At 37.9% G+C, this 57,671-nt stretch carries 52 protein-coding genes (1 of these 52 running past the window's edge); 21 read left to right on the forward strand and 31 right to left on the reverse strand.

The features are described 5' to 3' along the window. Positions 1–326: 326 nt before the first annotated feature. The 6 genes from ASE40_RS20635 to ASE40_RS20660 all read right to left on the reverse strand — a co-directional run bounded on the left by ASE40_RS20635 (position 327) and on the right by ASE40_RS20660 (position 8,622). Positions 327–1,607, reverse strand: coding sequence for a chloride channel protein (locus ASE40_RS20635; protein WP_057119348.1), 1,281 nt, complete (start codon positions 1,605–1,607; stop codon positions 327–329). Positions 1,608–1,716: 109 nt separating this feature from the next. Next, entirely contained in the window at positions 1,717–2,202 is a 486-nt protein-coding gene (locus ASE40_RS20640; RefSeq protein WP_057119350.1) for a hypothetical protein, read from the reverse strand. A gap of 123 nt (positions 2,203–2,325) precedes the next feature. After that, positions 2,326–3,762 carry a TolC family protein gene (locus ASE40_RS20645; RefSeq protein ID WP_057119352.1) on the reverse strand — a complete coding sequence of 479 codons (1,437 nt, stop codon included), beginning with the start codon at positions 3,760–3,762 and terminating at the stop codon, positions 2,326–2,328. Beyond that, positions 3,752–6,958 (reverse strand): efflux RND transporter permease subunit, encoded by a 3,207-nt coding sequence (locus tag ASE40_RS20650; RefSeq protein WP_057119355.1) that lies wholly within the window; start codon positions 6,956–6,958, stop codon positions 3,752–3,754. The genes ASE40_RS20645 and ASE40_RS20650 overlap by 11 nt, the downstream gene beginning before the upstream one ends. A gap of 26 nt (positions 6,959–6,984) precedes the next feature. Then, complete coding sequence (locus ASE40_RS20655; RefSeq protein WP_057119358.1) at positions 6,985–8,070, reverse strand: efflux RND transporter periplasmic adaptor subunit; 1,086 nt, start codon at positions 8,068–8,070, stop codon at positions 6,985–6,987. A 159-nt stretch (positions 8,071–8,229) separates the two neighbouring features. Further along, the gene (locus ASE40_RS20660) at positions 8,230–8,622 is read right to left on the reverse strand and encodes a hypothetical protein (protein ID WP_057119362.1); all 393 of its coding nucleotides are present in this window, start codon (positions 8,620–8,622) and stop codon (positions 8,230–8,232) included. A 205-nt stretch (positions 8,623–8,827) separates the two neighbouring features. Between ASE40_RS20660 and ASE40_RS20665 the strand changes: the two genes are divergently transcribed. The 4 genes from ASE40_RS20665 to ASE40_RS20680 all read left to right on the forward strand — a co-directional run bounded on the left by ASE40_RS20665 (position 8,828) and on the right by ASE40_RS20680 (position 14,741). Further along, complete coding sequence (locus ASE40_RS20665; protein WP_241774396.1) at positions 8,828–9,238, forward strand: hypothetical protein; 411 nt, start codon at positions 8,828–8,830, stop codon at positions 9,236–9,238. Positions 9,239–9,481: 243 nt separating this feature from the next. Beyond that, complete coding sequence (locus ASE40_RS20670; protein ID WP_057119367.1) at positions 9,482–10,774, forward strand: hypothetical protein; 1,293 nt, start codon at positions 9,482–9,484, stop codon at positions 10,772–10,774. Between the two features lie 175 nt (positions 10,775–10,949). After that, entirely contained in the window at positions 10,950–12,803 is a 1,854-nt protein-coding gene (gene mrdA, locus ASE40_RS20675; RefSeq protein WP_057119370.1) for a penicillin-binding protein 2, read from the forward strand. A 630-nt stretch (positions 12,804–13,433) separates the two neighbouring features. Next, positions 13,434–14,741: a site-specific integrase gene (locus tag ASE40_RS20680; protein ID WP_057119371.1), complete on the forward strand. Its 1,308-nt coding sequence runs from the start codon at positions 13,434–13,436 to the stop codon at positions 14,739–14,741. A 41-nt stretch (positions 14,742–14,782) separates the two neighbouring features. On the opposite strand, the gene ASE40_RS20685 is transcribed toward ASE40_RS20680, so the two are convergent. The 19 genes from ASE40_RS20685 to ASE40_RS20775 all read right to left on the reverse strand — a co-directional run bounded on the left by ASE40_RS20685 (position 14,783) and on the right by ASE40_RS20775 (position 30,132). Further along, positions 14,783–15,103 (reverse strand): hypothetical protein, encoded by a 321-nt coding sequence (locus ASE40_RS20685; protein ID WP_057119374.1) that lies wholly within the window; start codon positions 15,101–15,103, stop codon positions 14,783–14,785. Then, positions 15,090–15,365: a helix-turn-helix domain-containing protein gene (locus ASE40_RS20690; protein WP_057119377.1), complete on the reverse strand. Its 276-nt coding sequence runs from the start codon at positions 15,363–15,365 to the stop codon at positions 15,090–15,092. The genes ASE40_RS20685 and ASE40_RS20690 overlap by 14 nt, the downstream gene beginning before the upstream one ends. Positions 15,366–15,400: 35 nt before the next feature. Further along, positions 15,401–15,703 (reverse strand): hypothetical protein, encoded by a 303-nt coding sequence (locus tag ASE40_RS22425; protein ID WP_057119380.1) that lies wholly within the window; start codon positions 15,701–15,703, stop codon positions 15,401–15,403. Positions 15,704–15,707: 4 nt separating this feature from the next. Then, positions 15,708–16,859, reverse strand: a complete 1,152-nt coding sequence (locus tag ASE40_RS20700; protein WP_082586847.1) for a hypothetical protein — start codon at positions 16,857–16,859, stop codon at positions 15,708–15,710. A gap of 14 nt (positions 16,860–16,873) precedes the next feature. Continuing rightward, positions 16,874–17,737, reverse strand: a complete 864-nt coding sequence (gene traN, locus ASE40_RS20705; RefSeq protein WP_057119383.1) for a conjugative transposon protein TraN — start codon at positions 17,735–17,737, stop codon at positions 16,874–16,876. A gap of 12 nt (positions 17,738–17,749) precedes the next feature. After that, the gene (traM, locus tag ASE40_RS20710) at positions 17,750–19,039 is read right to left on the reverse strand and encodes a conjugative transposon protein TraM (protein ID WP_057119385.1); all 1,290 of its coding nucleotides are present in this window, start codon (positions 19,037–19,039) and stop codon (positions 17,750–17,752) included. Positions 19,040–19,043: 4 nt separating this feature from the next. Beyond that, positions 19,044–19,295, reverse strand: a complete 252-nt coding sequence (locus ASE40_RS20715; RefSeq protein ID WP_057119389.1) for a hypothetical protein — start codon at positions 19,293–19,295, stop codon at positions 19,044–19,046. A 6-nt stretch (positions 19,296–19,301) separates the two neighbouring features. Then, positions 19,302–19,910, reverse strand: coding sequence for a conjugative transposon protein TraK (gene traK / locus ASE40_RS20720; RefSeq protein WP_241774397.1), 609 nt, complete (start codon positions 19,908–19,910; stop codon positions 19,302–19,304). 24 nt (positions 19,911–19,934) lie between these two features. Next, positions 19,935–21,146: a conjugative transposon protein TraJ gene (traJ, locus tag ASE40_RS20725; protein WP_082586848.1), complete on the reverse strand. Its 1,212-nt coding sequence runs from the start codon at positions 21,144–21,146 to the stop codon at positions 19,935–19,937. A 3-nt stretch (positions 21,147–21,149) separates the two neighbouring features. Further along, positions 21,150–21,785, reverse strand: coding sequence for a hypothetical protein (locus ASE40_RS20730; protein WP_057119882.1), 636 nt, complete (start codon positions 21,783–21,785; stop codon positions 21,150–21,152). Between the two features lie 10 nt (positions 21,786–21,795). After that, entirely contained in the window at positions 21,796–22,410 is a 615-nt protein-coding gene (locus tag ASE40_RS20735; protein ID WP_057119394.1) for a hypothetical protein, read from the reverse strand. A gap of 14 nt (positions 22,411–22,424) precedes the next feature. Continuing rightward, the gene (locus ASE40_RS20740) at positions 22,425–23,108 is read right to left on the reverse strand and encodes a hypothetical protein (protein ID WP_057119397.1); all 684 of its coding nucleotides are present in this window, start codon (positions 23,106–23,108) and stop codon (positions 22,425–22,427) included. Between the two features lie 9 nt (positions 23,109–23,117). Continuing rightward, positions 23,118–25,589 carry a TraG family conjugative transposon ATPase gene (locus tag ASE40_RS20745; protein ID WP_057119399.1) on the reverse strand — a complete coding sequence of 824 codons (2,472 nt, stop codon included), beginning with the start codon at positions 25,587–25,589 and terminating at the stop codon, positions 23,118–23,120. 33 nt (positions 25,590–25,622) lie between these two features. Further along, positions 25,623–25,937 carry a DUF4133 domain-containing protein gene (locus ASE40_RS20750; protein WP_057119401.1) on the reverse strand — a complete coding sequence of 105 codons (315 nt, stop codon included), beginning with the start codon at positions 25,935–25,937 and terminating at the stop codon, positions 25,623–25,625. Between the two features lie 12 nt (positions 25,938–25,949). Next, complete coding sequence (locus tag ASE40_RS20755) at positions 25,950–26,234, reverse strand: DUF4134 domain-containing protein (protein WP_223704658.1); 285 nt, start codon at positions 26,232–26,234, stop codon at positions 25,950–25,952. A gap of 176 nt (positions 26,235–26,410) precedes the next feature. Then, positions 26,411–26,872, reverse strand: a complete 462-nt coding sequence (locus ASE40_RS20760; RefSeq protein ID WP_057119404.1) for a hypothetical protein — start codon at positions 26,870–26,872, stop codon at positions 26,411–26,413. Positions 26,873–27,070: 198 nt separating this feature from the next. Beyond that, on the reverse strand, positions 27,071–28,264 hold the full coding sequence (locus tag ASE40_RS20765; protein WP_057119408.1) for a hypothetical protein: 1,194 nt from the start codon (positions 28,262–28,264) through the stop codon (positions 27,071–27,073). Between the two features lie 56 nt (positions 28,265–28,320). After that, positions 28,321–29,190 carry a helix-turn-helix domain-containing protein gene (locus tag ASE40_RS20770; protein ID WP_057119410.1) on the reverse strand — a complete coding sequence of 290 codons (870 nt, stop codon included), beginning with the start codon at positions 29,188–29,190 and terminating at the stop codon, positions 28,321–28,323. A 336-nt stretch (positions 29,191–29,526) separates the two neighbouring features. Continuing rightward, the gene (locus ASE40_RS20775; RefSeq protein ID WP_057119412.1) at positions 29,527–30,132 is read right to left on the reverse strand and encodes a hypothetical protein; all 606 of its coding nucleotides are present in this window, start codon (positions 30,130–30,132) and stop codon (positions 29,527–29,529) included. 332 nt (positions 30,133–30,464) lie between these two features. Here ASE40_RS20775 and ASE40_RS20780 point away from each other — a divergent pair, with 332 nt between their 5' ends. Together ASE40_RS20780 and ASE40_RS20785 are read left to right on the forward strand one after the other, a co-directional pair. Then, positions 30,465–32,138, forward strand: a complete 1,674-nt coding sequence (locus tag ASE40_RS20780; RefSeq protein WP_057119415.1) for a helix-turn-helix domain-containing protein — start codon at positions 30,465–30,467, stop codon at positions 32,136–32,138. 78 nt (positions 32,139–32,216) lie between these two features. After that, entirely contained in the window at positions 32,217–32,393 is a 177-nt protein-coding gene (locus ASE40_RS20785; protein WP_042565375.1) for a histone H1, read from the forward strand. A 251-nt stretch (positions 32,394–32,644) separates the two neighbouring features. On the opposite strand, the gene ASE40_RS20790 is transcribed toward ASE40_RS20785, so the two are convergent. Both ASE40_RS20790 and ASE40_RS20795 read right to left on the reverse strand, forming a co-directional pair. After that, positions 32,645–33,193 carry a hypothetical protein gene (locus ASE40_RS20790; protein ID WP_057119418.1) on the reverse strand — a complete coding sequence of 183 codons (549 nt, stop codon included), beginning with the start codon at positions 33,191–33,193 and terminating at the stop codon, positions 32,645–32,647. 428 nt (positions 33,194–33,621) lie between these two features. Next, positions 33,622–33,873 carry a helix-turn-helix domain-containing protein gene (locus ASE40_RS20795; protein WP_057119421.1) on the reverse strand — a complete coding sequence of 84 codons (252 nt, stop codon included), beginning with the start codon at positions 33,871–33,873 and terminating at the stop codon, positions 33,622–33,624. A gap of 634 nt (positions 33,874–34,507) precedes the next feature. Between ASE40_RS20795 and ASE40_RS20800 the strand changes: the two genes are divergently transcribed. From ASE40_RS20800 to ASE40_RS20810, 3 genes are read left to right on the forward strand one after another with little or no spacing between them, the layout of a single operon-like run. After that, entirely contained in the window at positions 34,508–37,420 is a 2,913-nt protein-coding gene (locus ASE40_RS20800) for a SusC/RagA family TonB-linked outer membrane protein (protein ID WP_317039121.1), read from the forward strand. Positions 37,421–37,429: 9 nt separating this feature from the next. Next, entirely contained in the window at positions 37,430–38,833 is a 1,404-nt protein-coding gene (locus ASE40_RS20805) for a RagB/SusD family nutrient uptake outer membrane protein (RefSeq protein ID WP_057119427.1), read from the forward strand. Between the two features lie 17 nt (positions 38,834–38,850). Next, positions 38,851–41,508, forward strand: coding sequence for a prolyl oligopeptidase family serine peptidase (locus ASE40_RS20810; RefSeq protein ID WP_082586849.1), 2,658 nt, complete (start codon positions 38,851–38,853; stop codon positions 41,506–41,508). 60 nt (positions 41,509–41,568) lie between these two features. Here the strand turns inward: ASE40_RS20810 and ASE40_RS20815 are convergent, their stop codons facing one another. From ASE40_RS20815 to ASE40_RS20825, 3 genes are all read right to left on the reverse strand, one after another. Then, positions 41,569–41,859, reverse strand: a complete 291-nt coding sequence (locus tag ASE40_RS20815; RefSeq protein ID WP_128415006.1) for a hypothetical protein — start codon at positions 41,857–41,859, stop codon at positions 41,569–41,571. Between the two features lie 90 nt (positions 41,860–41,949). Further along, a complete protein-coding gene (locus ASE40_RS20820; protein ID WP_057119435.1) occupies positions 41,950–43,467 on the reverse strand; it encodes a DoxX family protein in 1,518 nt (505 codons plus the stop codon). 218 nt (positions 43,468–43,685) lie between these two features. Further along, positions 43,686–43,976 (reverse strand): hypothetical protein, encoded by a 291-nt coding sequence (locus ASE40_RS20825; RefSeq protein WP_057119438.1) that lies wholly within the window; start codon positions 43,974–43,976, stop codon positions 43,686–43,688. Between the two features lie 400 nt (positions 43,977–44,376). Here ASE40_RS20825 and ASE40_RS20830 point away from each other — a divergent pair, with 400 nt between their 5' ends. From ASE40_RS20830 to mobC, 3 genes are read left to right on the forward strand one after another with little or no spacing between them, the layout of a single operon-like run. Next, positions 44,377–44,769 carry a plasmid mobilization protein gene (locus ASE40_RS20830; protein WP_057119440.1) on the forward strand — a complete coding sequence of 131 codons (393 nt, stop codon included), beginning with the start codon at positions 44,377–44,379 and terminating at the stop codon, positions 44,767–44,769. Further along, complete coding sequence (locus tag ASE40_RS20835; protein ID WP_057119443.1) at positions 44,754–46,004, forward strand: relaxase/mobilization nuclease domain-containing protein; 1,251 nt, start codon at positions 44,754–44,756, stop codon at positions 46,002–46,004. Before ASE40_RS20830 ends, ASE40_RS20835 begins: the two co-directional genes overlap by 16 nt. Positions 46,005–46,022: 18 nt before the next feature. Then, positions 46,023–48,011, forward strand: a complete 1,989-nt coding sequence (mobC, locus tag ASE40_RS20840; protein WP_057119446.1) for a conjugal transfer protein MobC — start codon at positions 46,023–46,025, stop codon at positions 48,009–48,011. Positions 48,012–48,056: 45 nt separating this feature from the next. Here mobC and ASE40_RS20845 read toward each other — a convergent pair whose 3' ends face one another. After that, positions 48,057–48,491, reverse strand: a complete 435-nt coding sequence (locus ASE40_RS20845; protein ID WP_057119447.1) for a DUF1810 domain-containing protein — start codon at positions 48,489–48,491, stop codon at positions 48,057–48,059. A 316-nt stretch (positions 48,492–48,807) separates the two neighbouring features. Between ASE40_RS20845 and ASE40_RS20850 the strand changes: the two genes are divergently transcribed. The 9 genes from ASE40_RS20850 to ASE40_RS20885 form a co-directional block, all read left to right on the forward strand. Further along, positions 48,808–49,197 (forward strand): single-stranded DNA-binding protein, encoded by a 390-nt coding sequence (locus tag ASE40_RS20850; protein ID WP_057119450.1) that lies wholly within the window; start codon positions 48,808–48,810, stop codon positions 49,195–49,197. A 38-nt stretch (positions 49,198–49,235) separates the two neighbouring features. Beyond that, entirely contained in the window at positions 49,236–49,595 is a 360-nt protein-coding gene (locus tag ASE40_RS21770) for a hypothetical protein (RefSeq protein WP_082586850.1), read from the forward strand. A gap of 26 nt (positions 49,596–49,621) precedes the next feature. Then, complete coding sequence (locus ASE40_RS20855) at positions 49,622–50,002, forward strand: Cas9 inhibitor AcrIIA9 family protein (protein WP_057119452.1); 381 nt, start codon at positions 49,622–49,624, stop codon at positions 50,000–50,002. Beyond that, positions 49,999–51,315 (forward strand): PcfJ domain-containing protein, encoded by a 1,317-nt coding sequence (locus ASE40_RS20860; protein ID WP_057119454.1) that lies wholly within the window; start codon positions 49,999–50,001, stop codon positions 51,313–51,315. Before ASE40_RS20855 ends, ASE40_RS20860 begins: the two co-directional genes overlap by 4 nt. Before the next feature lie 271 nt (positions 51,316–51,586). Beyond that, positions 51,587–52,057 carry a RadC family protein gene (locus ASE40_RS20865; protein ID WP_057119884.1) on the forward strand — a complete coding sequence of 157 codons (471 nt, stop codon included), beginning with the start codon at positions 51,587–51,589 and terminating at the stop codon, positions 52,055–52,057. Between the two features lie 58 nt (positions 52,058–52,115). After that, complete coding sequence (locus tag ASE40_RS20870; RefSeq protein WP_057119458.1) at positions 52,116–52,355, forward strand: DUF6965 family protein; 240 nt, start codon at positions 52,116–52,118, stop codon at positions 52,353–52,355. Positions 52,356–52,524: 169 nt separating this feature from the next. Further along, entirely contained in the window at positions 52,525–53,706 is a 1,182-nt protein-coding gene (dinB, locus tag ASE40_RS20875; RefSeq protein WP_198530134.1) for a DNA polymerase IV, read from the forward strand. Positions 53,707–53,709: 3 nt separating this feature from the next. Then, positions 53,710–56,763: a DNA polymerase III subunit alpha gene (locus ASE40_RS20880; RefSeq protein ID WP_057119463.1), complete on the forward strand. Its 3,054-nt coding sequence runs from the start codon at positions 53,710–53,712 to the stop codon at positions 56,761–56,763. Positions 56,764–56,990: 227 nt separating this feature from the next. Beyond that, positions 56,991–57,671, forward strand: partial view of a hypothetical protein gene (locus ASE40_RS20885; RefSeq protein WP_057119465.1) — the 5' portion only. The gene runs 837 nt beyond the window's last position; only the first 681 of its 1,518 coding nucleotides appear in the window; its start codon is at positions 56,991–56,993; the stop codon falls past the right edge of the window.

A 57,671-nucleotide genomic window follows, 5' to 3' on the forward strand; every position in this document is an offset into this window, starting at 1 on the left:
TGGCCTCACAAAAGCATAAAACAAATAAGGTATTGCTGAGATGTTTCTTTTGTGTCACAAAGATATAATTTTTAAATTTATGATCTACACTCATCTTCAGAACTGTATATTTATAATTTTTATTCATTTGAGCATTTTTTTAAAATCAGTCTGAGCTAAACAATTCCGGCCAAATAACAATATATTTTCTACATTACAGTACTTCACCTTTTTAATGTCCTTTTTTAAGATATTCATCAAAGGCTTTATCAGGATCTGATGTTGCGTATTCATTTTGCGGTTCGGGAATATATTTGATTCAACCTCAGGAAATCCCTAAAACATATCTAAAGTATTTGATTGTATTTTTTTGTCAAATAAAAATCATACGAATAAACATTGTAAGGCAAAAGCTTTTTTGAAAACAAATAAGAAATTAAACTTCCAAGCAAAATCGGAACAAACAATAAATATCCGTTTGGCAGTAAGCTACATATCAGAACCAAAGAGGTAAAGGGAGCAAAAAGAGAAGCAGATAAGGTAGCCGCTGCCCCTACCAAGGCAAAGTTTAACGGAATTAAATCTGTTCCAAAATAATTGTTACCAATAAAAGCAACCAGTAGTCCTAAGAATGCTCCCGAAACAATGCTTGGTGCAAATACACCGCCATCGCCGCCAGCACCAAGTGTAAGCGAGGCAGCCAGAGGCTTTAGAATAGTGATAATTAATAAGAAAAAAAATGAAACGTTCGGGGTTGTTACAGATTCATGCAGCACCTCACGAAGGGCATCGTAACTGTCACCATATAAGCCTGGAAAAAAGTAAATTAATAGTCCCACAAGTAAAGCTCCTAAATTCACACGCATGAAATTGTTGGAAATGGTTCCGAAGAGGCCTTTTATCCGGGTGACGAGTAGTGTAAAATAAACCGCTAATACTGCTGCAAAAAGACTTAGAATAACAAAATAAGGTAAGGCCTTCCAATTCCAATCTACAATGGTATATAGAAGTAAAGGTTTATTATCAAATAAAGAAATAAATAACCAGCTTACCAGTGCCGAAGAAGTGCAGGCAATAGCCAATGTTTTGCTTATTTTTCTTGCGATAACCTCCAGGGCAAATAGCCAACCAGCCAAAGGGCTGCAAAATAAAATAGCAACTCCTGCCGTTACTCCGGCGCAAATCAATTCTCTCTTGTATACTTGCGCTGACAATCTTTTTTTGTAGGCAAAGTTTCCAATAGTGGCAACAGCTACAACAGTAGATACTTCTATACCAGTGGAGCCTCCAAATATTACCGTCAGAAAACCATTAATATAATGCGAAGGTATTTTAAATAAAGGCAAGTGATCCTTGCGTTGATCAAGTGTTTTATAAATTTCGGTTATTCCTTTATTTTTGCGATTTTTGAATGCATATTTTCTTAAAAAATAAATAGCGGTAATTCCAATAGTTGGCAATAAAATTATTGCTACTGAATAATTACTGACAGCATTAAACAGATAATGTTCAAAAAAATCAGTAAGTTTCTTTAGTGAAAAAGCGAGCAATGCCCCACAGAGCCCAACAAAAGAAGATATAAGTATAAGTTTAAGGTAGTTTCGATGTATTATCTTGCGTCTTTCCATTTAAATTGTGTCTTTTTTATTATAAACAAAATTAGATATTAAAAAGCTAATGTTTTATTTTCTGTTTTTTTAATGTAGAAAAATTAGTCATCAAAGGATTTAACGAATTTTATTGCCAAAAGCGATCGTTCCATTGTTGGCTATTTGGTTCAGGAGAATAGGTTTTTAAACTCGCTATAATTTGATTTGATGGCATCTTATTTCTTATTGATGCGAATATATTTCTCTCTTCAAATCGTATTAGTATTTCAAGATCTTCCTCAATCCTACTTAATGATTTTTCAATTAAAATATTTTTTGTAAAATGTTTTTTTATTTTTCGCTGCAATGTCAATGCTTTTTTTACCAATTCATTTTCCATTCCCAATATTGGAAAAATATGTTCCTTTTCCATCTCGAAATGCGCGGCCAATTCATTGCTGTAATACCAATCCGCATAATTTTTAATTCTGTCAGGGGCAATTTTTTGTTTAATTCCAACCCTGATTGCCCAGCATAGTTCTAATGAATGCTGGTGATCGCTATGTAAAGAGGTAAGTACTTTCTCCAGATTTCCCAAGTTCTCCTTTTTTATAAGTGTTTTTTCTAAATTCATTTTATTTTATCAATTTTCCCGAAGGATTTAATATCTCTGATCTAATTAAAATTATCATTTTGAAGTAAAAAACAGACCTTCCTTTGCGAAGGTCTGTGTTCTGATGGATGTAATTTCAAAATATTAATTCCATCCTCCACCTAACGCTTTGTAAATGGTAACAAAAGCATTTAGTTGTTGTTTTTTGGTTTCAATAAGTTCAAATTTAGATTCCAATGCATCTTTTTGTGTCAGTAAGACTTCCATATAATCGGCTCTTGCTGAACTAAATAAATTATTCGAAATCTGTATCGATTCATTAAGAGCCTGAACCTGTTTCGATTTCAGATCATAACTTTGTGCCGTGTTTTTAATTTTAGATAATTGATTTGCGACTTCAATATACGCATTTATCAAAGTCTTCTCATAATTATAAACGGCCTGTATTTGTTTGGCATTCGCCGAAATATAACTTGCCTTTATCGCATTTCTATTAATTAATGGCGCGACTAAATCACCTGCCAGTGAATAAAATAAAGATTCTGGAGAAGTCAACAAATATTTGGTATTGAAAGCTTCATATCCGATTCCCGCTGAAATTCCTACAGAAGGATAAAATTTAGCCTTAGCTACTTTTATATCCAATTTTGCTGCCATCAAATCCATCTCTGCCTTTTTAATATCAGGTCGGTTTTCCAATAATTGAGATGGAACTCCGGCATGGATCAAAGGCGGAATGATAGTATTAAAAACATCGTCATTTCTGACAATCGACTGAGGAAAACGTCCCAACAGAAAATTAATTTTATTTTCTGTTTGATAAATTTCCTGCTGAATATCAAACTGCAGGCTTTGCGTATTGAGTATCTGCGCTTCAAAACGACGCACAGCCAATTCATTAACTCTCGCAGCTTCTTTTTGAATTTTTACAACTTTCAATGCATTGGACTGAATATCGATATTTTGTTTCACAATTGCCAGTTGGTTGTCCAGCGCTAATAATTCATAGTACGAATTTGCTATTTCGGCAATCAGATTAGTAATTACAAAATTTCTGCCCTCAACAGAACTTAAATACCTGTTTAAGGCTGCTTTTTGTGCATTATGCAATTTGTTCCAAATGTCAATTTCCCATGATGCAGATAATCCAAAACCATAATTCGGCAAAGGATCGGGCGTTTCTTTACCGGGCATAATTTCGGTAGTAGCTTCGCCCGAACCTGTACTGGTATATCGACCAGATTTGTCAAGACTTGCTCCGGCATTAAAGCCAAGAAAAGGCAAATATTCTCCCTTTCTGGCTCTTACTTCACTGCGGGCAATTTCAATTTCCTGCAATGTAATATTTAGTTCCTGATTGTTCTTTAAAGCAATCCCAATCAGGTTTTTTAAATTCTCATCTGTAAAATAATTTTTCCATTGTATTTTGGCAGTATTAACAGTATCCTGAGAAGCATCTGCATAAACCTGCGGAACGGTTTTATTTTCTGTTTTCTCCATTACAGATGGTGCTTTACATCCTATAAAACATAGTAATATAAAAGACAAACCTGCGTATTTTATTTTTTTGTTATTCTTCATTTTCCTGTGTTTGATCGTTTGTTGAAAAATCATGCACATGATGCATAAAATCATCTGATAATGAACTTTCCTCTTCTCCTTTAATTAGTTTTCGGCCTTCGGCCAATGAACCAAAAATGTAATATAATCCCGGAACTATAATTACGCCAAAAATGGTTCCAAAAAGCATTCCACCCAATGCAGAACCTCCAATTGTACGATTACCGATGGCTCCTGCACCGGAAGCAAAAATCAAAGGAATCAATCCTGCAATAAAAGCAAATGAAGTCATTAAGATAGGCCTGAAACGCACCTTTGCTCCTTCAATCGCCGCTTCAAGAATTGTAGCGCCCTGCTGATGCTTGAGAACTGCAAACTCGACAATTAATACGGCATTTTTACCGAGTAAGCCGACCAGCATAATAAGTCCGATTTGAGCATAAATATCGTTTTGCAAGCCCATCAGCTGCAGTATAACAAAAGATCCCAAAAGCCCTATAGGTATTGATAAAATTACCGATAATGGAATAATAAAACTCTCATATTGTGCTGCCAGTACAAAATAAACAAAAGCCAATACGACTAAAAAGATGTATAGCGACTCATTTCCTCTGCCTGCCTCATCATACGAAAGACCTTCCCAGGCAATATCATATCCTTTAGGCAGGGTTTTAGCCGACACTTCTTTAATGGCTTTAATGGCATCTGCAGTTGTATATCCCTTAGCAGGCTGTCCCTGAATGGAAGCTGAATTATACATATTATAACGTGTTACCTCGTTAGGACCTTGTGTCTTTTTAAGTTTCATAAAGGCAGAGTACGGAACCATTTCACCATGATCATTCTTCACAAAAAGATTTAAAACATCTGTCGGAAGTCTTCTGAATTTAGGGTCCGACTGTACGTACACTTTGAAAAAACGGCCAAACTTAATGAATCCCTGCTCGTAGGTACTTCCTATCAAAATATTAAGGTTTTCCATCGCTTTTCCGATAGAAACTCCTTTTTGCATGGCCAAATCATTGTTAAACTCTAATTCATATTGCGGATAATTGGCGGCAAAAAAAGTAAACAATCCGGACAGTTCTTTGCGTTTGCTTAGCTCAGACATAAAGTTTTTATTGATTTTATCAAACTCCTGATAATTGGTACTTGTCGTTTTATCTAATAAACGCATAGAAAAACCTCCTGAAGAACCAAAACCCGGAATCGCAGGTGGTTCAAAAAACTCAACTACTGCTCCAAGATTTCTTGATTTTTCTTCAAGCTCCTGCATGATTTCTTTAACAGAATGTTTTCTGTCTGACCATGATTTAAGGTTGATCAAACAAGTTCCCGCATTAGATCCACGTCCTTCAGTCATGATTTCATAACCCGCTAAAGAAGAAACAGATTCTACACCTTCAACATCTTCACAAATTTTCTGAAGCCTGTGCGCCACTTCATTTGTTGTTTCCAAAGTTGATCCTGGTGGTGTCTGAATAATTCCGTAAATTGTTCCCTGATCTTCACTTGGAATAAACCCTGAAGGCAGCACCTGATTCTCAACAAATATCGCCACACAAAATCCGATTAAGATTAGAAAGGTCAGCCATCTTCTGCTTACAATAGATTTCAAAACAATTACATATTTGCCTGTCAGTCGTTCAAACCATCTGTTAAAGGCATCTAATGATTTGGTCAGGATGTTGCCTTTCTTTTGTTTACCATGATTATTTTTCAATAAAATAGCACAAAGAACCGGAGTAAGTGTAAGCGCAACTATTGCTGAAATTATAATTGAACTCGACATAGTAACCGAGAATTGTCTATAAAAGGTACCTACTGGTCCGGTCATAAATGCAATTGGAATAAAGACAGCAACCATAACCGCCGTAATAGCAATAACGGCACCTCCAATTTCGCCCAATACCAATTTTACGGCATGGTACGGTGTGATATGAGGAAACTCTTCAAACTTGGCATGGACGGCTTCAACGACAACAATGGCATTATCTACCACAATACCAATAGCCAGTACCAATGAAAACAAGGTCACTAAGTTTATGGACATTCCAAACATCTGGATCACAAAAAAGGCACCAATTAAAGAAACCGGAACTGCAATAATAGGAATTAGTGTGGAGCGCCAATCTCCTAAGAAAACAAATACAACAAGTGCCACTAATATAAAAGCATCACGCAGCGTGTGCATTACCTGATCGATAGAAGCATCAAGGAAACTTGATACGTCATAACTTATTTTATAATCCATTCCGGGAGGAAAAGTAGCTTTCATTTCCTCCAATTTGGCTTTTACATCATTGATAACATCACTTGCATTACTTCCATAGTTTTGTTTCAATACAATAGCCGCAGAAGGATGGCCGTCTAAGTTGGAATAAATATCAAAAAATTCGCTTCCTAATTCAACTTTTGCAATGTCTTTTAAATGAATGCTCTGCCCTTCTGCATTGGCTCGGATAATGATATTTTCATATTGTTTGGGTTCATTGTATCTTCCTTTATAGGTTAAAACATATTCTAAAGATTGAGCTGAAATACCCGAACTTTGCCCTAATCGGCCAGGACGGCCAATGATACTCTGTTCCTGTAATGCTTCCATAACTTCTTCTACAGAAATTTTGTAAGCTCTCATTCGGTCTGGATTTAACCACACCCGCATGGCATATTTACGGCTTCCTAATATTTGCGATCTTGCTACTCCTTTTACCCTCGAAATTTCAGGTATCATTTTTACATTAGCATAATTATAGAGGAATTTTTCATCCATACTTTTGCTTTTCGAATACAAGTTGACATACATTAGCATACTGGGCTGGATTGGCGTGATAACAACTCCTTCACGCTGAACCAATTCGGGCAATAATGGCATTACCTGATCTACCCTTGTTTTAACCCTGATAACGGCCTGATTGGGATCTGTTCCGGGTTCAAATATTATTCTGAGTGTTGCTTCTCCGGCGCTTGTTGCATCTGTTGCCATATAACGCACACCCTGAACTCCATTAAGAGAATTCTCTAAGGTAATCAGCGTTGATTTTACCAATACATCTGCACTGGCTCCCGGATACGCTATAAATATATTTACTGTTGTTGGTGCAATCTGAGGGAATTGCGATATAGGCAGCTGCTTTATGGCGAGTGAACCTATAAAGACAATTACAATCGAAATTATAATTGCAAAAACGGGTCTATGTATAAATTTATTAAACATGTTTTTTTAATTTTTTGAAGATTCGATTATTCTGCATATAATTCTAAATGAGACAATACCTCTTGAGGCTGCACTAATTTGTAGTCTATTTTTTCATTCTCTTTTACAAGTCGAAGACCTTCCAGAAGTATCTTGTCATTTACAGACAAACCTTCCTTTATTACAAATAAGTGAGGCATCTCTGCCATGACAACAACTTCTCTTGATTTTACAGCATTATCTTTATCAATTACATAAACATATTTTTTATCTAAAACTTCGAAAGTGGCTTTTTGCGGAATCAGCATTGCATTTTTTAATACAATCGGCATTTCGATACTGCCGGTTTCGCCGTGTCGCAATAATCTTTTTGGATTAGGGAAAGTAGCTCTAAAGGAAATATTTCCGGTTTCATTGTCAAAGTCGGCTTCAATTGTTTCAACTTTGCCAGGATACGCAAATCTCTGATTATTGGCCATTAAAAGATTTACTTTCATTTTATTTCCTTTATCTGCCTGGGTCTGATAATCTAAGTACTCAGATTCCGGAACATTATAATAAACCCACATTGAACTGTTATCTGCCAATTCTGTCAAAAGCTCGCCTTCATCAACCAGACTTCCCTGACGAACGTGAAATTTGTCTATAATACCATCAAATGGCGCTCTAATTTCAGTAAATTGTAAATGAACCTGGCTTAGGGACATTTCTGCATTGGCTTTTTCCAGTTTTGCTTTTGCCATTGCCAGTTCTCCCGGAGCAACAACGTTGCCATCAGCCAGCTTTTTAGTGTTTTTATATTCAATCTCAGCAAAACTTACTTCTGCTTTAGATTTTTTTAATTCGGCCTCATATAAAGTTGGCATAATTTTAAAAAGTAACTGGCCTTTTTTTACCGCCTGGCCTTCATCAACATAGATTTTTTGTAAATATCCGCGTTCCTGGGCTCTGAGTTCAATATGCTGGATGGAGTGAATTTGGGATACATATTCTTTAGTTATTGTAGTATCTTTTTCCATTGGATTGGTAACTACAAACTTAGTTTTTTCTTCTTTCGCTTCTTCTTTTTTAGAGTTGCAGCTTGTATGTAATAGCATAGCACACATACTTAGAAGCATGAGGATTCTCTTCATGATAATTTAAATGTTTAAAGGGAAATTTATTTGATTTTTAAAAAGTCTTAAAACAAGACAGTACAAGTTCTGATCCTTTTGTTACAGTAGAAAAAAACTACATGATACAAAGGATAAAACATACATTATAAGTAAATTGTAATACTTAAGGATTAAAAATCAAATCCTGAAAACCTGAAGGAGAATGTATACTTTATTAGAAAGTAAACTAAAAGTTTTGTAGTAATTTACCTTTTTAGTAAAGGCAACGCTGCGATCAGCTAATTTAGTACGACCTAAAAAATTTAAAAAATAAGTGCTCTTTGAAAGCTGTTTTCCAATAGCAGAAAAGTTTTCTTCTGTTTCTTCATTGTCAAGAAGACAAGCTTTTCTTTTGAATGTTTGGAAGGACTGGCCTTTATCCAAATAGTGTTCTGTACTCGAAATTCCTTTTATAGGAAATAACAATTTTACGTGGTGATGAGGAAAATGGCAGACCTGCGAGCTGACATTATTATGTGAGCCCAGCAGAGTGATAAATAAAAGCAAAAATTTAATAAACCATTTTTTCATAGGATTTACAAATTTAGCAAACGGTATTATAATTACAATGAATAAAATTTATAAAAATATGAGAAATGATATTTTAGAAGTTTTTACTACTTCAATTTCAAGATATCATTTTTTTTCTGTACTCCCAATATAAATTCCTCAATGAAGTATAAATTGATGACTTTGTCAAAGAAATGAAACCCGCTTTTTAAAAAAATCTTTATCTTTGAATCCAAACAAACAAGCCTTTCTTTTCAAAATCCTAAACCTGCAAATGAAACAATATAAGTTCACAGCTGTTATTTTACTGTTTCTGCTCGCTTTTATAAGCGGGTCCGGATTCTGTAAACAGGCTGTCGAACCCGCTGTTTCCCATACTAAGGTAAACTTTTTTTCCAGCGAAAAATATAAAATTTCACCTATAACCTTTGGTCAGGCTAAAGAGTCTGACTTGCATTTTATAGTTAAAAAGAAAGTTAAATACCGTGCTACAACGTCAGAAAGCAGTACTTTAAAAGCACCATACTTTACTAAATTAGTACACTTTAAAATTTTCAAAAACCGCTTAATATATGGTATTGCAACTACCTATCAAATTCAGCGTCATACCCATCTGCACCTTTATCAGCTTTTCTAAAGTTATACTTACCTCATTTTAAATTCAGAATTTTTCTATTATTTTCTTTAATATTTTTTAAAGGAATTTCCTTTTTATTATAGAAAACTATGACAAATTGGCTTTGGCCTTTTCTAAATAAAAACACATCCAATCTTAGGGCAAAAACCTGCGTTGTGACTTTCATCTATAAAAAAACTGAATATCACAAATGCCATTTTAGAATAATCCCAAGACTTAAAATTAATAAAAACACCCCTTGTCATGAAAAAAATTACCCAAATCATCTGTGTTCTTTTAACAGTTACAAGTATGAACGCACAACAGGAAAAAGGAATCATTGGTTACACAAACTGGCTAAGCAATTGGTCTGAATTCAAGCCTCATAAAGTAGAGTATGGAGAAGCTAACCAGATTTTAGCAGGAAATATATCTGTTAACACTAAACTGCTCAAAAGGAATATTTATGTTTTGCAAGGAAACGTTTATGTTACTAACAATGCTGTTTTAACTATTGAACCCGGAACTTTAATCATTGGCGATTTTGAAACCAAGGGTACGCTGGTAGTTACAAAAGGTGCACAGCTTATTGCAGAGGGTTTAGAAACAGACCCAATTGTATTTACTTCAAACCGCAGCCTGAAAAAAGCAGGAGACTGGGGAGGTATTGTACTCCTTGGCGATGCGCCAATTAATAAATTTGGAAATATTGGCTCCTACAACCTGGATCTTGATCCATCCTTAACTACTTACGGAGGTGATAATTCAGTATCAAATTCTGGTATTTTAAGATTTGTAAGGATCGAATTTGCCGGAAAAAATATTAAAGGTGCTGATGCTTTCAATGGTTTGACAATCGCAGGTGTTGGCAACCAGACAATATTAGAAAATATAATGGTTAGCTATTGTGGTGGTAACTCTTTTGCTTTCTATGGAGGTGATGTAAATGCTACTAAATTTGTTTCCTATAAATCAATTAATGATGATTATAAATTCACTCAGGGAGTTCAATGTCGTCTGTATAATTCACTGGCTGTTAGGTCTTCTTATTTGTCAAGCAACAAAGACGGATCACGCTGTTTGGAGTTAAAAGGATATGAAAATAAAAATGAAACAGATTTTACTAAAAAACAGACTTTAGTTGAAGCTGCTAATATTACAGTGCTAAATGACAGCGACAACATTAATGCTGATATTCAGTCAGGTTTGGTAAAAGAAGCTATTTACATTGCTGAAAATGCTTCGCTTGAAATGAAACGCAGTGTGGTTTCGGGATTTAATCCTGCGGTTTTATTAGATGGTAAAACTCAAATAAATGACACTAATCTTAAGAAAATCATATTTGAAGAAATGTACTTCAATTTATGTAACGGAAACATACTTTCAGAAGGAAGTAGCAATAACGAAGATTTGGAACACTGGTATGGCAACAGTTTATTTTTTAATGTCCATTCCAAAAGTGATAATAAGGAAACCTTTGTGGACATATTTGAAGCTAAAAGACCCGATTTTAGATTACAATTAGGAAAAATTACCGCTTCAAGCAGCAACAAATAATAAAGAAGCATTGTATGTATCTTATGGAATATAACAGTTAAGTTTTTTTTCCATAAGATATTACTTTAATATAATCCATTAGCCTCATTGATACAATTAATGCAATAGGCTTACTCTTTATGTTATCCCCAAATCATAATTTCAATATCCTAACCTAATCCTTACTGTTTTTACCTTGAGAAAATCACTATTGCCCATTTTAGTTATAGCATTCACCCTGATCTTAATTGCAAGAATATTTTATTTACAAATTTTAAATGATTCCTTTAAATTAAAAGCTGAAAATAACTCTATAAAAATTGAATATGAAATACCTGAAAGAGGAAATATATATGACAGAAATGGAAAATTACTGGTAACAAATCAGACTTCTTACGATATTATGGTTGTTCCTCGGGAAGTCCAAAATATTGACACCTTAGAGTTCTGTAAATTATTAGGAATTAGTAAAAATAATTTCATAAAAAGTATAATCAAAGCAAAAAAATTTAGCACTCGCCTTCCCTCTTTATTTCTTGCTCAATTAAATCATAGCGAAATTTCCGCTTTTCAGGAAAAAATGAGAAACTTTCCAGGATTTTACTTTCAAAAAAGGATGCTAAGAAATTACGAAGTCAACTATGGAGCAAATATATTCGGTTTTATAACACAGGTAAATGAAGAATCATTAAGAGAACACTCGTATTATAAAAATGGAGATTTAACTGGAAAACAAGGTATTGAAGAAAGTTATGAACGGATCCTTAGAGGTACAAAAGGGGTGAAATATTTTCAAAAAGATAAATTTAATAAAAAAATTGGTTCTTACAAAAACGGAAAATATGACACTATATCTGTTAAAGGTTCTGATATTAATTTGTCCATTGATGGAGAATTACAAGCTTATGGGCAGCAACTCATGATAAACAAAAGAGGCGGAATTGTCGCTATTGAGCCCAAAACCGGGCAGATATTGGCTTTGGTAACTGCGCCATCCTATGATCCCGCTTTATTAGTTGGAAGGTCTAAATCAAAGAACTACACAAAGTTGTACTATGATTCAATTGCAAAGCCTTTATACGACAGGGGGCTTTTAGCAGAATATCCTCCAGGCTCACCTTTTAAGATACTGACTGGTTTAATCGGTTTGCAGGAAGGTGTTATCTATGAAAGCACAACTTTTATTTGTAATCATGGATTTAGTTATGGAAGAGGCAGCTTTATGAAATGTCATGGATCGGGCCCTCACCAGCTCAATAATGGAATTTATAATTCATGTAATACATATTTTGGAAATGCTTATATGCTTACTATAAAAAAATATTTAAAACCATCTGAGGGCGTTGACATATGGGGTAATTATTTAAAAAGTTTTGGCTTAGGAAATTATATGGGCTATGACTTACCAATTGGAAGAAAAGGTAAGATTCCAACATCAGAAACTTATAACAAAATTTATCCAAACAGGAAATGGAAAAGTACCACTATCGTATCAAACGCTATAGGACAGGGTGAAGTTTTAATGACCCCCATCCAACTCGCCAATATGATGGCGGCTATAGCAAACCATGGCTATTATTATACGCCACACATAGTGCGGAAAATTACCGGGCAAACCATTGACCCAAAATTTACAACAAAACATATAACTACTATTGATGAAAAAAATTTCCTTCCTGTTATTGATGGGTTATTTGATGTATATAATTACGGAACCGCTCGTGGTCTGAATGTTTCAGGAATAGATATTTGTGGAAAAACAGGTACTGCAGAAAATTTTGCAAAAGTAGATGGAAAACGAGTTCAGTTAGAGGATCATTCGATCTTCGTTGCGTTTGCCCCAAAGAATAATCCTAAAATTGCCATCGCAATTTTAATTGAGAACGGAGGTGCAGGCCGAACAATTGCCGGACCGATAGCAAGCCTGATGATAGAAAAATATCTTAAAAGAAAAATAAGCCGAACTGATTTGGAGATAAAAGTTCTGAATACCAGTCTAAAAAATCAATACGATCTTTCTCTTAATAAAAACAAGATTTATTTAAATTAGATTAGAAAACAACTAAAGTAACTATCACGAATTAGAAAAATATTTGGTGTCAAATTGATCTATTGGAACAAATGGAGTTGATACTTTTTTTGCGACTGTCACCAGAGCTTTAATTTCATATTGCGAAATATCCTGTATTTTTAATATATTTGTGATACAAAAAAAGAATAATACTACTGTCTGTTAATTCGTTAGTATTTAAATTTTGTGCACGATTTAATATTGAAATAGCAAAAAAAATGAATTTGGTGCAGAATCGGTGCACAGAGGTTCAAGACATAAATAAAAGTGGCATATACAGCGGTTTCAGGCGTAAAGTTCGAATCCTGCTCTCCCCACCAAAAGGGTAAAAGAAGCCAAAACGAAAGTTTTTCAATCTTTTCAAAAACCCATAAAAAACGTGGTAAAACCTGCAAATCCTAGGATTCGCAGGTTTTTTTGTTTTATACTGCTTTTCAAATTTTTTAAAACCGCTCAAAATTTCTATGGCAAAATCGTGGCACTTTTATGTGCTGGGAAAATGTGCCACAGAATTTAAAACAATCCCTTATAAACAAAGGGGTTAACGAGGTTAACGACTTGTTTTTTTGATGCTATAATTCTACATTTATTAATCTAAAAAGCTGAATTATGTTAGAAAGCAGTTTTGGGTTAGTTTTCTTTTTGAAAATACCCCGCAATGAGAGTAAAATTAGAACGGTTTATTTCAGAATAACCGTAGACAGCGTTCCCAAGGAGGCATCCACTAAAAGAAAATGGGATATAACCCGATGGGACCAAAAGTCCGAACGCGCAGTAGGCTTAAAAGAAGATGCAAAGTCTTTAAACTTCTTTCTGGATTCACTGACGTTAAAAATCAATGAAATCAAAACAGAAATGATGTATAGCGGCAAAATTATAACCGCTGAAAAAATTATGGACCATGTCCTTGGAAGAATAGCTCCAAAAATTAAGGTATTAGAAGAATTTCAAAAACACAATGAAGAAATGGAGGCCCTTCTGGGAAAAGGTTATGCGAAAGGCACCCTGCAGAGATTTACTATTACTAAAAACCACTTAGCAGCTTTTATTCAATTTAAGTTTAAAAGAGATGATATGGAATTTACAGATTTAAATCTTGAGTTTGTAAAAGACTTTGAGTTTTATCTAAGAACTGTCCGTGACTGTAGCAACAACACCACGCTTAAATACATCGCAAATTTCAAAAAAATTGTGATTAGTGCCATTGATAAAGAAATTATTAATAAAGACCCTTTTAAAAACTTTAAGGGAAGAAAAACTAAAATGGTAAAGAAGCCGCTGACCACGCAGGAATTGTACGAACTGGAAAGGCATTATTTTACCACGGACAGGCTCAATGTTGTTAGAGATGTATTTGTATTCCAGTGCTACACCGGACTGGCTTATATCGATGCATACCAATTAAAAAAGACTGATATCAAAAAAGGTATTGACGGAAACCTGTGGATTATGTCTGAAAGGCAGAAAACCAATTCATCATTTAATGTCCCTCTTCTTCCTCAGGCACTAAAAATAATTGAAAACTACAAAGACCATCCTCTCTGTATTCAGCGCGGTACGGTCCTTCCCGTTTCTTCAAATCAGAAGATGAACGAGTATCTGAAAGAAGTTGCAGTATTGTGCGGTTTTCCTTTTACGCTCAACACGCATATGGCCCGTCGGACTTTCGGAAGCACGGTAACCCTAAATAATAACGTCCCTATTAATGTAGTGAAAGAACTGCTGGGTCATGCATCGGTAAAACAGACTGAGGCATATGCTATAACTGAGCAGGCCACAATCGGACGTGAAATGTCCATTCTGAATAAAAAACTCAATAAAACTGGGTCCAAAATGTCTAAACCTGATTTGGCGGTTCTCAGCAGGCTCGAAAAGGAAATTCAGGCAATCAAAAAGAAATACAACATTTCTTCGTGATAAATAATTTCAAAATATATTAAAACTCAAAAGAGACTACCTCAAATATTTTGAGATAGTCTCTTTTTATATAGTTTAACTTCGCTCTTATAACCTGGATGATAAGATGGAGTATACTTGATGTATCCTAAATCCTGAAGCTGTTTAAAATACTTATGATAAGTCGGCAGCGTATTGACATGTGACAGCTCCATAATTTTACTGCGGCTGACTTTAATCCTTCTTCTCTGCCCCTGCCTATACCCTAACCCTAATATGGCTGTTAAAATTGATAGATGCCAGACATTAAGTTGGGGATCATCAATGTACATGGATAAGTAGTTCATAATATTTCTCTGTTTTAATTCATTATCTTTTTTCATCTGCAAAAAGTTTTTCAAGATCTTTTCTATTATAATAATACGAGCCAAGCACTTTTTTGAAACGGACTTTTTGGCTTGTTCTAAGATTCTGAACTGAACCTGCTGAAATATCAAGCAGTTTTCTCACTGCCTTGCTTTTAAGCCATTCAGGTTCCAAAGGTTCTTTCTGTCTGTAATTCATTTCATAAAATACAGCTTGTATTTTATCTACTAGAAGAAGACCAAACTGTCTCAGATCTTCCTTGGTTACAATTTCATTCATAGTACAATTTCATAAAATTATTAATTGCAGAATCTTTAGATATCCGCATTAGCTGAAGACAAAAAGTATACTTCACTGCCACGATTTTTTTTAAAAGATGGTCTATACTTTATGTATCCATACTGATGAAGCTCTTGGACACATTTATGATACGTATTTGCTGAAGAAACTTTAGCAATAACAATAATCTCCGAGCTGAATACAAAAATTGGATTAATAAAGCCCTTAACGGATCTAAATTGTAATAGAGCTGCATAAATGGCAATATGCATCGGACTAATCCGGTAATCATTCTCTATTGCGGTGAAAAAATCCGATAAAGGCTTTAAGGTCTCCATAATTTTAAAGTGAAGGAGTTTTTCTTTTCTTTATTTTATTGTCTTTCTTCCCTGAATCCCCTTCATCTGAATCTGGATTTTGTTTTTGATCTTTAGAAACTGATTCTTTTTGAGATTCAGCCTTCTTTTCTTCCTTGCTCTCTCGATGGTTGATTCGCTGGAGATTTGTATCATAAACATTAACAGTCTTAAACTGGGGATTTGCCTCAACATACATTTTACTTTCAACACCACCGACAACAAAAGTTGCCGACTGAAGATTTCCTTTCTTTAGTGAATTCAAAAGATCTTCTTTATACTGCGGCGTATTCAGTTCCTTGATTGAATGTTTTGCCAGACTTGCTTCCAGATCATATCCGTAGTTCTGATGGTATTGGTTCAGCTTAAAATTACCATTGTCAAATTGTTTAAAGTCAATTTTAAGCCAGCAATTATAGCTCTCCCCTTCTTTGTTTTTAAGATCTTTATTGACAGATCTGCCTTCCATCAAATTATAAGCCTCCTTCATTGTAATGCTGGCGCTGTCTTTGTTGATGTAGAAGGTCTGTTCCAGACCAGGTTTGTTTTCTTCTTTCTGAAGATTGACATGATAGGAATTAAAAAAATACATATCTGTCTGCTCAGACCTTTTGAAATTTAATTCTACAGTTATGGTATCCTTATTTGGTAGACCATTGTTCATAATGCCGGTGTGCATGATTTTAAAATCCTTATCTCCCTTCATTATGTTCTCTCGCAGTTCAGCATCGAACGTTTCTCCAAATCCAGTATATTTCAACTGGTCTTTCAGGTATTCTAAATTTTTCTCATTCATTGCATTTTCATTTAAATTGTTTCCTAAAAATTCTTTCCTTTCTCTTGCCCATTCGGCAAATCCAGTCAGTTCTATTGCTTCATTTTCGGAAGTATTAATTCCGCTTGCTAAAACTGCTCTTAAGTCAGCTATAATCTCTTCTATCGGCACACTTTTATAATAGTCTGCATCTGTGGTCATTTCATAGCAGTATTCTTTTGCTTCCAAAGCATTTTTAAATAACTCAATTGAATAGGTATCTGTTACCAGATCAGTATTAAAAGCAGCAAATCGATGGCCGTTATAAGCCATTTCCTCGGCAAACGACAGCATCATTTCAGTATCGGCCAGATTGATAATCATAATCTATTTTAAAATTAAAAAGTGTCAATATTGAATTCTGTAATCGGAAATACCTTATCAGTCAGACTATTACTTATATCTACTTCCAGATGTCTTCCGCCGTTTTTTTCAATCATCTGAATCGTCAGATACTTATTCTCAGGGATAGTAAATTTCTGCAGGGCATAGACTTTTATTATTTCAGATTTATAAGGAATTACAGAATACGATGAAGTTGCATACAAAGGCTCCAATTCAATTTCCTGTGAGGCAGTCCGTTTTGATTTTCTCTTATCCCTGATAAAAAAACGAAACTGATCAATATCGTAGTTAATCTTTGATTTGTTTTCAAAAACAACACGCAGATACAAAACATCCTGCTGGATAAAGATGCCGTTCACCTCCAGTCTGATCTGATACTTTGATTTTTTTAGACCACTGATTTTTTTCTTTTTGGAATATGCAGCCAAAGCACACTGTTCAATTCTTTTCTGATTTTCGTTTTCTAAAGAAAACAGCACATCCCTGCTTGCAGACACTGCATTTTCAGCCTTAAAATTTAAGTCCGGGCAGGAATTGTCGTAATTCAGTATAAAAACGTACAATTTCCCGTCAGAAGTTACAACTGTCAGATTGGTCTGAAAAAAATGCTGTTTAGCAGCTTTTACAAGTAGTATATTCTCAACTCCTTTTGCTTTCTGTACAAGCACTTCTGCGCTCCCTTTGTCAATGCTCTTGATTGGATAAGGGAAAACGATGCTTGTGGTTTTAGAAAAACCTACTTGTAGATTTTTATACTGGTCTTCGTAAAAGACTGTTTCCCTTGCGTTTGACTGTGGATTAGCTGAAACACAAACCAGCAGAAAGCTGATTAAAAACAAATAATTCGCTCTTTTCATATTTTCTCTCTTTTAAGGTTTTAAATTCTTTTGTTTTTCATCATACAGCAGCACCTGATACCCTGCCTTTACAACCACTTTTATGAGTTTTACCTTTTTGCTCATAAGACTTTTAGCAGCCTCGATACCCATACCTGCGGCCTGTGCACCCCATGAATCCGAAATCCCGGCAAGACCGAGAGTCTGAATGGATCTGTCAGCTGATGCCTTAGCCACATCCCTGTTAATCGCTCCGGGAATATAGATGCCTTCAATCCCGTCCATATCATAGACAGCCAGCTCGACGGGAAATATCGAATTATTGTACTGGATGTTTGTGATTTTTACCTCCAGCCTCTCTCCTTTTAAAGCCGCCATACCATACAGAAAAGTATTTCTGGGTATCATTGTTCCTTGGAGAAAAATATCATTCGTAAGTCTTAATTTAACCACCGAGCCATTGACAATAGTCTGCGTCTGATGCACAACTGCTTCAATAGAATTTTGTATTTCTTCAGCAGGCTGCGAGTCGTCCAGAGAATAAAATTCATTTGTTTTCAAAGAGCTCTGCAAATCGGCATTCCGCTGAAGTGAGCTTATGTTATTCTCTGCTTCTTTTTTCTGTACTGAATATATTTTGCCTTTTTTGCTGTCAGATGTCTGCTTAAGCCTTTCCTGCACGCGCTGCGGATGCTGTATATCCAAAATATTTTCCAGCATACCGCCTAACTGCTGAAGTTCCGGATCAGGTTCCTGGGGCGTGCTCATCGTCGACATTAGCCCTTCAAGTTTTTTAATCTCTTCTGATTCTCCACGAGAAGTGCCGTAATTTTCAAATTCCCTCATGTCCTGACCGTAACTCGGGACTGCAGGCTGGCTGATTACTTTTTCAAGAGCTCTGAGCTTTTCATAAACTTTCTGCTCATTATGGTCCTGAAAAGACTGAGAATTAAAAGCCGATCTGTTTCTTGGAAGCATGCGGGATTCAAAATCATTTGTGGAAAAAGAATCTGCTTTATCTTCCGACACTTTATTATCACTATAGTTAGGATCTTTTTTTATCTGCTCGCGCAGTTTTATCGAATCAACTGCCGCCTGATCATAATAGCTCATCTTATCCAGTGCTGAATCTTCTTTAAATTTAGGCAGCGGCAGATTGAAATTGAATCCTTTCTTTTCGTCGTTCCCTGCCATCTTGGATTCCATTCTTCCGCCGCCTAATGAATAAAATAAGAATGTCAAAAATGGAAATGTTATAAGAGGCAGCATTAAAAGCATCTTTCTCTTTTTAGACTCCTTTGGAGAAACTATCTTCTCTTGCATAATTTTATTTTTTCAAGTTGATTGTCTTAATTTTTGAAGCTGCTAGAACCTCAGCTTCTTTATAAAATGTCCTATACAGGTTATAAATTAAATAACCCGATGTCAAAACCGTAAAGAACAGAAGTCCCCAGATCAGTTTTGTTTTAGAGAACCCATCTGTGGCTCTCTTCATTTTTTCTGCCCATCTTTTCTGCAATAGCAGATAATACTTGTGATACACAAAAGGCTCAGTCTGTCTTGTAAAAAAGGATTTCATAAATCTCTATTTTCTGGTTTCTGCGGAAAGATCTTTGTTTTCAATCGTATTAAACCGCTCGATAAGAAAACCATGCGGATTATTATCGCTTCTTGATACATTGCGAAGCGCACCTTCTGTAAGCAGGCTTCTTTTCAAAATACTGGTAGTACGGATAATGTTCTGTCTGGCATAACATCTAAAACGGTAGGGATATTCTCGGATATAAATACTCACACTGTCGATCTGGATGGTCTGGCTGATATTTCCTGATATAATACCCGAATAAAAATTGTTTTCCTTCAGGTCATCATAAATACGTTTTGCACTGTCGTCTGCCAGATATAGCGCTTTTGTGATATTGGTTTTAATGACCTTATCATCAGGATCAAGGGTAAAGAAAAACTTGTGAAAGGTTTTCACATGGTCCCTTGCTTCAACAGCAATGTTATCTTTTCTTTCCGAAGCGTAAGCTTCCAGCGCTTTGCCGTTTGCCAGAATATATACTTTATCCTGCATAAGGCTCACTGTCTGGAAACTTTTATAGACAGCATAGCAGCTTATTATGATGCAGCCTGCAATTACAAGCATCGTGAAACCTCTTACATATCTAAATGCCGTATCAATGTTTTTCATTTTGGTAAACATATGCTCCTTTTATTAAGTCCGTTTAGAATTTCCTTTAAGCCTGTCATTCATATAGTTTCCTTTATCAGTAAAATAAGGACTGCTTCCTGCTGTCGCAGCCATGCTGCTGGTCATTCTCCGATCCGCATCTCCCATTGCATCAGCAGCCATTCCAACCGCATTTGATGAAGTTCTGACAACAGTATTAGCTGAACTGCCAAACATGCTTGTCACTTTATGCCCCAGGGCTCCTCCTCCGCCTGCGTGAACAATATAATTGGCAACAGAAGGCACCGTAAAATAGCCTATGATACCTATTATCATGAAAATTAAATATGACATATCGGTCCTGCTGAAAAAAGTATCTCCTGTAGCCTGCACCTGCGAGAGGTCCAGCTTGAGCATGAGCTCCTGAATCTTTCCAATTATGCTTCCGAATATATTGGCCACGGGAAGCCACAGGTAAATATTGATATATCGGGCAAGCCACACAGTGAGCGTGTGCTGGAAACCGTCAAACACAGCTATTCCAAATACCAGCGGCCCTAAAATGGAAAGCACCACCAGCTGAAATGTCCGAAGGGTGTCAATGCATAAGGCGGCGGCTTCAAACAAAATCCTCAGCACCTCGCTCAGCCATTCCTTAACCGAATTTCGAAAACTGTAAGAAGCTTTTTCCATGGCAAATTTCACATCATTGCCTATGCCTGCGAGCATGCCCTCATCAGATGGATCGGCACCGTCATGCGTATATTTATACCATCTGTCACGATCACCCGTCCCGGCAGCCCCGACATACATCTTCCATGGATCAGTTTCTTTAATTGCTTTTTCTTTCTCTTTAAGCAGAACAGCAACTGCATTGTTAGAGCCTGTTACCATAGCAGCAGTAGCTGTAACAGTTGGTTTCATTACTCCGTTAATAAGTGCCAGAACCGACGGAAAAATCATAATGCAGAATCCTATAACAAAGGGACGGAAGAGCGGATAAAAATCAATGGGCTCGGTACTTGCTATATGCCTCCACACGCGTGAGGCGATGTACCATATAGTTCCAAAGCCTGCTATTCCCTGCCCTACTGCTATAAGATTAGAACACAACGGCATCATTTCATCATAAAGCTGGTCTAAGACCCCATGAAGACTACTCATATCGTCACCTAGTCCCTGTGCTGTTATTCTGCAGGGATGCAGTAATATGATAAGCATCACACAAACTGCTTTTTTGTTTAATAGGCATTTCATACTCTACTCTTTAAATTCCTGAAAACTCTTTGAGACATAAACATCATTTTTCTCTTTTGATCTCTGAAGAGCCAGCACATTAGATGAGGCATTAAAGTTTCTTAAGAAAAGCAGATTATCCTGCATCTGCTCATATATATCGTCAACGGCTTTTAGCCTCTCATCATCCGACATCCTTAGCTTATCAGCTGTTATGACCATCGTAAGTTCATCAAGATTTCGCAGGCTCTCATCAAGCAGGTTTCCGTAAACTTTCTCAAAGTAATTTATTTCCTGTCCGCTGAAATTTCCGTTTTTTATAAATCGGTTCATTCCGCTGCGGCTTTCCTTGACGATTGAAATCTGATATTCCACTATCTCTCCTACCCTTTTGTAATTCCTCACAGCCGGGCTTACTTGCATAAGTGCATCTAGAAAAGTTTTATGAAGGCTGAAGTTTCCTTCAGTCATTTCTTTCACCGTTTTGTATCCACCAGAAAGCAGCTCGTACCCCTTTTTCATGTCACTTAGAATTTTCTTGAACTGGGAAAGCTTTTCAATATTCAAAATCAGCTGCTGAATTTCTGCTGACTGCGCTTTTGATTTATCCGGAGTCAGAAATAGGCAGCTAAATGCCATAAACAATACTATCTTTTTCATCATCGCAAGTTTATAATCCGTACAATTCGCTTAATCCTTTAGAATCCTTTTTATCGGCAGTTTTTGATACAGACATCAGTCTGGCATCCCTGCTGAAAGAAAGACAGAAATTATAATCCTCCAGCATAGTTTTGTGAAGGAGATCAATGCGCTCGAGCCTCTGGTCATCTTTTAGCCCTAGTTCTGCATCGGTCGTAATAACAAGTAGCTGGTCGAGAGTCTGGCTGCAGTTCTGAAGCAGTTTCTTAAAAGACCTCTCGATGTATTCCAGTTCATTACCATGAAACAAATCAGCAGTTTTGAGATCTGACAAAGTCTTGCTGCAGAGTTTCATTATTTTAAACTGCATGGAGATGATCTGGGCAGTTTTATAATAATTCCTAACCTTTGGATTGATTTTTAAAAGTGAGGTAAAATAATCACCGTGCAGGCTGAGTTCACCTTTTCTGGCATCCCCTATGAAATTGAGTCCTTTTGATACTGCCGAATATCCTTTCTTTGCATAGTCGATATAAACCTGAAGCGCCGCTATTTGAAGGATCAGTTCCTTTCTCTGTTTTGCCTGCCCGCTCATACCTTGATTAAAAACAAAGAGCGTTATTAGTATTAAAGCTGTCTTTTTCATGTTTTTTTATTGAATTATGGAATTCCGTAAAATTGTTTCACCCGGTTTACATCTGCTTCTGTTTTGGCCCTCTGAAGACTCAGCAGTATGTTCTGCTGGTTAAACATTTTAAGGTCATCGTAGTTCTCATCAATCTGTTCAGCTGCCTTGTTGATGATTTCAAGACGTTTGAGATCGCTCATTTGGGTGGCAAAAGAATCCAGAATCAAAAAAATCTGGTCGATATTCTTCACACTTTCCTCGAGTATTCCTGTATAAACGCGCTCCATATACTGGATTTCGCTGTCTTTAAAATGGGTATCCTGCTTAAAAAGATTCCAGGCTCTTTCATATTGCTGAACAAGCTGTGTCTGCTTTCTGGTAATTTCTTTTATCCTCTGGTAGTACGTAATAATTGACTTTACTTTTGCCAGCTCTTCATAGTAGCCTTTGTAAAGATCTTTCTGTTTCTGGGTCCAGTCTGAGATCTCATCAAGCTTCAATTTCGATAGTACATTTTCCACCTGCTTCTGTGCATTCTGAAGCCAGATGGTCTTATTCTGCAGTCTTTGGATTCGAAGATCGATTGCTTTAATTACTTTCTTGGTTACTGCTTTTACAATCTCAAGTATCGGCAGTACCGCTACTTTTTCAGCAGGTCTCGCCGAGGTGCTTACCAGCAGCAGGCAGACCAAACAGACAATTAATTTCTTTTTCATTATTCCTTTTCATTTAATTCCATTTCTCATATTCTGAGCCATTGCGGCTATTCCTTTCTTTATGTCCCCGCCAAACTTCTGTGCATAGGCATTCATTTTGACTTTCTCGCTTTCCTCCGTGGTATAGGCCAAATATTCCTCCAGTGAAACTTCGGTCCTGTAGACCTTTGAAAGCATCCCTCCCAAAGAGATAAACACTTCTTTGTATTTCTTGGCTGGGTCATTGGCTTTATTTACAGAAAGTACAAGTGCTTTTTCTTTGTCTGTAAGTCCCAGCAGCTCCTGAATCTGGTCAAACTTATTCTGATATTTGCTCTGGTCAAGAAGGATCTTGCAGTCGCTGTTATTGATAATTGCCTGCTTGACCACTGGTGAAGAAATAATATCCTCCACCTCCTGAGTTACCACTATTGCTTCCCCGAAGAATTTACGCACTGTCTTAAAAAGATATTTTATATAATCTGCAAAACCCTCCTTCATCAGTGCTTTCCATGCTTCCTCAATGAGTATCATTTTTCTGATCCCTTTAAGCTTCCGCATCTTATTTATAAAGACTTCCATTATTATGATGGTCACTACAGAAAAAAGAATCGGATGATCTTTGATATTATCCAGCTCGAAGACAATAAAACGTTCTTTTAGAAGATCCAGATTTTCAGTTGCGTTCAGCAGATAATCAAACTCTCCTCCCTTGTAATAAGGCCTGAGCACATATAGAAAGTTATTCACGTCAAAATCCTTTTCTTTTACCTTGTCGCTTTCCAAAATAGAAATAAAATCATCTTTTAAAAATTCATAAAAAGTATTAAAGCAGGGAAATATCTCTTCATTAGAATCCAATTTCTCGTAATATAACTGCAGGGCATTGGAGAGTGCTACATACTCGCTCCGGTTAAAGGTTTCGTCGTCTTTTTTCCAGAGTGCCAGCAGAAGCGTTTTAATGCTCTCTTTTTTCTCCGTATCCAGACTGTCTCCCTCTGAAATATAAAATGGGTTAAAACGGATAGGATTCTTTTCATCATAAGTGAAATAATATCCGTTGACCATATCGCAGAGTCCCTTATAGCTGTGCCCAACATCCACCAGCACGATATGGGTACCCTGCTCATAATAACTTCTTACCATATGATTGGTAAAAAAGGATTTGCCGCTTCCAGATGGCCCCAGTATAAATTTGTTTCTGTTGGTACAGATGCCCATCTTAACAGGCTCATCGCTGATATCCACATGAACTGGTTTTCCTGTCAGCCTGTCTCCCAGCCTCATGCCGCACGGACTCAGCGAAGATCTGTAGCCGGTCTCCATATTCAAAAAACATACTGCCTGTTCGGTGAAGGTATCAAAGGTGTCATTCATGGGAAAGTCAGCTGCATTTCCCGGAATTCCTGCCCAATAGATCTGCGGAGCCCCGACTGTTTCCTGTTTTGCCGACGCATCCATCTGAGCCATCGCAGAAGATATTTTATTTTTAATCTCTTTCAGTTCTTCCTTATCCGTGCTCCAGGCCAGTACATTAAAATGCGCTTTAACCGGAAGCCTCTGCTGTGATACTGCTTCGTTCAGGAAATCATTCGTCGCATCTCTTGCAATCATGTTCTCCCTGCTGTAAGCCGATAGCGACTGCAGTCTGAGTCGCTTACTTTCAAGCTTCTGGATGGTCTTCTGTGAATCCTCAATGAAGATATACTGATTGTAAATATGACTGCAGGATAAAAGCTGGCCGAGCGTTGAAGCAAAACCAACGCTGAATTTAGTCTTATCGGTCGAATAGCGGTCAAAATTGATTCTTGATCCGCATAATCCAGGCAGATCAGCCGCATCACCAAGTGTAAAGAGCTGGCAGTGTTTATCCCCTACTGATAATTCTTCGTCAAATCTTATATCCTTAAAAACGAATGAATTTTCCTGCTCTGATAAAAAACAGTACTTTTCCACCAGCCCGATTCTTCTGCTTTCGCTTCTGAGCGATTCATTTTGCAGACGCTCCAGCTTTATAAATCCGCTGTCTTCCATAATTCTCTTAAACTGGCCGCAGGTATCTGTAAAATCCTGCAGCAGCTGCGGTTTTAATGTTTCCACCGGCACTATGGAACTTCTAAGCAGATTAGAAAACAATGAGGTTGCATTTCTTCTTCCCGCTGGTTTCTTGGTCAGCATGATATAGCAGCAATGATCCAGAAAAGGTCTTTCGTTGAAGAAACGCTCGCTGCTTCTGGTCAGAAAACTGCTGTCTTCACTTGAAAAATCTGCCTTGTACGAACTTTCTAAAAACCAGTCCTGCTTATGAAAAACACAGAATTTCGGCAGTACCTTTATAGCCTTTATCCACGACTGGTGGAAAGCTTCATATTCCTGATCCGACATTGTAAATATTTCAGGCAGTTCAGCCTTAAATACAATGGTTACATCTCCTTGTTTTGACAATATGCAGTTATGCTCCACTGCCATAACCGGCAGCATATTTTCCATCCTCTTCTCCATCCTTTATACACTTTTATCATTTACGCCCTACAGCTATAACTTCATAAAAACCGCTCTGCTGTAAACTTTAATCCACTTGGGTACCTGTTTTTTAGCCAGAGCCTTCATCATGCCGTATTCTCCATAAGTATTGCTCATTTTGTATATTTTAAAAACAAGAAAACCTCCTGCCGTTCCAATAAAACCAATGCATATAAGGGAAGGAACTCCAATTATGTACAGGACAGCAAACAGAATCATAAGACCTACAGCACCTCCGCCCAAATACCAGATGTACTGCGCTTTAAGCCCCTTAAATTCTATACTCTGATTGATTCCTTTATTGATCGAATAAACGCTGTTACTCATCTTCTCTATCGTTTAGACCCCGAAAAAGGATTTAATGACCGTAGCGACTACCACTAGAAACACACAGCTTCCAAACCAGGCAGCTGCGACTTTTCCTGTATCAGGATCTCCGGCATTCCATTTCTGGTATACTTTTACTGCCCCTATCAGCCCGAGGATCGCTCCTACCGCATACATTAATTCAGTGCCGGCATCAAAGTAACTTCTCACTTTCTGGTTGGCTTCATTTATTCCCGCCACACCATCCTGGCTGTAAATAACATTACTAACCAGAATCATCAGGAGCGACGATCCCATAGCTCTAAATCGTCTAAAAAGACTTTTTAATTTCCATCTGCATTTTTTCATCACACATCATTTTTAAAGTTATTCTTTATAAAAAGAAGAGGAATAACGCCGTTGCAGCTCTATTTTTCCTGTCACACAAAGCCATACCGCACCAGAGAGAACGGGGAATATTCCTCTTCTAAATTTTAAAATACTGGTCCTTCCCAGAGACTGTCTGCTTCGCTCAGACTTAAAAGAAGATTGGGATATAGTTGGGACTCAGAAACCATAAGCTGGTTAATGTTTTCTCTGAGGGAGGAAATTTTGACATAAGGATATTCATCCAGAAGCATTCGCAGGTAGTTTTGAAACTGCTGTTTTGTTAGTCGTTTTTCTGCACTTTCTTTAACTGCTTCTTTGATACGCAGCGATAGATTTTCCGCATCTTCAAGGGTATCAAAAGATTTCGGAAATGAATCGGATATCGATTTTACTTCCTGTAAATTTTTAGAAGTTTTTTTTAGAAATGGTATCTGCAGATTCTTTTCACCTGATAAGATTTTTTTTAAATCACGACTGTGAAATTTCAGCAAGATTATCAGATACCAGAAAATTACAGCGATACCGGCCGCAGTCAAATAACTGCCCCATGAAATATTTGTAAACATAGCTCCTCATTTTATCGTTCAACATTTTATCTTTCTCTATGAAAACCACCGTCAGTTAAAAGCTGGCGGGATTTATTCTACAGACCAAAGGAACGACAAGGATAAATTTTCTACAAGTACAACTTTTCTGTACCCTTTTTGTATCCTTTCAAAATGCCTGAATTTAAAGGGTTATCAAATTATACTGGGCAATAAATTCTAATATGTTTTTATCTTGCGGATTATTTTCTCAAGACTTTCAATGGCAATTTCCTTATCGCGCTCTTCCGCATTATATGAGTTGCTTCTGACTGACTGGTAAGAAAGATTTCTCTTTACTGGAGTAGAAAGGTAAGGCACTATACTTTTAAATATGTAGTTCATAGACTTGGCTTTAATAATTCTCGCCTCGTCTGTCGCCCTTAAAATAAGTCCAATCTGATCTCCCGAAAGCATACATTCCAGCTTAGAGTCAGCTTTCTCTACAAATTCACTTCCAGCATAATTGGACGTCTGCTGCTGCATTTCGATTGCAGCCTTCTTCTCAACATATCTTAATTCGCTGGAAAACCAGTATTCCAAAAATAAAATCAGATTCTGCTGTGATGGATTAAAGGTTAATTTTAAGCTTGGGTTTATTTTCGATAGTCTGCTGCAGATGTAAAGTAATTTTTCAAGCCTTTCCGATAAATTCTCAAAACCTTCTAAATAGCCTCCAATTTTAGCAACCAGTTTCTCTGCATATTCTCTGGAATTAAAATTCATTCTAATAAGAATAAGATCAATATCTGAAATGCATTCTGTTTCAGAAACTGGATGCTTAATTTTTTGCAGTTCAGTGATTATCTCCCTGTAATACAAAATCTGGCGGTATGTAAATTTTGTGTTTCTGGAGTTATGCAGAGGTGCTGCGAGAAGCTCAGTAATAAATTCCAATTCTTGATCATGATCTGCTGAGTTTTGTTTTATTTTACCTAGATGCTTTAAAATCGCAAGCGTCTCCTTTTTCCATACTAAAAAATAGCTGTACGATACTCTTTGGTCCAGACTCATAAACGCTGAATATCTGATCTCGATAAATGATAGTAAATCATCAAGGGAAGTGACAATCAAATCAAATATTCTTAAAAATTCAGGAGTGTTGAATTTTTCTCTTTTTCTTATCTCTACTACCCTGTCTATTAAAAAAACCAATGAAGAATGATACTTTCTTATAAGAAGTCTGATCTGCCTCTTACTTTTCAGCTCAAAAAAAGTATTCTTAATATGAATTTTAATTTTTCTTGCCTCAGATACTACTTTTTCATTCAAAATCTCCAGTTCATTTTCTGATACGGTTAGAGAGGAACTGCCTGCATCAAATGAATTTATAATCAACGAATCAAACCATTCCAAAGGATATCTTTTAATCATCGTCTTATCGTTTTAATTAAACAGTCTCTGGCAGAATAAGAAGCGGATGTGGCAGCTTACTTTTTATTGGAACGAAATTCTGTTGGGAGCATGCCGGTATGTCTTTTAAAAAATTCGCCAAAGTTTTCAGGGCTGCTGAATTCTAGTTCATCGGCAATCTTAGCCACAGTATAGCTGGAATCAGTAAGAAGATTTTTCGAAACATTGACAAGAGCTTCAATTATAAAAGATTTCGCAGTTTTTCCTGTGCTTTCTTTAACCATCTTGTTCAGATGCCCTGGAGTAATGAATAAAGCACCCGCATAAAACTGTACGTGATGCTGTGTTCTGAAGTGTATTGAAAGTAAAGTCAGGAATTGGATTACAATACTTTCTCTTCTTGAAAAGTCAAGATCGAGCTCCGGTTTATATTTGGAATGTATAAACTTAAGTTCATATATAAAAAGATTAAAGCATATTCGGCGCAGCTTAATAATAACATCTGGTCTTTCATTTCCGTACTGAAGCACACTCATCAATTTATAAATTACCGACAAGACTTTAAAATCATTCTCCTGCAGGCTGATCTTTTGATCAGATTTCAGCATTAAAAAACTGAAAGCATCCAAAAGCTCTTTCTCATAACAGTTATTATGTGCAAAGTCAAAATTTGTCCTTATAAGATAAAGCTGGATGTTAGGAGTTACCTCAAGTTTGGTGCAAACTGAATTATAGGGAATTAAAAATAAATCTCTGCGTTTCAATATATTGGTCTCGTCATGAAATCTAATATTCATTTTACCGTTTTTGATTAAAAGCACTGAAAAATTTGAAATGGAAAATGGAACTTCCAGTACATTTTTTACTTTGTATTCTGAAAGCAGCAGTACATCTATACCGTCATTTTCAATGCTTTTAATTTCTGTATTTAAGATTTCTCTAATCATTTTTTGTTTTTTGCGCAGATCTGCTTTTAGATTTTATCCTTGAAGAAATATTCCATCCATATTAGAAACTGGAAATACAAATTTGACAGACAGCACACGTATAAAACATACGCTGTTAATCTGGGGCTCTCAGTAATATTGTCTTCGTTTAAAACGTAACGGACAAGCTGATCGGCCGCAAAGAGCTTCATTATAAAATAAAGACTCAAGAGATTGAAAAAGAATAATAAAATATAAAACAAAGCACGCTTTTTCATATTCAGACAGATTAGAAAATTATTAAATCACTTATTCTTAAGTTGTTCACAGTTTAATTGAACAAGCACTATTAAAACTTCAATCGCCGTTATGCTTACTGGTTGTAGAGGTCTCCCAGTCCCTATCCTTTCTCTCCTTTTCACTAAATAAAACTGCTTCCGAAATTGATGAAATAGATAAAATGGACTCCTTTTCATCTGTTAGAAGGGTCGAATCCTGTCTTTTTGAAATCTCATATTGAATTATAAAATCATCTACGATTTGGTACTGCTGGCCGCGGAGATTTCCGAGATTAACTATATATCCCTTCACATCAAGTTTCAATGATGATCTCAGTGTACTTTCATCAACAATTATGTACAATGTTGAGACAGGATCCTCCGTAGATGAAATTGTATCTAAATCAGAACTCCTTTTCTCAAAAGTCTTTAGTTCATTTCGCCCATGTTGGGCTTTTAATACTGAAATGATCTTTTCTTTTAATTGGGCAGGAACCAGAAGTATATAATCTCCCGCCGCAACTTCCTTAAAGTTTTTCTCTAAAGCAGAGCCATTTTTAAAATCTGCAGTTTTCTCTTTGCTGATTGCTGTGCTGGAAACCAAGCTTAAATCAGAATTGTTAAAATCATCATTTGAACATGAACCTAAAAAAATAATTAAACCAGATAAAAATAAATTTTTCATAATGCAAAATGGTTTGGTTAATTGAGAACTTGTCTCAGTCCATTTTGCCCGGGCCAGCAGAACTTTTTGCTCAGTGCTTTACTGAATCTTTTGCTGTTGAATTCAAGGCAAATCTAAATTGCAAAAAATCATAAATCAAGCACTTGTATGTGGATTTTCGGAAAATCCACTATCGATTTTCATGAAATCAGCAATGTATTTTTCCTACATTAAATATTGCAATTCAAATATTTAAAGTATTTTTGAAAGTTGCTCTCTAACTACCTCTACATTGATTTTATTAACCTGATTTATGCTTTTATCAATGCATAAACTCAAAATTTCTATGTATTATGAAATGTAATTTACCGGTACTGCTGCTTCTATTTATAATTAAATCTTTAACTGCCCAGAATAATCCCAACAGAATTCGCGATTCCCTTACTTTTAAAAGTTATGAATATTTGGATGATAGAATTTATGAATACAAAAATGACAGTCTGAAAGCCTCCCCATATTTATACGCCTATTTAAATAAGGCAAAAAAGGAGAAGAATCATGAAGAGACGGTTAACGCATATCAAAACATACTTCATGAGTCCCCTATGAATCTTCGATTAAAATATGCTGACAGCATGGTGATGGCAGCTGCAAAATCCAAAAGTAATGAACTGATTGGATCGGCTTTTTTATCTAAAGGAATAGTGTATTACAGCCAAAAGAACTATGTGAAAGCATATGATTATTACATTAAGGCTAACGAAAGCATTTCCAAAACTGAAAATGAGTACCTGATCTACAAAACCAAATATCATATCGCACAGATTAAATATTATCTCGGTTTTTATGATGAAGCTATCTCACTTTTTAATGAATGTCTTGCATATTTTAAAAAAAATCAGGAACGACCGTACTTAAACTCACTGCACTCATTAAGTGTATGCTATAATAAGGTTGGCGATTACAGCAGATGTTCACAGACTAATACGTTAGGTCTTGCAGAATGTGAGAGGCTGAAAATTCCGGAAATGGAATTCTTTTTTAAACACTCGGAAGGAATCAATCAGTACTTTCTAAATAACTATTATACCTCTATACAAATGCTTCAGGAGGTCCTGCCCCATCTGAACGCTATGACAGAATTTGCCAACGTATCCATTGCAAATTTTTATATCGGAAAAAACTATTGGAAATTGCAGCTTCCTGCAAAAGCAGTTCCCTACTTCAAAAAAGTGGAAAAGGCATTTATTGAGAAAGGCTACATTCGTCCGGATTTAAGGGAGGTTTTTGAACTAATGATTAAATATTACAAAAAGGAAAATAATCTGAAATCCCAGCTTTACTATATGGACCAGCTTTTAAAAGCGGATTCTGTATTAACAGATAATAATAGGTATCTAATGGGAAAAATCCATAAGCAGTATGATACTAAGGAAATTCTGCTGGAAAAAGAAAAAATACAGCAGCAGCTTGTAAAGGAGAAATATTATGACGTTATTCTAATCAGCGTAGTTGTAGTTCTGTTCTCTGCTGTCATTTACGGCACCTATAACCACTTTGAAACCAAAAAGCGCAATAAGATCAAATTTGATCTGCTTCTGGAAAAAAATGAAAATAGCAGCATCCAGAAACAGTCACCCGAAAAATTCGAAATAACCGATATTGCACAGGAAACTGTACAGCAGATAATTAGACACCTTGAAAAATTTGAAAGGGATAAAAAATTCCTGCACAAAGAGGCGACGCTGGCCGCTTTAACTGTACGGTTTAATACTAACAGCAAATACCTTTCAAAAGTGATATACCATCGCAGCGGCAAGCATTTTGCCGATTATATCAATGACCTGAAAATTGATTATCTGGTGGAACTGCTGCGAAACTCAAGCGCGCATAGAAATTACTCGATAAGCTCGCTGGCTGAGGAAGCCGGTTTTACCTCCACTCCGAGATTAACAAATGCTTTCCGGTCCAAAACAGGAATTTCACTCAGTTATTTCCTTAAAAAGCTGAGGAAAGAGAATTCCTGAAAATATTTTGTCACCAATACCGTTTTCAGTTATGGCAAAACTTTACATTTGCCCTCTTAATTTAAAAAAAATTGTAAAATGAAAGACCTAGTTGCAAAAATCAACGCTGAAATCGAAACGTTTAAAACAGAATCTGAAGCTGTAGCTGAAAAAGGAGTTAAAGCTGCCGGAGCTAGAGCAAGAAAATCTTCTTTGGAAATTGAAAAACTTTTAAAAGAGTTTAGAAAAGTTTCTATCGAGGAGTCTAAGAAATAATATTACTAATAATATCTTACTGATAGTAATAGGTTAGATAATGGGGCTATTCGGCCCCATTGTTTTTTTAGTTTACCCGCTATGCTGTTTTCAAGGCTCGTTTATTCAAAACAGAATTATGATTAATTTCTTAAAGCTTACGTAAAGTTTTTTTTTGGCAGCTTCTCCCGCTTTGCGCTGCAATCTTTTTACCGAACAACGGCCAAAAAGGATTTCCGCTTCAATCGGTGCTGGAAAGAAACTTGTATCTTTTACTTTTTAGATTTTGCTGTCTGAACTTTTGCGTGTCTTATAAGTATTTCATTTTCAGTCAGGCTTGTCTTGTATCTTATTTCGTCTTCAAATTCAATTTTTTCTCCTGTATATTCATCAAAGTCTTCAATTTTAATTATATATTTTTCGATTACAAACGTTTTATAGCTTTTGAATTCATTCTCTGATTTGTATTCGATATCTATTTTTATTCGGCTTAGTAAATTCTCAGGTTGAAAATCTATAGTGTCAACTTCGTTTTGAATTTCAGTAAGATGTTGCACATTATTAATTAGAGACATTACAGCATTATCAATTCTATAGCTATACGGTCTTTGCCAAAAGTCTTTTTTATCAAATTCCCAATCTTCGCTTTCAATCCACTCATTCAGTAGTTCTCTTGGAATCTTATACTTATTACATATTATTCCGCGATTTTTCGCTTCATAAACGTAATCAGAATGGCAAAGCTGCTTTAAACCTTGCAAGTCCCATTCCCTATTATTTATAATTATAGTACCAAAGTCACCGTATTTAATTTTAGCCATTGTTATTATTTTAATTTTTCTCCAGATGTTTCAATACCATTTTGGAAGCATTTTATTTCGAAAGTTCCTGCTTGATGTTTCGTTCCATATATCAATTCTATTCATAGTTTCTAATTGTAATGATTTCTCATATAATGAATCGTCAAGTGTTCTATTTTCAGCAGATCAAAATCCTTGTTCTTTTGTGAATTGAAGACTTTTTAAATTTCTATTACAATTTCATTTTGTTCGTTAGTATTTCTCTTATGTATTATTATGTCAGGTATTAATTTATAATTGTTTTTTCCGTTGAGCCATTTAATAAATGGAAAAGTAGTTTTTTATTTCTGTGAAGTGTAGCGTAAAATTACCTGTTTTAGGATTGCATTAATAACCAAAAAAGATGCCAATTGGCATCTTTTTATTAAATATTATTTGAGATGTTAACATTAGTAATCTAGAAGTTCTTTTAATGAAACATTTAATGCCTGAGCTAATGCTACTAAAGTTTCAAATTGAAAATTTACCTCACCTCTCTCAATTTGGCCCAGAGTCTTTTTCGTTATGTAGTCACTTCGGTCCGCAAGTTCTTGTTGAGAAATCGACCGGCTTTGGTATTCGACGCTTTTAATCTTTCGTCTTAGTTTCAAAACATGTTTCCCAAATTTTATTCTTTGCTCGTTAAAGTCAATTTCGTTCATTTGTTAAAATTCCTAGGAAAAAACAAAATTATTGGTACCTTACAGGGTACTATATAACTTTTTTTATTATATTTGTTTAATTCTTCTAAATAGAAGTGTAATTTTGCGATTCTTCATATAAAATATTTGAAGCATTTCGCTTTGAATCCTGTTTCAAAAAACTTGGCAGTTTAAACCCACAGGATGATAAGTAAATTGCTCACGCTTACGGGCGTGGGCTCACTTATCTGTGGGTGGGTATGCCAAGTACCTTTGAAACAATAAGCTGAGTTCCATGCCCTTTTTTATGTCATAAACTTTTCTTGAATTCATAGCGTCTTTATTCTTCTTCTTTTATTTAAAGTTTCGTTTTAAATCAAACGTAGAACTGTAAAACCCTTCCTGCCTGTGTCCTAAAAAACTTTATTTATTTCATTAAGTCGTTTACTTAATACATAAAAAATGGCCCTCAGCTGCAGCGACCAAACTAGAGCAGAGGACCTTAGCTAATCAAATATCCATTTAACTAACCAATTCCAATATTATGAATTATTTTTCATTTTTAAAGGATGGAAGAGCTCTTTATTGCCTATTTTGTGCTAGCATACTTCTGTCTTTTTCCACCGTTTATTCCCGAAATTTTCGAAATTCTAAGATGCTTTCTTACCAGAGCCATCAGGTTCAGGGTACTGTAAGTGACGGAACTTCTCCTCTGCCCGGAGTTACGATCACCCTTAAAAGCAATAAGATTTCAACCGTAATCTCTGATTACAATGGGCAATATTCTATCGAAGCTTCTCCTACGGATACTTTAATAGTATCTTTCATTGGATTCAAAACCAAAATTATACCTGTAAATAATCGCAGTAAAATTGACATAGACCTGGATTACGATACTACCACTTTACAGGAAGTTCGGGTAAATGCTGGTTATTATTCCGTAAAGGAAAGTGACCGAACGGGGAGCATTGCCCGAATAACCTCAAAAGATATCGAAACCCAGCCCGTAACCAATGTGTTGGCAACTATGCAGGGACGCATGGCCGGTGTAAACATCACTCAAACTACAGGTGTATCAGGAGGAGGATTTGAAATACAAATCCGAGGCCAGAATAGTATTCGACCTGAAGGTAATGCACCACTATACATTATTGATGGTGTACCGTACTCCTCTGAAGTAATAGGTTACAGTCAAACTTCTACAGTTTTTCCAACAGTTACAAGTCCCCTTAATAGTATCAATCCAGATTCCATTGAAAACATTGAGGTATTGAAGGATGCAGATGCTACAGCCATCTATGGCTCAAGAGGTGCTAACGGTGTTGTCCTTATAACCACCAAAAAAGGAAAAGAAGGACAAACCAGATTTACAATTAATGCTTCAACCGGTGCAGGAAAAGTTGCTCGTTTTATTAAAATGATGGATACAAAACAGTATCTTTCAATGCGCCGGCAGGCATTTACTAATGATAAAATCACTACTTATCCGACAAATGCCTATGACCTTAACGGAACATGGAACCAGGATCGTTATACAGACTGGCAGCATGAATTAATTGGCGGAACATCAACCATTACAGACACTCAAGGTAGTATAAGCGGTGGCTCAAAAAGTACACAGTTTTTGATCAGCGGTAACTTTCATACAGAATCATCTGTATTTCCCGGTAATTTTATTTATAAAAAGGGAGGATCACAACTCAATCTTAACCATACCTCGGAAGATGAAAGATTTCAGTTAACATTCTCTGCAGGTTATGTAGTGCAAAATAACAATCAGCCTGCTGCAGATTTAACTACTGATTCTCGTACTCTTCCGCCAAATGCACCATCTCTTTATGACTCGATGGGAAATCTCAACTGGGAAAAAGGCACTTGGAATAATCCACTAGCTAAACTTTTGTCAGAAAACAGATTTAGAACCAAAGATTTAATCGCAAATACATTACTATCATACGAGATACTTCCTAATCTGCAGATAAAAAGTAGTTTCGGCTACACCGACGTGCAACATTATGAATACCGTACATCTCCTTCAACAATGTATAATCCATCGTCAGGAATAACCAGCTCTAATTCAAGCATATCCCTTACTAATACCAAACGGTCTTCTTGGATTATTGAACCGCAGCTTAATTGGGATAAAAAAATGGAGTCAGGAAAATTATCCGTTCTTCTAGGCGGATCTTTTCAACAGTCCAATAACCAGCTGTTATCGCAGCTAGGATTAGGCTTTACCTCTAACAGCCTAATTTATGATCTCGCATCAGCTACTACAAAGCTGGTACTAGCAAGCAATGAAAGCATTTACAGATATCAGGCATTTTTTGCCAGAGTAAATTACAATTTGAAGGATCGCTACATTTTGAATCTAACTATGAGACGTGATGGCTCAAGCAGGTTTGGACCAGGAAAACAATTCGCTCTTTTTGGCGCGGCAGGAGCAGCTTGGCTAATCTCAAATGAAAAAGGGATTAAAGACAGTTCATGGCTTAGCTTTGGTAAGCTTCGCGCCAGCTATGGAACTACGGGAAATGACCAGATAGGAGATTATCAGTTTTTTGACACCTACAGTTCTACAGGAATCACTTATGACAATATCATCGGACTGCAGCCTTCACGTTTATTTAATCCGAATTTTAGATGGGAAATTAACAAAAAGCTGGAAGCGGCGCTCGAATTAGGCTTTGTTAACGATAGGATTTTTCTAACCACAGCATGGTTCCGTAACCGCTCATCAAATCAGCTGGTCGGAATTCCACTCCCTGCTACTACGGGATTCAGCCAGCTTCAGGCCAACCTTGGAGCGGAAGTCCAAAATAGTGGATGGGAATTTACGCTCCGCACCGTAAATCTTCAAAAGAAAAATTTCAGCTGGAATACCAGCCTAAATTTAAGTGTTATGCGTAACGAACTTTTAAACTTTCCAAATCTAAATAGCTCTACCTATAAAAACATGTACCGAATAGGAGAACCTTTAAATATCCTATTGCGCTATCAATATACAGGATTGAACCCTTCAACTGGTGTTTACACATTTGCAGATCAAAATAATGACGGAAAGATAACTTCACCTGATGACAGACAATTAATTGTGAATCTAAATCCCGATTACTTCGGAGGATTGCAAAATCAGCTTCGCTTCAAACGATGGAAACTAGATTTTCTTTTCCAATTTGTCAAGCAGCGTAATTTAAATTATGTTACTAGCCCAGCGGGGACAATGATCAATCAACCCGCCAGAATGAACGACAGCTGGCAAACAGCAGATCAAGATGCAACATATCAGTTATTTTCTACCGGAACTATTCCAGCGGTAGTGGCAGCTCAATCTCTGTACGCCAATAGTAATGCGGTTGTAGTAGATGCCTCCTATATACGTTTAAAAACTCTTGCTGTTAACTATGATATACCACTGAATACAAAAAAGATTCAATGCTCTTTTATGATACAAGGACAGAATCTTTTGACTTTTACCAGATACTCGGATGGCGACCCTGAATTTAAAAGTAGGGGGTATTTGCCCCCATTAAAGATGATAACAGCCGGCATACAATTAACCTTTTAATTAAATCTTATGAAAATATTTTGTAAAACTGAAAAAATAAATATCAGCCATTTTTTAAAAAAAATGTGCTTTTTAAGCAATTTGCTGTTATTGTTTTCATGTGATTCCTTTGTGGAGGTAGATTTACCAAAATCACAATTGACCAATACTGCCGTTTTTAAGGATTATGCTTCGGCGAACGCTGCAATGGCAGATATTTACTCAAAAATGCGTGATGTTGGCATTCTTACAGGAGGACTTTATGGATTCTCTGTACAGCTGGGAACTTACACTGATGAAATAACCTTTTATGGACCGCCCACAAGTCCGACCGCATTGTTTTATGCTAACACTATTCTTCCTTCCAACAGTACTGTTTCACTTTTTTGGAATAATACTTACAATCAAATTTATGCGGCCAATGCAGTTATAGAGGGCGTAGAACATAGCACTTTTAACAAAGAACAAAGAACGCAGCTGATCGGTGAGGCTCACTTTGTACGGGGAATATTGCACTTTTATCTTTTACAGCTTTTTGGACCAATCCCATATATCAAATCAACGGACTACAGACAAAATTCAAACGCATCGAGGCTACTGTCTTATAAAGTTTACGAAAATATAATTGAAGATTTAAAAAACGCAGAGCAGATGCTGGCATCACAATATGTTCCTTCTGAAAGAACCCGCCCTAATTCATTTACATCAAAAGCACTAATGGCCCGAATTTATCTTTATCAGGGTGACTGGGAGAATGCAAATATAATGAGCAGTTTAGTTATTAATAATTCACTATATAAAATTGAAACCGATCTCAATAAAGTATTTCTAAAAAGTTCGACTGAAACGATCTGGCAGTTTATGCCTTCATCACCAAACAAAAACACTGATGAAGCAACAAATTTTATTTTTACGTCCACACCACCTCCGCTTATTGCCCTTGATGCATCATTGGTAAATGTTTTTACCAGCGATGATCTAAGAAAAAACATCTGGATCTCATCTATAACTGGGCCAAATGGAAAATGGTTTTATGCAAATAAATACAAAGAATCAAAACCTACGTCACCATCTAAAGAATACCCTATTATAATGAGGCTTAGCGAACAGTATTTGATACGGGCAGAAGCCCGAGTTCATCTTCAAAATCTATCAGGCGCTTTTGACGATTTAAATAAAATCAGAAATCGTGCAGGCATTCAAAATGTTATAGAAGGTTCAGTGGATGAAATTCTAAAAAATATTCTATTAGAAAGAAGAAAGGAATTTTTCACAGAAAACGGACACCGATTTTTCGATTTAAAACGTACTGGAAAACTTGATGTAGAATTAGGAAACAAACCTGGTTGGAAATCTAGCAATGAACTTTTGCCAATACCTGAAAGCGAAATAACTCTAAATCCTAATCTTAAGCCTCAAAATTCCGGCTACTAGAAAAAACTTAAATAATTATGAATACACCGCATATTAGTTTCTTTACACAAAAGAGGAACTTGACAGTAACATTTTTTTTATTTTTATATTTTGTTTTGCAATTGGATACCTGCTCTCTATGGGGGCAGGTAACGCAAAAAAGAACATTGACTGCTGATGACTATTCTAAATGGGGAGAATTATCTCTTGATAAATTAAGCCCAAATGGTCTTTGGGCAAGCTATACGCTAAAATATGAAAGTCGATCAGATACTCTGTTCGTTAAAAATACCAAATCCGAAAAGGTTTATAGTATTCCCTCCGCATACAGCGGTAATTTTATTGAAAAAAACTGGTTTATATGCAGATCTAGCAAACACCTTCAGCTTATTAATCTCGATACAGGGCAAAAAGAAATTATTCATGACGCTACGCAATATAGCTACAACTCCAACAGCAGGCAGCTCGTTATTTTACTCACTCGTAAAGACAGAGATAATGAACTTATAGTCCGAACTCCCGAAGGTATAATCAAGGAACAAATTTACGGAGTAACCCAATTTCTTCCATCGTCAAATAGCAAAGAGATTGCTTATGTTGTTAGAACAAACCTTGGCAGTACGGTAAATATTTTGACCCTTTCAAACATCAATACTATAAAAAAAATTGCAAGTGACACAGATATTTTTACGGATCTCATTTGGCAGGGAAATGAAAAAAAAGCATTGGCATTTTATACAAAAACTGGTGATGCGGTAAATGCTGAAAATATCCTATATTATTATAATTTGGCCAGCAGCATTCTTTATAACTCCAAAAAGATTCAACCTATTTTTTTGGGAGACTCTGTTTATATCAGCAGCTCGCATCATAAACTAAAAATTTCAGATGATTTAAAACACGTTTTTTTCATAGTGCAGAAAAAAAACGCAGAAAACAATTCAAATGATGGCAATGCACAATTATGGTATGCAAACACTTCTAAAATATTTCCTCAAGAAAAGAATGGTAAATCTACAGAAGGTGTTTATCTTGCTCTTTGGACCCCAGAAGATGGAAAATGCAGGATGATATCCAGTGACAGCCTTCCGCAATTTATGCTGACTGGAAAACAGCATCATGCCATTCTTTTTAATACTTCAAAGTACGGTCCTAATTACAGTGAAGATGATTTAAGCGATTTCTACATCTATGATCTTAACACAGGAAAAAAAACTTTGTTTTTAAGTAAAAACAATGCGCATCACTTGCTAGTGATACCCTCTCCCGAAGGGAAATACATAAGCTATTTTCGTGATCAAAACTGGTGGATTTACAATATTGAAAAAAAAAGCCACATATGCTTAACCCAAAAAACGGGAACTTTCTTTTTTCATAATAATAGACAGCTACCACACAATGAAGAAGTCTACCAACAGTTTGGCTGGACCGCAGGTGATAATGAACTTTTGCTGTATGATGATTGGGATCTTTGGGCTTTTAAACCTGACGGCAGGTCTTTTAGAAGGCTTACAAATGGAAAGGAATCCAATACACAATTTAGACATCCCGCCTATTCTAGAGTAATGCGCGGCAAAGTTAACTACAATGGATGGATTCTCGAAGCTGTCGACCTAAAAAAGGGAATACTTTTGGAAAGGATAACAGAGTATGGTACACAGGGCTGTGATCTTCTAGCAATTAACGGAAATAAAAATCTTGTAACTTCTGATAAATCCCGTTTGGACCAGCTGAACCAATCGGCAGATTACACTACACTAATATACAGGGAGGAGCAATTTGATTTATCGCCAAGGCTAGTTGTCATTAATAGAAAAGGTCTAAAAAAAGTATTAATTCAGAGTAATCCTCAGCAGCTTTTGTTCCATTGGGGAACTAATAAACTTATTTCATATAAAAATAAATCTGGAAAACCTCTAAAAGCAGTATTATATTATCCTGCCAATTATGATCCGCAAAAAAAGTATCCAATGATCGTGTATATTTATGAGAAGCTTTCTAATAAATTTTATTCTTATTTCAAGCCCACCTTACAGAACGGTATAGGTTTTAACACTACAAATTATACAACACAGGGCTATTTCGTTCTTATGCCTGACATCACGTATGAAATTGGAAATCCTGGTATTTCCGCTGTCGACTGCGTGGTTTCTGCAGTAAATGAAGTCTTAAATAAAGATCTGGTAATTCCGGGCAAAATAGGACTCATTGGACATTCATTTGGCGGTTATGAAACCTCTTTTATAATCACACAAACCAATCTTTTTGCAACTGCAGTAGCAGGATCAGCTCCAACAGATTTGACCAGCTTTTATCTGTCAGTTGGAGGCGCAACAGGAAAACCAGATATCTGGCGATTTGAGAGTCAGCAGTTACGAATGGGGAATTCCCTATTTGCAGACCGTGAAGGGTATATGAGAAACTCACCCATTGAGCATGTAGAGAATATTAGCACACCTTTACTCGCTTGGACAGGAGATGCAGATCTAGCCGTAAAACCGGATCAAAGCATTGGATTTTTTCTGGGCTTGCGTCGGCTTAACAAAAAACATATTATGCTGGTATATCCAAAAGAAGGCCATATTTTAAGTGACAGTAAAAATCAAAAAGACCTTTCTGTAAGGCTGAATGATTGGTTTGCATATTTTTTAAAGAATGAATCACCAGCATCATGGATTGAAAAAGGGCTCAAGTAGCAGCGCTATTAAACAGCAATGCAGTTTTTGGAAACTGCATTGCATTTTAAAATAGTAACCTTAATCTAAAGGGCGATAAACTGTACGAGTACAAGTTGTTGTCTCACCTGGAAACTTCGCCATGGCTTGCTGGCCATCTAGATCAAATTGGCGGCAAACATTTGGTGTGACCTCATCATCACAGCTTATAGGCAGATCACAGGGACTTCCACCATCAAAATTATCAACATATCCTGTGATAGGACTAATTTCTGCCTTAACACTCTGCATTGAAACAGTTGAAAAAGCACCAGCGATACCCAATACAAATACGGCAAAAGGTATCAATCTTCTTGAAATTGCGGTTTTCATAATATAGTTTTTTAGAAATTAATTGATCTACTTTTTTCTACAGGTTTTCGATCTTTTTCCTGACACCAGCGCTGGTATATTTTTATTGCATTAATTTGCTTTAATTTCCCCTTTTTTTATAATAGAATTCAATTCAGCATTGAATTTATAAACTACCAGTTTTTTGTCTATAAGAACATATAATTTTCCATCACCTACATAGAAATCTCGAAGTTTTTTTTCTTCTATATTATCAATAGTGAAACTGTATAAATAGGATTTTTTTATTAAATCGTAGACATCAATCACTGAGACTAAATTCCATTTTTGCTTAGATTCAAATCTGCCGGGAACATTGGAGTTGACATATAAAAATTTTCCACTTACAGTGCTGGCTCTGTTTACAGACAGTGCTGGCGTAGACATTGTACGCTCGCTTTTTCCCTTTAAATATGCTACTTTTATTTTAGCGTGCGAATTAGTGTCGATAGTATGACCTCTATATTGCAGTACGCCATATTCATCCGCAACCAAATATTCATTTCTGTACGCATACAGGTAAATAATTCTCTTGATTTCCGGACTGAAATGCAGCATGCCATCTGTATCAAATACTCCATCAATTTGTTTCTGAAGTAAGTCGGGAGCTATTTTTACATTTGTATACTTACCCCATCTGTATGTACCCAATACACTATTTTTCGTTTTTGAACTATTGCCTCTGAATACAATTGCGTTACTATCAAGTGGGTATCCAATTTCAAAATAAGGGGGAATAGAATTTACTTGTGAGGCTTTCCAATCTGCTGTGCTTCCTCTGAAAAGAACTGGAACATTACCATCTAAGAGATAAAAAAACGGAGCACGAACAGCGATTTTGACCGATTTGAAATCAAACCTATTTTTGTCGAGTTTGATTCTGATGTGCTGCTGTCCATATTTGTCATTTATGGAAAGAAGACTAAAAGGAATGGTAGTATTTCCAAGATACAATCTTCGCTGCCCTTTACCTGCAAAATAATACGAATTATATTTTAAATCGATTGTGTTTTCAATTGAAACTGGATGATGCGGATAACGTCTTATAAAGGGATTCTGATAATGCATTATCTTTTCTGAGGTCAGAAATAAAACCGTCACAAACGCACTGCCTGATGCAAAAATTAAAAACAGAAGCACAGGTTTTGTAATTTTTTTTAAGAGAGTAGTTTGAATTGGATTAACAGCAATTGCAAAAGCAGCCAATAATACAAAAACAATATTGAAAATCAAATGTGTTTCCCAACTCATCTTTTCCAGAATTCCTCCGCAAGAACAGGGAACAAATGAACTGAAATTTAACATGATAAAAATGTATGCACTGAACATACACATCAGACAAAATCCTGCATAAAGTCCAACTAACCTACTCCATGTAAAAATTAGCAATACCGCTATGCCAAATTCAATTATAATAACTCCCCAAGAAATTACTCCGGCAAAAGCACTTAGCAAAGGAGATTGCCCTAGCTGCACCTGAAAATTTTCAAAATCCATAAGCTTGCTTGCTGCGGCGTAAACAAAAAGCAGTATGTATAGCAGGCAGATGGGCTCGGAGATGTAATATTTGGTTCGGTTGCTTATCTTCATATCCTGACTGTTTTAAAGTTTGTATTTAATTGCTATCTTATTGGCAATACCAGTAATGATCACTGCAAATGTAAATACGAAATTTCGCATAAACACTTTAAAAATCAATCCAAAAACTTTGAAAATCAGGCAGTTTTATATCTTTTCGCCATTAAAAAGAAAATGCCTGCATTTTGTAAGAATCATGCAGGCATCAAATTGCAGTGTTTGATCTCGAATCAGCTTTTTATCGAGGCGCTGATTCCTGCAAGTTTTTCATGAACTTCTATAAGTCCCGCTTTCTGCAGGCACTCCGCCGAAAGACTCTCTAGCTCTGCTCTCGCCTGCTCGCTTATACCCTCCAAAAGCATAGAGGAACCTTCCCTAAGATTCAATCCATCATGTATCAGATGGCATAAGAGCAGCACATTTTTTCGTGAAATTTTCAGATCCATTTTCACAGGCTCATTCATCCCGGGAGTACTTAAGATGGTATCAAATACCCTTGCCACATCATTAGCTGTAATCATAATTCAAAATTTAAAAATTAATACTTGACTCACCGCAAAATTAGTGAGGATCATCCCTAATTACCCTACTCAAAATTTGGGGAGGATTGCGTGTCTTGCACACCTTTTCTAATTTAGCCTTGAGTTTGTTCTATGTAAAGTTTCAAAATCATTTTTTTAGATTTTATGATTCAGCTTGACAGTGGCAATCTTTAATGGAATAGGACTTCATAAAAGGCACGAATGAACTTGAAATAAAGGTTAAAGAGGTTTTATTCAAGCTTTCGGCCTTCGGTTTTTTGCAGTCAGCAAGATGTCTGGTTGTATCACAACCAAAAATCTTGCTGCCCTTCTGCTCGGAACTCGCTGGCAGTGAAACTTTAAGATTGAATGAAACAGGAACAATGCAAAAGAAAAGATCATGGAAGAAAAAAACAGCAGCAGAAACAGGTGGCTGCACATCAGACTGACCAAAGAAGAATTCGAGCAGATAGACAGAAATTTTAAGGCATCGGCCTGCCGCAAACGAAGTGATTTCGTGCGCAGAAATCTGCTCAGAAAACCTATTGTAATGAGATATAGAAACGAGTCGCTGGATATGCTACTGCCAGAACTTACCCAGCTTCGCACACAGCTGAATTTCATGGGAAATAATTTCAATCAGAGCGTTAAAAAACTCCACACACTTTTTGAAATTTCAGATTTCAGAATTTGGATTCTGGCTTTTGATTCAGACAGGAATAAATATTTTTCACTGGTTGAAGAAATAAAAAAACAAATTGAAAATCTCGCCCAAAAATGGTTGCAGTCATAAACACAGGACACTCGATAAGAGGCATCCTCATCTATAATGAGAATAAAGTTTCTCAGGGTGCAGCTGTGTGCATCGGAGAGGGAAATTATCCCATCGATATTGAAAAAATGTCAGAATCTTTTAAGCTCGGCGTATTTTTAAAACAGCTCCAGCTAAATGAAAATGTCAAGCGCAGCGCAGTGCACATCTCGCTGAATTTTGACCGTTCGGACAAGGATTTATCAAAAGAGAAACTCATGCAGATTGCCTCATCCTATATGGAGAAAATTGGATTTGGCGCACAGCCGTATCTGGTCTACCAGCACCACGATGCGGGACATCCGCACCTTCATATCGCAGCCATAAATGTGAGGGCAGACGGATCAAGGATCAACATGCACAATATTGGAAGAAACCAGTCCGAAACGGCCCGCAGAGAATTAGAGACTGCTTTTAATCTGGTTCAGGCAGACTCGAGAAAAAAACAGAGTCCGGCGCTTATTAATGCCATTGATGCGGAAAAAATAAAATACGGGGCAGTGGATTCCAAGAGAGCCATCGGCAGTGTACTCAATGCAGTTATTCCGCACTACAAATACACAACGCTTGGCGAGCTCAACGCAGTACTGAACCTGTATAACGTGAAGGTGGAAAGGGGAAAGGAAAATTCACAAATGTTTCAGAATAAAGGCCTGATCTACCACATTCTGGATGAGAATAAAAAGACCGTCGGGGTTCCCATAAAGGCAAGCAGTTTTTATTCCAAGCCTACCCTTTCCCGGCTTGAAATTAATTTTGCTGCAGCTAAAACTGCGCGTGCGGTATTCATGAAAAGAACACGAAATGCGGTGGATCTGCTGCTGTTAAAATACCCAAACATTACACTCTCGCAGCTTGAAACGCGGCTGGCAAACCACGGTATTACGGCAGTTGTCAGAAAAAATGAACAGGGGCTGATATACGGTATGACCTACATAGACCACAACAGCAGATGCGTTTTCAACGGAAGCAGTCTCGGACCTGAATATGCAGCCAAAGGGCTCCTGCAGCGTCTGGGCGATTCGTTCCATTCTGAGAAGCAGTATACAGTTCCTGATGGTACCGCGCAGAAGCACGGCTCTTTTATTTCCGCAGCTGAAGTGCAGCGGATAATTGATGATGTGCTTTACGGCGAAACGCCTTCAGATTACGTTCCAAGAGAGCTTAAAAACAAGCGCAAAAAAAGAAGGAGAAAAGGACAGTCAGATAGTAATTAACACATAAAAATCAACAGCATGCAGACGGGAGAAAATGAACAGGCGCTTAGAAAAATTTTAGATATGACTAGACTGATGGGCATCGCAGTGCTGCTCATCCATTTTTATTATTACTGCTTCCATTCATTCAGGCATTGGAATCTCGCTCCGGATTTTGCCTGCAGGATACTGGAGAATATTCATCGTACGGGGCTTCTGGACAGCTTCCATAAATCAAAGCTTTTTGCGCTTGGACTCTTGGTTATTTCCCTTATGGGTGCCAGAGGAAGAAAAGATGAAAAGCTTCATATTAGAACTGCTTTTTATTACATCTCATTGGGGATGATGTTTTACTTTGGATCTTATTTAACTCTTGTAATCTTTTTGGATACTGAGCTGTGCTCAGCATTATATATCTCTTTGTGTTCTTTAGGCTATCTGCTGATTCTTTCAGGGGGTACGCTTTTGTCACGCATCATCCGCAGAAAACTGGGTCCAGCAGATATTTTCAATAAGGAAAATGAAACTTTCCCACAGGAAGAAAGGCTTATTGAAAACGAATATTCCGTTAATCTTCCCGCCCGTTATCACCTCAAAGACAAAGTGCGCAACAGCTGGATCAACATCATAAATCCCTTCCGAGGTATTCTGGTTCCAGGCACGCCGGGCTCGGGAAAATCATACTTTGTAATCCGCCATATAATCACCCAGCACATTGCCAAAGGATTTTCCATGTTCATCTATGATTTTAAGTTTGACGACCTCACAATAATTGCCTATAATGCCTTGCTTAAATTCCGGCATCTTTATGCAGTGGAACCCAAATTTTACATCATAAATTTTGATGACCTCTCCCGCACTCACAGATGCAATCCGCTTGATCCTTCGGCAATGACAGACATTACAGATGCCGCGGAATCTGCCCGCACAATCCTTATGGGACTCAACCGCGAGTGGATTAAAAAACAGGGCGATTTCTTTGTGGAGTCTCCCATAAATTTCCTGACAGCCGTAATCTGGTACCTCAGAAAATACAACGATGGTGAGTTCTGTACCCTGCCGCATGTAATTGAAATGATCCAGACAGATTACGAGAGCCTTTTCACGCTTTTGAGAACCGAAAAAGAAATCGAAGTGCTGATCAATCCCTTTGTCAGTGCGTTCCTGCAGGAGGCAGTCGACCAGCTGGAGGGCCAGATCGCTTCGGCTAAAATATCGCTGGCAAAACTCTCCTCTCCCCAGCTTTATTATGTGCTCTCGGGTAGTGATTTCAGTCTTGATATCAATAATCCATCCGATCCGAAAATTGTTTCTATGGGAAACAATCCGCAGAAAATACAGACTTATGGTGCCGTGCTTTCCCTTTTTGTCAGCCGTCTTATCAAACAGGTAAACCAGAAGGGAAAACTCAAAAGCAGCCTTATTTTTGACGAGTTCCCCACTATCTATCTCAACAATATAGACAGTCTGATTGCAACAGCAAGAAGCAACAGAGTGAGCACCTGTCTGGGGATTCAGGACTTCAGCCAGCTCCGTAAGGACTACGGCCGCGAGCAGGCTGACGTGATTGTCAACATTGTTGGAAATATTGTATCAGGACAGGTCAGCGGGGATACGGCCAAACAGCTCTCAGAGCGTTTCGGAAAGATAATGCAGGACCGCGAAAGCCTCTCGATCAACAGCAGTGATATCTCCATCAGCCGTTCAAGACAGCTCGAATCCGCAGTGCCGCCATCCAAGATTTCTACGCTGAGTTCGGGTGAATTTGTCGGTATGACAGCCGATAACCCGGACTGCCGCATTGAGCTTAAAGCCTTTCACTGCGAGATCATCAACGACCACGAAAAAATTAAAAAAGAGACGGATAATTATAAGGAGATTCCGGTCATTCGGACAATTGATAATGTTATCGTCCAGAAAAATTATCTGCAGATTAAAATTGAGATTCAGGAAATAATCCACAGCGAAATCGAAAGGATAATTAAAAGTCCGGCGCTTTCATCGCTGGTTCTCAAAAAAGAAAAATAACTTTTAATCCTTAGATGTTTTCTTGAGGCAGAAAAAAAATGTTTTTTAGCTGCCAGATTCTTTTATAAGCTGCAATGTCCTTTCGTCCTGCTCTCCATTGTAATATTTTTCAAGCACCTGCCTGAAACATTCAGGCGTTTCAGGCAGAAGTCCAAACAGGGTCATACAGGATTTGAGTTTTCTTTCATCTGGCCTGCCCAGAATTTCCAATGCTGTTTTATTTTTAATTTGAAGCATTGCCTGGGTAATTTCCTCCAGTCGTTTTCCCAATACCGGATGGTTAAGATACAGTGACGCTTCCTTTAGGTTTTCAATGCCGTAAAAGATATTATAATCCGTGAATCCCAGTCCTTTTAGCTGGGGAAAAATAAACCACATCCAGTGGGTCTGTTTGCTGCCCTCTCTAATCTCGCGCAGTGCGTTGTTATACGTTTCCCTTTGTGCCTCTAAAAAACGGTCCAGATCATATTGCTTTTCCATTGCATTGCTTTTTTGTCACCTGAAATTACAAAATATTTCAATGCCGATCCCAAAACAGGCATCTGAAATATGGGTGCTGACTGCTTTAAAACTAATAGGAAATTTTCAATAAAAACGGATTAAAAGAGCCGCGAAAATAGCACCCGCAGGCTCCTGCATGCGCATAACGGCCCTGCCGCCCTTCGGGACTTATAGCACTCCGGATCCTTAATCGAGCGCTTGATTTTGTGCTTTCTTTTTTCCCGTTTTTTCTTTGAAAAATTTTATGCGGGGCTTGAGAAAAGACAAAAAAAATACTCACTTAAAATTTTAGATCATGGAAATCTCAGGACGAATTACAAAAGATGCCGTAACGGCAAAAGTTTCAAATGACAGGGAGGTGGTAAATTTCTCCATTGCCATAAACGACAGCTACAGACCAAAAGGCTCCGCTGATCTAAAAAAAATTGTAACCTACATCGACTGTTCCTATTGGATGGGTTCCAAAATGGCGCAGTGGCTAAAAAAAGGCACTGTGGTCGAACTCTTCGGGCGCATAGGTCTGAATGTCTACAATAATGCCGAGGGCAAAGCGCTCGGTTCGCTGACCTTTCACACCAGTAATATTAAGATACTGGTGTTCCCAAAAACAGAAAACGCTTCAGCTGTTCCTGCAGTCCAAAAGAAAAATGCGCCAAAAGATGAACCCGACGACCTGCCTTTCTAATTGGAATATATACCGTTTCACATCAAAAATTATACGCCATGAAAGCCTTTGAAAAATCAGTTTACATCGAATATCCCGTATCCGCCCAATTCAAAAAAATAGTCCTTTCCAATATGGAATCCTATGACGGGACAAAAAAAGAGCAGTTGAAATCTTTCCTCGAAGACCTGCAGAAAAGCGGATGCATCTGCGGGATGATTTCAGAGTTTATCTACAACTCGGACTGCCGAAAATTCTATATCCAACACTTGGATGATTTGGAAAATATCCGATATGAAATTGAAGATTCCCTTGGGGAATCTGTCAAAAACCGCCGCCGTCTGCCTCATTACACCTTTGTATGCTGGCTCTGCTTTGAAGAATACTGTTTTGACATCTACAGAAACAGTTTTGAATAACGCTTTTCAATCTTAAATCTTCCCTTATGAAAACATCAGATAAATTTAAAACCGCCATAGAAAGCTACCTGAGCGAAAAAGCACAGAACGATGCCGTTTTTTCAGCCGACTATAAAAAAGAGAGCAAAAACCTTGAAAGCTGTTTCCATTACATTTTCGGCGAGGTCAAAAAAACAGGGGAATGCGCCTTTGACAATCAGGAAATCTTTGACATGGCTGTGAAGTACTACACAGACGACACAATTGGAACGCCTGTCCCTGTTCAATGCAGAGTCGCAGTAAGCCCCACTGCCAAACCTGATTTGTTCTCGACTGCCCCCGCAGTATCTCAAAGCACAGTTCAAAAAACAGTGGCAGTACAATCCGTGAAGCCTGTACAGAAAACCCTAACACTCTTTGACTTATGATACCAAAAACAGCTATAGAAAAAGAAATCACCACATTAAGCGTTTCCCTGACGCCTATTAATGTGCACGTGCATCAGTGGGCGGAAAAAAACATTTTCCTGAAATGGGCGGTGCTCTCAAGGGGAAAATTCCATTGTCTGGAATGCACCCATTCGTGGAAGCCCGACCGCGAAAGTCAGTCCTGCAAAAATTATATTAACTGCACCGCCTGTCAGGGCAGACTTAAAATGCATCAGCACAATCAGGTGCATTTCAAAGAAATCGAATACTGCGCTCTCACCGATACCTGCTCTGGGTATCAGGTGGTTCGGATCATCTGCTCTCATAAAAACATGAAAAAAAATGTTCTTCCTGCCTATTCCCACACGGAAGTCATGCAGCATTGGATAAATCCAAAAGGGGAAGTGCGCACCATCTCAAGAAGCACCAATGTTTTTTCCAATGCCTATGATGCATGGCAGTACTATTCCCCTTTGGAAATCCGTCCAAAGGATTTTCAGAACTCGCCAAAATACCGCATCAATCCCTACAAGGTATATCCGCACATGAAAGTGATTTCGCTTTTGAAAAGAAACGGTTTTAAGACTTCCGTGCACGGCATTGCTCCGCAGATACTCTTTACTGCTCTTTTAAAAGACACCGTTGCAGAAACCCTTTTAAAAAGTTCGCAGACCTCTCTGCTCAAGCATTATCTGACTTCGCATGAACAGCATCTGCGTGAAAACTGGCAGGCAGTAAAAACCTTCCTTAAACAGCGTTATCAGATTCAGGACATCAAAATTTGGGAGGATTATATTGCCCTGCTCCGATGGTTTAAAAATGACCTCAGCTCTCCTGCGCTTGTCTGCCCTGAAAATTTAGACCAGGCGCATGACAGGCTTGTTGCCAAAAAAAGGGACATACAGCGCAGAAAGCATCTTGCGCAGCTGCGTGCAGAAATACAGAAAGCAGAGCCGATTTATGAAAATGATAAAAAACAGTTCTTCGGACTTTCTTTTACCGATAATGACCTTACCATAAAAGTCCTTGACCGTGTGCAGGATTTTCTCGAAGAGGGCGACACGCTCCACCACTGTATATTTACCAATGAGTATTATAAAAAGAAAGATTCCTTGATACTCTCGGCGCAGATTGAAAACAAACCTGTAGAAACCATTGAAGTCTCCCTTTCGAGAATGGAAATTATACAGTGCAGGGGACTTCGCAATAAAGCCACTAAATATCATAGCAGGATTCTTAGGATTATAAATAAAAACCTGCCTGAGATTGCCGGGCGGTTGAAAAAGCACAAAAAGCAGACTGCTCCCGCTTAACCCATTTTACTATTGATACCGCAGATTTTACACTGCGGTATTTTTTTTGCGCGCGCAGACACTTTAAGGTGCACGGGGCAGTCCCGGCTTAGGGGCTATTGTGGAATGTTAAGCCAATTTCACCACAAAGTTCGGGCACGTTCTTCGGTTCTCCGCAAAAAATTCCCCCATAAATGCAGGGCTGCGCTCCTGCTTTATTGCGTTGCTTTCTGCGTTCGCTCGTCCCTGCCCGCGCAGCGGTGCTGTAATTAAACTTAAAACTGCAGCAATTATGAAAAATCAGTATCAAAACACAGACTGGCAGAAAGTATCAGAAATCGAACTGATCTATAAAACCAAAGTAAAAAGTGCCGACAGGCCTTATATCAGCTCTTCCCGAGATGCTTACCGACTGCTGCTTGACAGCTGGGATCCCGGCAAAATAGAATTCTTTGAGCAGTTCAAAGTGCTGCTGCTCAGCCAGTCCAACAGGGTTCTGGGAATCTATGAGGTTTCCTCAGGAGGCATCTCAGGAACCGTGGTTGATATGCGCCTGCTTTTCGCGGCAGCCCTGAAAGCTGCCGCCGTCGGGATCATTATCACCCACAACCATCCCTCCGGAAAGACAGCACCTTCCGAGGCCGACAGAAATATGACCCGAAAAATCCGCGAAGCAGGAAAACTGCTGGATATCCCGCTGCTCGACCACCTGATCGTGACACCCGAGACCTATTACTCTTTTGCAGATGAAGGCGCCCTGTAAGGGCGTTTTCATCTTTCATAGCCTTGCGCTGTTCTGGTTTTTTAAGTAATTTTACCCTATGAATCATGAAGAAATAAAACGCCATTTTGAGAACAATCCGCCGCCGAAGGAAGTAGTGTGGACCGAATGGGCGAAGATTACCGACACTCAGGTTTTCCTCAACAGCTGTTATACCACCATCAGAAATTTTAACGGCCCGATAGACCGCTGTCCGGCATGGTGGCATTTAAGAGATTTTTACCTGCTTCTGAAAAAAACAGCAGGCCAGCCTATCAATGAGGAACCAGCTTCAGAATAATTCTGATCCTTCCGTAAATTCCTAATAAAGGAAAAAAGCACCGATTTGGGTGCTTTTTTTATGCCCCGAAAAATAAGGCTTTTTAAACTTTGTTATTATTTAGAACATTTTATTTTTACAATTTGTTACCAACTGTACTAATTTTGATGAGTATAAAATGATTAAGATTATGAGCCGGGCTATTGTACACATCGACATGAACACGTTTTTCGTATCCTGCGAAAGGCTGACAAATTCTGAACTTAACGGCATACCGCTTATCATTGGAGGCGGTGAGAGAGGCGTTGTGGCTTCGTGCTCCTATGAAGCCAGAAAATTCGGCGTGCGTTCGGCCATGCCGATCCATATGGCCATGAAGCTCTGCCCTCAGGCAAAAATTATGAAAGGAGATATGGAGCTCTACTCCAGGCTTTCACATGACATTACCGAGATCATTCAGGAAAGAGCGCCCGTGGTGGAAAAAGCCAGCATTGACGAATTTTATCTGGACATCACAGGCATGGATAAATTCTACGGCAGCTACAGATGGACCGATGAACTCGCGCAGCGCATTACCAAAGAAACTGGTCTTCCCCTCACCTTTGCGCTTTCTGTGAACAAAACCGTTTCGAAAATCGGAACCGGCGAGGGCAAGCAGAAACAGAACCTTGAAATTCCCGAGCATCTGGTGCAGTCCTTTTTGAATCCGCTCTCCATTAGAAAAATTCCGATGGTAGGCCAGAAAACCTTCGAGCTTCTTTCCCGCATCGGCATCCGCACCATCCGCACACTCTCTGAAATGCCTGCCGAATCCCTGCAGCAGATGATCGGCAAAAACGGCAACGAACTCTGGAAAAAAGCAAATGGGATTGACAACGCCCCTGTAGAGCCTTACACGGAAAGAAAATCAATTTCAACCGAACATACCTTCTCCCAGGACACCATTGATGTATTAAAATTAAACAGGATCCTTCAGGGCATGGTGGAGAAACTGGCTTATCAGCTGCGCGCCGAGCAGTGGCTCACCTCAACGGTGACTGTCAAAATAAGGTACGCCAATTTTGATACCGAAACCAAGCAGTCCAGAGTCCAGTACACCTCGGCCGATCATCTTCTGACCCAGACCGTAACGGATCTCTTTACCAAACTCTACCAGCGCCGTATGAGGCTGCGTCTTATCGGAGTCCGCTTCAGCGGCCTTGTCAGGGGCACCTACCAGATCGACCTTTTCAATGATACCGAAGAAATGCTTTCCCTCTATCAGGCCATGGACAGAATGAAGACCCGTTACGGCTTTGATGCCGTTATGAGATGCGCCGGCGCATCTTTCAAACCTAACAATAAAGACGAAATTTTAAAACGCAAAAAATAAATCATGTTTCTCAACTGCCACTCTTTTCATTCCCTGCGCTACGGCACTATTCCGCTGGATGATCTGATAAAACAGGCAGCGGATTGCGGTGCCACGGCAGCAGCTTTGACCGATATCAATACCGTAACAGGGATTTATGATTTTATAAAAGGCTGCCAGGCTCAAGGCATAAAACCGCTTGTTGGGATAGAATTCCGCTGCAGGCATAAATTTCGCTATATCGGGCTTGCTAAAAATGCAGCAGGGCTTGCCCGGATGAACCGCTTTCTGACCGATCATAATTTCAGCGGTGCTCCGCTTCCTGAAAAGGCGCCGGCTTTGGAATCGGTTTATTTTATTTATGGTCTGGAAAATGCGCCTGACCAGCTCGGCGAAAATGAATTTATAGGCATTGAGCCTGACCAGCTCGGAAAGCTTTTTATGCCTGAACTTAAAAAGAAGATCTCCAAAATGGTTATTCTTCGGCCAGTGGTATTCCGAACCAAAAGGGAATACAACCTGCATAGGATCCTTCGCGCCGTTGACCTCAATGAGCTTCTCTCCAAACTCGGGCCCGATGACTGCTGCCGAAAATCGGATATCATGATTCCCGAAGCTGAACTTATCGGACTCTATAAAGATTATCCCGAGATCATCCAGAATACCCGGTACATCATCGAGCACTGTAATTTTAAGTATGATTTCGAGAGTCCGAAAAACAAAAAACATTATACCAAAAATAAAAAAGGAGACATTGCCCTTTTAACCACGCTGGCCGAAGAAGGTCTGGTATGGCGGTACGGACGCCATAATACCGAAGCGAAAGCGCGTGTGGAGAAAGAGCTCAAAGTCATCAATGACCTTGAATTCAGCGGTTATTTTCTCATTACCTGGGATATCATACGCTACAGCAGCAGCCGCGGTTTTCTCCATATCGGAAGAGGCTCGGGCGCCAACAGCATTATTGCCTACTGTCTGGGAATAACAGACATCTGCCCTTTGGAACTTGACCTGTATTTTGAGCGGTTTCTGAATGAGAACCGTAAAAGCCCACCCGATTTCGATATTGACTGGTCTTGGAAAGAGCGTGATGTGATCCTGAAATACATCTTTGACCGCTACGGTTATGAGAATGTGGCTTTCTGCGGCACCAATGTGGAATTTAAATACCGCTCTATTTTCCGAGAGGTCGGCAAGGTTTTCGGACTGCCGAAAGACGAACTTGACCTGCTGGCCAAAAATCCCATGAAATTCCATGAGCCGAATTCCATTGTGAAACTTGTGCAGGAATACGGCATGATGCTCGAGAAATACCCCAACATGCGAAGCATGCACTCCTGCGGAATTCTGATATCGGAAGAGCCGCTGACCAATTACACCCCGCTGGAAATGCCTCCGAAAGGATTTCCGATAGTGCTCTTTGATATGCATACAGCTGAAGATATCGGTTTTGATAAATTTGACATACTCAGCCAGAGAGGAATCGGACATATTGATGATACCGTGAAAATAATTGAGCAGAACAGAGGCATTCGGATCAATATCCGCGACACAAGAATCTCAAAAAACGAACAGTCCGCAAACGTGTATCTTGCCGAGGGCAGGACAATAGGATGCTTTTACATTGAAAGCCCGGCGATGCGCGGCCTATTGCGACGCCTGAAATGTGATAATTACAAGACACTTGTCGCCGCCTCTTCGATTATCCGTCCGGGTGTGGCGCAGTCGGGAATGATGAAGGAATACATCTTCCGACATAACAACCCGTCAAAATTTGAATATTTTCATCCCGTTTTCGAAAAGGAGCTTGGAGAAACCTACGGCATTATGGTTTATCAGGAAGACGTGATCAAAATTGCCCTGCATTACGGAGGGCTTTCTGCCGCAGACGGAGATATCTTAAGACGTGCCATGTCGGGTAAAGGACGCTCAAAAGCCGCTTTGCAGAAAGTGAAGGACGACTTCTTTATTTCAGCCGCCGCAAAAGGGCATCCCGAAGCGCTGAGCCAGGAAATCTACCGCCAAATCGAATCCTTTGCAGGCTATTCCTTCTGCAAGGCGCACTCTGCATCTTACGCCGTTGAAAGCTACCAGAGCCTTTATCTGAAAGTGCACTACCCTGTTGAATTCATGGTAGCTGTGATCAATAATCAGGGAGGGTTTTACAGAACTGAAATCTATGTGCACGAAGCCAGAATGGCCGGCGCTGTTATCCATACTCCCTGCGTGAATAAAAGCGCATATGAAACTGCTGTATACGGCAGCGATATTTATCTGGGCTTTATGCACCTGCAGGGCCTGGATTCCAAACTTTCGCAGTTCATCGCTTTTGAACGCGAAAGAAACGGCGTTTATAAGTCACTGGAGGATTTCATAAACAGGGTGCCGATGGGCATTGAGAATGTAAAGGTCCTCATCTTTATAGGCGCTTTCCGCTTTACGGGAAAAACCAAAAATCAGCTGCTGGTTCAGGTAAGCCTTCTGATGAATAATTTCAAGCCAGAAAACCGCGGGCTTATGCTCATTGAGCAGCCCGCAAAAGAGTTCAACCTTCCGGTTCTGGAGCGCTCGGTATTTGAAGATGCCTTTGATGAAATAGAGCTTTTGAACTTTCCCATTTCCTGCACTGTATTTGATCTGCTGCAGACCAGACACCGCGGGGATGTGATGGTACGCGACCTCCTAAAATATCATAAAAAGCAGGTACGCATGCTGGCTTACCTGATCTCTACCAAGCAGGTGCCCACCAAAAGGGGCAATATGTATTTCGGGACATGGATCGACCATGAAGGAGCGTATTTTGATACGGCGCATTTTCCTGACAGCCTCATAAATAATCCTTTTCAGGGAGGCGGCTGCTACCTGCTTTTGGGAACCGTGGAAATTGACTATCATTTCCCGACCATCACCATTTCCAGAATGGCGAAAATGCCTTTCATTCCTGATCCCAGATATTCGGACTCCGACAAGAGGTATACCACCCAGCACAATATCAAGCAGGATGTCAGCAGCACACACCGCCAGCCTTATCCGCAGGAGCATGAAATCAATCTGCCGCGCCACAGAATGAAATTATGATTTTTTTTATGTAAATACCTAATAATAAATCAACTGTAAAATATACCACCTTCAGTATTTTCCGCAGTGGCTGTCCTATTTTCTGCATTACAGTGCAGTGCTCATTATTATTAGCATGAAATACAAATTCCATAAGGAACAATATGCCTCCTATATTGAACTATAAAATACTATCTTTACAATAAATGTTTACGAAATCATCCGGCAGACCTTAAAAATTTAAATTAGTGGCAAACCTACAAGCTTTTAATATTATAAGATTATTAGAAAATACAAATCTGATTAATGAACAGACCGCCTACAGAACTAAACTGATATCTGGCAAAAAAATTGAAGGCAGACTAGTGATTGACATTGATAAAATTAATGAACCAGTGACATTTTCTAACTGTGAGTTTGACGAAGTATTTATCAATAATGCTTCAATTGCCGCGATAGAATTCAATAACTGCACTTTTACTAAGGATTTTGACATAACCTATATAAAAACTCCCAGCTTAAGGCTGCACAGCTGTCATTTTCAGCAAAAAATATATATTAGAAACTGCAGAATTGAAACTTTACATTTTCATAATACAGAATCCCAGAACGGGATAAATATTGAAGGAGGAATAATCCGGATTATTGACATTATACCAATAAATGAAAAAACTCAGTTTTCTATCATTGGAAAATTTCTTCTAATAGAATTTCTGGCTGTGCAGTCTACCTCAGGAGTAACCCTTCTGGCAGATAAAGCAATAATAAACAGCATTCATATCAACGGATATTATAATGTTTACTCGAGATTGAATTTCAACCAGGTTATCAATGAAAGAATCGAACTTGAAAACCTCAACAATGACGGTAAAATTTATTTCACCCATTTGAAACCATCCGGAATAAAAGGCTTCCTAGACCCTCCATTG

Source organism: Flavobacterium sp. Root935, assembly GCF_001429295.1.
Lineage (GTDB): Bacteria > Bacteroidota > Bacteroidia > Flavobacteriales > Flavobacteriaceae > Flavobacterium.

What these genes read in the sequence shown, in the direction of transcription:
- ASE40_RS20635 (WP_057119348.1), bottom strand. Translation starts at nt 1,607, where the DNA reads ATGGAAAGACGCAAGATAATACATCGAAACTACCTTAAACTTATACTT.
- ASE40_RS20640 (WP_057119350.1), bottom strand. Translation starts at nt 2,202, where the DNA reads ATGAATTTAGAAAAAACACTTATAAAAAAGGAGAACTTGGGAAATCTG.
- ASE40_RS20645 (WP_057119352.1), bottom strand. Translation starts at nt 3,762, where the DNA reads ATGAAGAATAACAAAAAAATAAAATACGCAGGTTTGTCTTTTATATTA.
- ASE40_RS20650 (WP_057119355.1), bottom strand. Translation starts at nt 6,958, where the DNA reads ATGTTTAATAAATTTATACATAGACCCGTTTTTGCAATTATAATTTCG.
- ASE40_RS20655 (WP_057119358.1), bottom strand. Translation starts at nt 8,070, where the DNA reads ATGAAGAGAATCCTCATGCTTCTAAGTATGTGTGCTATGCTATTACAT.
- ASE40_RS20660 (WP_057119362.1), bottom strand. Translation starts at nt 8,622, where the DNA reads ATGAAAAAATGGTTTATTAAATTTTTGCTTTTATTTATCACTCTGCTG.
- ASE40_RS20670 (WP_057119367.1), top strand. Translation starts at nt 9,482, where the DNA reads ATGAAAAAAATTACCCAAATCATCTGTGTTCTTTTAACAGTTACAAGT.
- ASE40_RS20680 (WP_057119371.1), top strand. Translation starts at nt 13,434, where the DNA reads ATGTTAGAAAGCAGTTTTGGGTTAGTTTTCTTTTTGAAAATACCCCGC.
- ASE40_RS20685 (WP_057119374.1), bottom strand. Translation starts at nt 15,103, where the DNA reads ATGAAAAAAGATAATGAATTAAAACAGAGAAATATTATGAACTACTTA.
- ASE40_RS20690 (WP_057119377.1), bottom strand. Translation starts at nt 15,365, where the DNA reads ATGAATGAAATTGTAACCAAGGAAGATCTGAGACAGTTTGGTCTTCTT.
- ASE40_RS22425 (WP_057119380.1), bottom strand. Translation starts at nt 15,703, where the DNA reads ATGGAGACCTTAAAGCCTTTATCGGATTTTTTCACCGCAATAGAGAAT.
- ASE40_RS20700 (WP_082586847.1), bottom strand. Translation starts at nt 16,859, where the DNA reads ATGATTATCAATCTGGCCGATACTGAAATGATGCTGTCGTTTGCCGAG.
- traN (WP_057119383.1), bottom strand. Translation starts at nt 17,737, where the DNA reads ATGAAAAGAGCGAATTATTTGTTTTTAATCAGCTTTCTGCTGGTTTGT.
- traM (WP_057119385.1), bottom strand. Translation starts at nt 19,039, where the DNA reads ATGCAAGAGAAGATAGTTTCTCCAAAGGAGTCTAAAAAGAGAAAGATG.
- ASE40_RS20715 (WP_057119389.1), bottom strand. Translation starts at nt 19,295, where the DNA reads ATGAAATCCTTTTTTACAAGACAGACTGAGCCTTTTGTGTATCACAAG.
- traK (WP_241774397.1), bottom strand. Translation starts at nt 19,910, where the DNA reads ATGAAAAACATTGATACGGCATTTAGATATGTAAGAGGTTTCACGATG.
- traJ (WP_082586848.1), bottom strand. Translation starts at nt 21,146, where the DNA reads ATGAAATGCCTATTAAACAAAAAAGCAGTTTGTGTGATGCTTATCATA.
- ASE40_RS20730 (WP_057119882.1), bottom strand. Translation starts at nt 21,785, where the DNA reads ATGAAAAAGATAGTATTGTTTATGGCATTTAGCTGCCTATTTCTGACT.
- ASE40_RS20735 (WP_057119394.1), bottom strand. Translation starts at nt 22,410, where the DNA reads ATGAAAAAGACAGCTTTAATACTAATAACGCTCTTTGTTTTTAATCAA.
- ASE40_RS20740 (WP_057119397.1), bottom strand. Translation starts at nt 23,108, where the DNA reads ATGAAAAAGAAATTAATTGTCTGTTTGGTCTGCCTGCTGCTGGTAAGC.
- ASE40_RS20745 (WP_057119399.1), bottom strand. Translation starts at nt 25,589, where the DNA reads ATGGAGAAGAGGATGGAAAATATGCTGCCGGTTATGGCAGTGGAGCAT.
- ASE40_RS20750 (WP_057119401.1), bottom strand. Translation starts at nt 25,937, where the DNA reads ATGAGTAACAGCGTTTATTCGATCAATAAAGGAATCAATCAGAGTATA.
- ASE40_RS20755 (WP_223704658.1), bottom strand. Translation starts at nt 26,234, where the DNA reads ATGGGATCGTCGCTCCTGATGATTCTGGTTAGTAATGTTATTTACAGC.
- ASE40_RS20760 (WP_057119404.1), bottom strand. Translation starts at nt 26,872, where the DNA reads ATGTTTACAAATATTTCATGGGGCAGTTATTTGACTGCGGCCGGTATC.
- ASE40_RS20765 (WP_057119408.1), bottom strand. Translation starts at nt 28,264, where the DNA reads ATGATTAAAAGATATCCTTTGGAATGGTTTGATTCGTTGATTATAAAT.
- ASE40_RS20770 (WP_057119410.1), bottom strand. Translation starts at nt 29,190, where the DNA reads ATGATTAGAGAAATCTTAAATACAGAAATTAAAAGCATTGAAAATGAC.
- ASE40_RS20775 (WP_057119412.1), bottom strand. Translation starts at nt 30,132, where the DNA reads ATGAAAAATTTATTTTTATCTGGTTTAATTATTTTTTTAGGTTCATGT.
- ASE40_RS20780 (WP_057119415.1), top strand. Translation starts at nt 30,465, where the DNA reads ATGAAATGTAATTTACCGGTACTGCTGCTTCTATTTATAATTAAATCT.
- ASE40_RS20785 (WP_042565375.1), top strand. Translation starts at nt 32,217, where the DNA reads ATGAAAGACCTAGTTGCAAAAATCAACGCTGAAATCGAAACGTTTAAA.
- ASE40_RS20790 (WP_057119418.1), bottom strand. Translation starts at nt 33,193, where the DNA reads ATGGCTAAAATTAAATACGGTGACTTTGGTACTATAATTATAAATAAT.
- ASE40_RS20795 (WP_057119421.1), bottom strand. Translation starts at nt 33,873, where the DNA reads ATGAACGAAATTGACTTTAACGAGCAAAGAATAAAATTTGGGAAACAT.
- ASE40_RS20800 (WP_317039121.1), top strand. Translation starts at nt 34,508, where the DNA reads ATGCTTTCTTACCAGAGCCATCAGGTTCAGGGTACTGTAAGTGACGGA.
- ASE40_RS20805 (WP_057119427.1), top strand. Translation starts at nt 37,430, where the DNA reads ATGAAAATATTTTGTAAAACTGAAAAAATAAATATCAGCCATTTTTTA.
- ASE40_RS20810 (WP_082586849.1), top strand. Translation starts at nt 38,851, where the DNA reads ATGAATACACCGCATATTAGTTTCTTTACACAAAAGAGGAACTTGACA.
- ASE40_RS20815 (WP_128415006.1), bottom strand. Translation starts at nt 41,859, where the DNA reads ATGAAAACCGCAATTTCAAGAAGATTGATACCTTTTGCCGTATTTGTA.
- ASE40_RS20820 (WP_057119435.1), bottom strand. Translation starts at nt 43,467, where the DNA reads ATGAAGATAAGCAACCGAACCAAATATTACATCTCCGAGCCCATCTGC.
- ASE40_RS20825 (WP_057119438.1), bottom strand. Translation starts at nt 43,976, where the DNA reads ATGATTACAGCTAATGATGTGGCAAGGGTATTTGATACCATCTTAAGT.
- ASE40_RS20830 (WP_057119440.1), top strand. Translation starts at nt 44,377, where the DNA reads ATGGAAGAAAAAAACAGCAGCAGAAACAGGTGGCTGCACATCAGACTG.
- ASE40_RS20835 (WP_057119443.1), top strand. Translation starts at nt 44,754, where the DNA reads ATGGTTGCAGTCATAAACACAGGACACTCGATAAGAGGCATCCTCATC.
- mobC (WP_057119446.1), top strand. Translation starts at nt 46,023, where the DNA reads ATGCAGACGGGAGAAAATGAACAGGCGCTTAGAAAAATTTTAGATATG.
- ASE40_RS20845 (WP_057119447.1), bottom strand. Translation starts at nt 48,491, where the DNA reads ATGGAAAAGCAATATGATCTGGACCGTTTTTTAGAGGCACAAAGGGAA.
- ASE40_RS20850 (WP_057119450.1), top strand. Translation starts at nt 48,808, where the DNA reads ATGGAAATCTCAGGACGAATTACAAAAGATGCCGTAACGGCAAAAGTT.
- ASE40_RS21770 (WP_082586850.1), top strand. Translation starts at nt 49,236, where the DNA reads ATGAAAGCCTTTGAAAAATCAGTTTACATCGAATATCCCGTATCCGCC.
- ASE40_RS20855 (WP_057119452.1), top strand. Translation starts at nt 49,622, where the DNA reads ATGAAAACATCAGATAAATTTAAAACCGCCATAGAAAGCTACCTGAGC.
- ASE40_RS20860 (WP_057119454.1), top strand. Translation starts at nt 49,999, where the DNA reads ATGATACCAAAAACAGCTATAGAAAAAGAAATCACCACATTAAGCGTT.
- ASE40_RS20865 (WP_057119884.1), top strand. Translation starts at nt 51,587, where the DNA reads ATGAAAAATCAGTATCAAAACACAGACTGGCAGAAAGTATCAGAAATC.
- ASE40_RS20870 (WP_057119458.1), top strand. Translation starts at nt 52,116, where the DNA reads ATGAATCATGAAGAAATAAAACGCCATTTTGAGAACAATCCGCCGCCG.
- dinB (WP_198530134.1), top strand. Translation starts at nt 52,525, where the DNA reads ATGAGCCGGGCTATTGTACACATCGACATGAACACGTTTTTCGTATCC.
- ASE40_RS20880 (WP_057119463.1), top strand. Translation starts at nt 53,710, where the DNA reads ATGTTTCTCAACTGCCACTCTTTTCATTCCCTGCGCTACGGCACTATT.